Consider the following 56,276-nt stretch of genomic DNA (forward strand, 5'->3'; position numbering starts at 1 on the left):
TGGGTTGATAGGCCGGAGATGTAAGCCAGGTAACTGGTTCAGTTGACCGGTACTAATAGGCCGAGGGCTTAACCACCCTAAACATTCTGCTTGCGTCCACTGTGTGATTCACAGCAAACGAACAACCACCACCCACCCCTGAAAGATCAGGGGGTGTGCAGGGGGGAAGGTTGCCGGCTGATCCAAGCCGGTATCTGAACCCAGGCTGGGGTGGTGTTGGATTGTTCCGCGCTGACAGCTGTTTCGGTGGTCATAGCGGAGGGGAAACGCCCGGTCTCATTCCGAACCCGGAAGCTAAGCCCTCCAGCGCCGATGGTACTGCACTCGGGAGGGTGTGGGAGAGTAGGACGCCGCCGGACTCAACGTGAAACAGTAGGCCCACCCGGGAACGGGTGGGCCTACTGTCATTTCCGGGCTTTTTCGTTCGTTATCCACAATTCCTGTTTATCCACAGCTGACCCATCGGTGGCGCCGGCGATCACGGAAAATCCGCGATAATGGTTCCGGACGGGGGCCCCCAAGGGAGGGCGGGCTATCTCGGCAGCTTCAAGCAGACTGTGGTGCCGCCACCTGGGGTTTCCTCGAGGTCGATCGTGCCGTGATGCCGCTCGAGAATGCGCAGACACGTCGATAGACCGATCCCGTAGCCCTTCTGCTGCTTGGGGTCGACCTGGGCGAACATCTCGAACACCCGGGACCGCTGCGACGGCGGAATGCCGATCCCGTTGTCGGCCACCCGCACGATCCACCCGTCGGGGTGGGCCTCGGCACTCACCGTGATGTGGCACGGCCGGGCCGGGTGGCGGTACTTCATCGCGTTGTCGATCAGGTTCTGGAACAGCTGACGGAGCAGGACCGGGTCGCCCTGGATCGTCGGCAGGTCGTCGGTGGCCGAGATCTGGGCCCCGCTGCTCTCGGTCGCCGTGCGCAGGTCGGCCAGCACGTCCAGCACCACGTTGTTCAGCGGCACCGGCTCGGCCTGGTACGGCGTCTGGCCCGCTCGGGCGTACCGGAGCAACGAGTCCACCAGTTTCTGCATCCGCTCGACCGAGCGCATCGCCCCGGTCAACCACTTCGTGGCCCGGTCGTCCAGCGTTCCCTTGTACTCGCCGGCCAGCAGGTCGAGGAAGCCGTGCGCGGCCGCCATCGGGCGGACCAGGTCGTGTGAGACGGCCCCGGCGAATTGTTCCAGTTCCTCGTTCGAGCGTCGCAGTTCGACCAGGGCCGCGGTCAGCTGGTCGCCGCGGGCGGCGATCTCGGCGCTGGCCCGTTCGATCTCGCGCCGGTAGGCCCGGTCGGCCGTGACGTCGGTCATCGCGACCACCGCCCCCAGAATGTCGCCCGCGTCGTCCATCATGCGGGCGCCGTTGCAGCTGATCAGCAGCGCCGGGCGGGCCGGGACCCGTACGGTCATCTCGACGTTCTCGATCCGCCCCTCCCGCAACGCCCGCAGCAACGGGATCTGTTCGGGCGTCAGCCGGGAGTGGCCGTCGGCGTCGAAGAGTCCGTAGCGGCTGGGCAGCGCCGACGGGTCGAGCGAGGAGTCGGCGTCCATGCCGTGCCAGTCGCGGGCGGCCCGGTTGAGCAGCGTCACGTGCCCGTCGTGATCGGCGACGACGAGGCCGACGTCGATCGTCTCGAGCACCGCCGTGATGAACTTCTTGCGGTGCTCCGTCTCCACGGCGAGGCGTTCGTTGAGCCGGGCCTGCCGTCGCCGTTCGAACAGCGCCACCAGCACGTCGGCCAGGTCGATGAGCCGTCCGGCCTGGTCGTCGCTGAGTTCCTTGACCTGGTCGTCGAAGGCGCACAGGGTGCCCAGCGCATACCCCTCGGGCGTGATCAGGGGCGCCGAGGCGTAGAAGCGGACGTACGCGAGCCGGCCGTCGACCCACGGGTTGTCGCGGTAGACCGGGTGTTCGCGGGCGTCGGAGACGTGGACGAACCGGCCGGCCCGGAACTGGATGGCGCACATCGAGTCGGAGCGGGCCGTGTTGCCGCCCTCGAACCCGTACGTGGTCAGCTGGCACTGCCGGCTCTCGTCGATCAGGTTGAGCGTGGCCGTCGGCACCCCGGCGACCAGGGCGGCGACCCGGACGACGGTGGTCAGCTCCTCGTCGGCGGGGGCGTCGAGCACGCAGTATTCGTGCAGGACAGCGAGGCGCCTCTGCTCGTCGGCGACGGAGCTCACATCACACCGTTCGGCCCGGACGGCAAAAGACTTAGAGCTGCCCCATGATCCGGATCGCGGCCGGTCCCAGCACGATGATGAAGATGACCGGGAACAGGCAGAACAGCACCGGGAAGAGCAGCTTGACGGTCACCTTCTGGGCCTGTTCCTCGGCCCGCTGACGGCGCCGGGTGCGCTGGTCGATGGCGTGCTCACGCAGGATGCCGGCCACCGAGATACCCAGCTCACCGGCCTGCACCAGCGCGGTGATGAGCGTTTTGAGATCCCGTACGGTGGTCCGGGCCCCGAGCGCACGCAGGGCCGCCGTCCGTGAGACGCCGAGCCGCATCTCCTGCAGCACCCGGTTCAGCTCGTCCGGCATCGGCCCGCGCAGCAGCTGCGCCACCTGGGACATCGCCGCGTCCATGCCGAGGCCGGACTCGACGCCGATCACCATCGCGTCCAGCACGTCGGGCAGCGCGAGCATCAGCTGCTCCTGCCGTTTCACCCCGGCGTTGTAGGCCAGCAGGTCGGGCACGTGCAGTCCGACCACGAAGCCGCCGAGCAGGCCGAGCAGCCCGTACCCGAACGAGGTGTGCTGGCCGATCACCCAGAACAGCAGGCCGATCACTACGCCGGCCACCATCCGGCCGCGGATGACCCGGTCGAGCGGCCAGTCCTTGGGGTTGCCGGCGTAGTCGAGGTGCCGGGAGATCCGGTTGCGCACCGGCGGCGGGGCGAGCGCGTTGCCGACCTGCTGGATCGCCGCCACCACGGGTTCGCGCAGGGCGCCGCCGACCGGCTTCTCCACCGCGCGGGGCGAGTTCCGGCTGCGGTCGAACTGGTGCAGGATGCCGAGCATCCGCTGGCGTCGGCTGGGCGGGATGGTGACCGCGGCCGCGACGCATCCGACCGCCAGCACGACCGCACCGGTGGCGATCAGGACGAGGATCGCGCCGCTGGCCATGTCACACCTCGATCTTCGTCACGGCCCGCAGCCAGAGGGCGCCGCCGGCCAGCATGAGGAACGCGACGGAGAGCAGCCCGATCCCCGCGAACGAGCTGAACAGCGGGGTGATGTAGGTCGGCTGCACGACCAGGAGCATGCCGGTGGTGAAGATCGGCAGAGCGACCAGCACGTACGCCGACATGCGGCCCTCGGCCGACAACGAGCGCACGTGCCGGCGCAGGTAGGCGCGTTCCCGCATGGTCTCGGCAGTGGTCTGCATGACCTCGGCCAGGCTGCCGCCGGTCTCGCGTTGCAGGCGCAGCGCCATCACCAGCCACGTCAGTTCGGAGCTCTCCACCCGCTCGCCCGCCCGGGCCAGCGCGTCCTCGAACTCGCCGCTGATCCGGGTCTCGGACAGCGCCCGGCTGAACTCCTCGGCGACCGGGCCCTCGTCGTCGCGTACGGCCGCCTCGACCGACTGCTGCAGGGTGAAGCCGGACCGCAGCGCACTGAGGACCAGCTGGAGCATGGTCGGCAGCTCGTCGGCGAACCGTTTGCGGCGCCGGTTGATCTGGGCGCCGAGCAGCATGCCGGGCAGCACGAAGCCGAGGATCAGCCCGGCCAGCAGGCCGAGCGCCGGGGGCAGGAGCAGCATCCCGACCAGTGCCGCCAGCACGGCGATGAGGGCCCGTACGGCCAGCCACTCGCTCGGTCGCATCTGCACCGCGGCCCGGTCGAGTTTGGGCGAGGCCCGCGCGGCCAGCGAGGTCAGGCCGGGGGACTGTTCGACGAAGTCGCCCAGGGCCTTCTGCCACCGGCGCACCATCGGCGGGGCGACCTGACGTTCGCCCACGGTGTACTGCTTCAGTGTGGTCAGTCGCCGCTGCATCGGCGTACGGCCGAAGATCCGCTCGATGACCACGGTGAGCAGCAGGAACGTGGTGAGGGCGGCCGGTAGGGCGACGGCCCAGCGGGCCGCGGTCATCGTTTGCCGGTCCCGAACATGCCGGCCGGCAACTGCACGCCGTACATCGCGAGATGGTCGCCGAACCGGGGACGGATGCCGGTCGGCTTCAACTGCGCGAGGTGCGGCGGAACGTCCGGCCCCAGGTCGTACAGGAAAAGGTCTTGCAGTGTGACGGTGTCGCCCTCCATGCCGACCACCTCGGTGATGTGGGTGACCTTGCGGGCGCCGTCCTTGAAGCGGGTGATCTGGATGATCAGGTCGACCGCGGAGGAGATCTGGTCGCGGATGGCGCGGCTGGGCAGGTCCATGCCGGCCATCAGCACCATGGTCTCGAGGCGGGACACGGCGTCGCGCGGGGTGTTGGCGTGCAGGGTGGTCAGCGAGCCGTCGTGGCCGGTGTTCATGGCCTGCAGCATGTCGAGGGCGGCCGAGTCGCGGACCTCACCGACCACGATCCGGTCGGGGCGCATCCGCAGCGCGTTCTTGACCAGGTCACGGGTGCTGATGATGCCCCGTCCCTCGGCATTGGACGGACGCGATTCCAGCCGTACGACGTGTTCCTGACCCAGGCGCAGCTCGGCCGCGTCCTCGATGGTGACGATCCGCTCGTCGTCGGGCACGAAGCTGGACAGCACGTTGAGGATCGTCGTCTTACCCGAGCCGGTACCGCCGCTGACCACCACGTTGCGCCGGCCGCGGACCGCCGCGTCGAGGAACTCGGCCGCCGAGCGGGTCAGGGTCCCGTACGAGACCAGGTCGCCCACGGTCAGCGGGGTGGCCGAGAACTTCCGGATCGTCAGCGACGCCCCGTCCAGGGCGATCGGCGGCACGATCGCGTTGACGCGGCTGCCGTCGGGCAGGCGGGCGTCGACCATCGGGCTGGCCTCGTCGACGCGCCGGCCCACCCGGCCGCAGATCCGGTCGATGATGCGCCGCAGGTGGGCGTCGTCGTCGAACTCGACCTCGGTGCGCTCGATGCGGCCGAAACGTTCGACGAAGATGTGCTTGGGCCCGTTGGCCATCACCTCGGTGACCGACGGGTCGCGCAGCAGCGTCTCGATCGGGCCGTGCCCGAGGACCTCGTCGGTGACCTCTTTGATGATCCGCGCCCGGTCGCCGCCGGAGAGCGGGGTCTCCTCCCGGGCGATCAGGTCGAACAGCACCTCGCGGACCCGGTCGTTGAGGGCCTCGTCCTCGCCGCGGCTGTTGTAGAGGGTGGGGCCGAGTTCGTCGGCCAGCCGGCGCTGGATCCGCAGGCGTACGTCGTAGACCGGGTCGGCGGCCTGGCGTCCGGCCGCCCGGTAGCGCTGGGCCGACCCGCGTTGCGGCGCCTGCTGTTCCTCGACCGGCTGCTCGGTGTCCTCCTCGCCGCTCGCGGCGCGGTTGCCGTAGAGGCCGAGGCGCGCGGAGAGGCTCACCGCAGGGCCTTCTTACGTTTGAGGCCGCTCAGCAGCCCGCGTTTCGGCTCGGGTGGGGTCTCGGTGCCGGCGCAACGGTCGGCCAGCTGGCGGATCGCCCGGCTGACCGGGTGCAGCGGCTCGGTCAGCAGCAGCGGCTCGCCCTGGTTGACCGAGATCGGCACGTCCCGGCTGGACGGCACGAGCGACGCGAACGGCATGCCGATCGCCTCCTCGACGTCGGCCGTGGTCAGGCCGACCTGGGTGTTGGCGCGGTTGAAGACGAGCAGGCTGCGGTCGCGCGGATACTCCAGCATGTCGAACATCTCGACGGTGAGCCGCACCGTTTTGAGCGTCGGCAGGTCGGGCGTCACGATCGGCACGAACCAGTCGGACACGTCGAGCGCGGCCAGCACCTGGTCGGTGACGATGGCCGGGGTGTCGATCACGATGAAGTCGTAGTGCGGACGGGCGGCGTCCAGAATTTCCAGGACCAGTTCCCGCCGTACGTGTTCACCCTGCGCCGGATTTCCCGGAGCGAGCAGGGCATCCACGCCGGGACGGTACGGCGTGACGATCGAGCGCAGTCCCGGCTCGTCGAGGCGGCCCGCCATCGCGATCCCGCCGGCGATGCTGCGGTCGGGCGGCAGCTTGAGCATGATCGCCACGTCGCCGAACTGCAGGTCGAGGTCGACGATGAGCACCCGCCGGGCGCCGCCGGCCCACAGTGCCACGGCCAGGTTGACGGCGACGAAACTGCGGCCGCACCCGCCCTTGCCGGCGAACACGGTGATGATCCGGCCGTGCGGTGCGACGTCGGCCCCGGAGCGCATCGTCATGCTGAGCGCCTTGGAGATGTCGACCGAACGGCTGGTGGCCTGGCGGATCGCGTCCCAGTCGGCCTCCTCGACCACGTCCCGGATGCCGGCCTGCAGACAGCGGATCACGTCGCCCGGCTGCAGCGACTTGCGGACCAGCACCACCCCGATCAGGGGCCGCTGCAACCGCTGGTAGGCCGCGAACATCAGCGCCTCGTCGAGGTCGACACTCGCGCCCATCACGACCAGCAGCGTCTCGGGGTAGCGGGGCAGGTGGGCCTCGAGCTCGGCCATGCTGTGCACGAGGGAACCGCCGACCGACTGGAACTCCGGCCCGCGTTCGGCCAGCAGTTCACGGTCGGGTTCAAGGTAGACGTACAGGCTCATCCGGCGGCCCCGCTCTCGATCACGACCGGCGCCGCGGTGACGGTGGCGCCGCTGCCCAGAAGGCCCAGGTGCAGATACCCGCGGTTGTACCCGTTGATCACCAGCTCGGCCTGTTCCCCGGTGACGGCCAGCGTGACCACGTAGCGCTTGAGCGGGATCGAGGTGCCGGTGGGACTGGGCACCACGGTCGGAACGATCGCGTTGAGGCCGCTGGCTGAGATCGCGCTCGGGGCCGGTGTGGAGATCTCGGCCTCGCCGACACTGACCACAGTGGCCTGGGGGAGCACGACCCAGGTCCGTTGCGGGTTCGTCTCGGTCTCGGTCTTGGGCACGGTGACGAACACCGTGACCTTGTCGCCGCGCTTGACGTTGCCCGCGACCTGAGGGGCGATGCCGAGCTCGACGCTGACCGCGACCAGACCGGCCGGGATCTTGAAGGTGGGCGAGGGGCTGGCGATCGGCTTCGTGCCGGTGTCGAACTGCCGGGTCAGCAGCATCTGGTCGGGCTGCAGGGCGGCGTTCAGCTTGCGCGAGTCGAACGACGTGTCCAGCTTGGTGAGTGCACCCGACGGCACTGTCTCGGCCGGCATCAGCACCTGACGCACCAGACGCTTGGCCCGGATCTGGGACCCGGTGGTGCCGCTCGGGATGTCGGCCGTGGCGAGCAGGACCCACGTACCCTTCTTGCCCTCCACGGCCCGGCGGTCGGACCCGCGGGCATAGGCGACGACCGCCACCGCGCTGAGCAGTGCCAGCACGGCCGCGGCGACCAGCATGACGATGCGCCGGCGCATGGCTACCTCCTGTCCCCGACCGTCATCCGGTCCGCGCGATGATCGTGGCTCCGTAGTCCGGGCCGGTTCCGAACACCGGGGTGTCGACCGGGACCAGGGATTTGGTGAAGTAGCCGTAGATGCACTGCGACGCCCCGCACAGCGTCGACTGCAGCAGCGACGGCACGCCGCCGGTCTGCAGGAAGCTGCCGACCCCGGTGAGCAGGCCGCTGAGCAGGCTCGTGTAGCCGGTGAAGACGAACGGCGCGAACCCGGCGATGCGGTAGGTCGGCGCCACCGAGAGCAGCGTCTGCTCGATCTGGTCGAAGATCGGGATCAGGACCGGCTGCCGGGCGGCCAGGATCTGCTGCAGCCGGTTCGCGCACAGCAGGCCCTGGGTGAGGCCGGACAGCAGGAACGACCGGGGCAGGTCACCGACCTTGAGGGTGATCTCGCAGTTGGCGTCGGGACTGGAGTAGTCGTTGTTGCCCAGCCAGACCCAACCGCGTGGCGTCGTCAGCTGCGTGATGCCGCAGTTGGGCAGCGGGAGACCGAGCACCGAGGCCGGCAGCACGGTCGGGATGGCGCTGTCGATCGAGGCGGTCGGAGAGGGCAGACCCAGCACGGAGTAGAGGCCGAGCTGACCGAGCAGCGAGGTGACCGGGCCGTAGAAGGCCGTGCCGTTGTTGGTCATCCGCTTCCAGTCACATAGCGAGATGCCCATGGCGAACACCTTGCTCTGGGTGACCGGGCCCCAGGCCACGCGTCCGCAGGCGCCGACCTTCTGCCCGGTGTAGGTCATGCCCGACAGCGTGCCGGCGAACGACGGCGGCAACAGCGTCGAGCCGTTGGCCAGCCGGGTGCTCGTGCGCACCTCGACCGAGGTGCCACCGGTGATGGTCGTGGTAGGGCAGGTGATCGGGCTGCCCCAGGTGATCCCGGAGCACGAGGTGGTGTAGATGCAGAACTGCGCGTCGGCCACACCGCGCTTTATGTTGCTGTTGGTGTATTTCGTGGCGGTCGCGGTCTGCCCGGCGACCGTGCACTTGGTCGGGTCGTCGATGCAGTGCACGGCGATCGCCCACGAGGCGGCGTCGGCGCCGGACTGGAGCTCGGCCCGCTCGAGCGCGATCTGGTTGACGTCGATGACGATCGCGCCCATGCCGAAGAACATGCCGGTGGCGCACAGCACGGCGATCATCGCGGCGACGACGCCGTGATCGGAGGCATGGCGATGCCGGATCCGGCGCATGACGCGCAGAACCCGGCGGGTGGACATGCGAATCAGCCCGTGCACGCCATCACTCCGGTGGCGGTCAGCGAGCTGATACTGGCGGTCTGATTGAACAACGCCATGATCGAGAAGATCGGCGTGAGTGCGGTGAAGGTCTGCTTGGCGGTGACGACGGCGTCGGCCGACGTGCCGCCGCAGAGCGTGAGCGTGGTGTACGAGATGGTGGCGCCGGTGTTGGCCACGGCGGTGACCTTGGCCTGGACCTGTGCCGAGGTGCCGTTCAACGCCCCCGTCCGGGCCCCTTCCCGGACGGCGGCAGTGAGTTGTGTCTGTTGCTGAAGGGCCCGGCCGAAGTCGATGATGCCGAACAACATCAGCAGGATCAGCGGCATCACGATCGCGGTCTCCACCGCGGCTGCGCCCCCCTCACCCCGGGGCGGCCGGCGAACGGCGCGCACCCCGGGGCGGGGGGAATTGCAGCTGGCGGTGAGCACTTTCGTGACTACCGGCCTTCCTAGGTCAGGACGGCGAGACCAGCTTGTTACCGACAGCGGTGAACATCGCGCTGATCTTGTTGCCGAAGATCGTGGCGCCGGCGATCAGGACGACGGCGATGAGCGTGACCAGCAGGCCGTACTCGACGGCGGTGGCACCCTCGTCGTCCTTCTTGGCGGCGAGGTGGGACTGGACGTAAGCGCAGATGAAGTGCAGCGGCAGCATGTTGTTTCCCCCAGTTGTTTTGGCTGCGTATCTCGCGGCCTTGCAACAGTAAGAATCGGGGGATGCGGCCAAGACTTGAGTTAGCGGACCGGTGTATCAGGGTGCAGGTGCGTTGCTGTTGTGCTGGGCCAGGACCGAGCGCAGCATGCCGGCCAGCTGGTCCGCCGTGAACGGCTTGGCGATGAAGGGCGCGCCGCGCTTGATGATGCCCCGGCGGATCGCGATCTCCTGCGGCATGCCGGAGACGTAGACGGTCTCCATGCCCGGCCGGACGGCGTGCGCGGAACGGGCCAGCTCGCCGCCGGACACCCCCGGCAGGCCCAGGTCGGTCAGCAGTACGTCGATCTTCCCCTCGTGCACGCGGCACTTGGTGATGGCGCTGACCGCATCAGTCGCGACCAGCACCTGGAAGCCGCGCAGCTCGAGCATCTGCGTCGTCATGTCGCGCAGGTCCTCGTCGTCCTCCACCAGCAGGACGACCGGGCCTTGCTGGGGCGTCGAGGTGTTCCACATCGCCTCTCCCCTCGGGCTCGGTGGAGCCGCGCCCGTGGCACCGCTCGCCTCAACGAAAACGCTAGGCGAAAAGCCACCCCACCGGGGGAATTCGGCGGAAAAGGGGACTAGAACCGATCTAGGCGACAGAACCTAGCTTCCCTCGGCACGTCCCAGGCGCCAGTAGCCCATGAACGCGACCAGCTTGCGGTCGACGCCGCACTCGGCCACCAGGTGCCGGCGCAGCAGCTTGATCATCCCGGCCTCGCCCGCGAGCCACGCGTAGAAGCGGCTCACGTCCACGACCTCCTCCGGGACCTCCCACAGCACGTCGTGGTCGACGTCCACGTCCTCGAGCTCGACGTTCTGCGCCGCCAGGTGGTCGTCGCCGAAGATCCGGCGCGTCGCCGCCCGTACGGAGGGAAGCAGCTTTTCCCCGTACGCGGTGTCGTCGCGCGCCAGCCAGGTCACGCGAACGCCGTCCGGGCGCCGCAGCTCCAGCGCATCGGTGGCCGAGGACACCTCGAGCAGCACCTCACCACGGGCGTCGGCGGGCAGGCGCTCCAGGATCGAGGCGATGGCCGGCACCGCGGTCTCGTCCCCGCCCAGCAGCAGGCAGTCGGTGTGCGCGGGCGGGTGGAAGTCGATGCCACCGTGCAGGCCGCCGAAGGCCGCGTTCGGGCCCAGCAGGCAGGCCCGGGCGCCCGGGGCCGCCTCGGCCGCGAACTTCGAGGCGGGGCCGTTGACGCCGTGCAGCACCATGTCGACGTCGACCTCGCGCAGGTGGGGGCGCACGGCGCGGACGGTGTAGGTGCGGATCGGGTTGCGCCGCTCCTCGGGCAGGTCACGCCACTCGGTGTACCAGTCGGGGCCGGTCGGCAGGTGTTCGTGGCCGCTCGCGGGGAGCGGCGGGATCAGCTTGATGCGCTGGTCGAAGCCGTTGTCGGCGAACTCGTGCAGATCGTCGCCGGTGAAGGTGACCCGGACGAAGTGCGGGCTCAGCTGCCGGACCGCGCGCACCTCGGTCGCGAAGAACCGCCACGGGGGCGCGGTCGTCACCGGATCGGCGGTCTGGGTCACGGCGGGCCTCCCGGGTGGGGGTTAGGTCTGCCTAACCTAACCGGTGAGGTCCCGGGGTTGCCAGTCGGGCTGCTTACTCGGGCTCGGCTGTCACTTCTCGCTCGCCTGCTACTTCCCGCTCGCCTGCTACTTCCCGCTCGCCTGCTACTTCCCGCTCGGCTGCTACTTCTGCCTTGCCTGCTACTTCTGCCTCGGCTGCTGCTTTCGCCCGCTACTTCTCGGCTTTTGCGTCCTCGGTGACCGCTTCGGCGGCCGCTTTCGCCTGTACTCGGGCCTCGGCCTCGGCCTTCGCGGCCGACGTGTAGACGCGCGGCTTGGGGATCGCGACCTTCGCGCGGGCCGGTCGGGCGGGCTTCTTCCTCTCCGGCTCCGGCTTCGGCTGCTCTGGCGCGGGCTGGTCGGAAACCGGCTGGGCGGCGGGTGCGGGCGCCGCGGACACCGGCTGCGCGGGCGTCGCGGACACGGGCCGTGCGGACGGAAGCGCTGTGGACCTGGGTGTCGCGAGCGGTGCCGAGTCGGGCGGTGCGGATGGAGCGCGTGGGGCGGCGTGGGCGTCTTCATCGCCCGGGCCCTCCAGCACCGCGAAGCGGTCGACCGGGGGCGTGAGCGCGGGACCGGCGGGTGCGCGGCCGGTGCCCGTACGGGGAATGAGGCCTCCGTCCCGCTCCGGAACCCCGATCAGCACGGCGGCTACCCGGCCCGGCGCCACCTGCTCGAGTTCGCTCGCGGCCAGCACCGCCGCGGCCCGGCTGGTGCGGCGATAGTCGGTCACCAGCAGCACGTGGTCGCTGTGCCCGGCCAGCGCGAGCGCGTCGGCGACACCCAGCAGCGCCGGCGAGTCGAGCAGCACCACGTCGCACTGCTGCTTGAGCTCGTGCAGCAGCCCGGCCAGGCCGCCCGCGGCGAGCAGGTCGGGCCCGCCGTCGCGCAGGGCCCCCGCGGCCAGCACCCGCAGGTTGACGATCGCGCCCGCGGCCAGGGTCTCGGCCAGCGAATGCTCGCCGGCCAGCACGTTGGTCAGCCCGCGGTCACGGGACAGGTCGAACATCAGGTGCAGCGCGGGGTGGCGTACGTCGGTGTCGATCAGCGCCACCCGCCGCCCGGCCTGGGCCAGGGCGACGGCCAGGTTGGCCGCGGTGGTGCTGCGGCCCTCGCCGTCGCGGGCGCCCGCGACCAGCACCGTGGCCGGGTTCTTCAGGCGTGGCTCGAGGCGCGCCCGCAGATAGCGGTAGGACTCGGCGTCGGCCGAACCGGGAGCACGCAGCAGCACCGGCAGGGGCGCGCCGGGCCCGCGCGGGCGCCGCGCCCGCGGGATCGTGGCCAGCACCTTCACCCCGGTCTCGCGCTCGAAATGGGCCCGCCCGCGGATCCTGTCCCGGCGGCGGGCCAGCCCCCAGGCCGAGAGCAGCCCGAGCAGCAGGCCGGCGAGGGCGCCGGCGGCGAGCGGGATCCAGAGCGGGGTCCGCTGCTCGACGGCCGGGCCGGCCGGCGAGACCAGCGAGGCGGCGATGCCGTACTGGGACGTGCTGGTGTTGCGGTAGCGCACGTACTCGGTGGCGACGGCCTGAGCGCGCTGCTGGGCGACGGCCGCGTCGCGGTCGGTGTACGCGACGACGACCGCGGCCCCGCCACTGTCGGCCGTCTCGACGCTGAGACCGCCGGCCAGCTCGTCCTCGCTGATCTTGAGTTCGGTGGCGACCGCCCGCAGCACCGTGCCGGACCGGGCGATCTCCCGCTCGGTGCCCGGATTGGCCGGAACCGGGTCGATGCCGGCCCGCAGTCGCGGACTGGCCACGGCGGTCGCGGCCGACCGGAAGTCGGACTTCTCGGCGCGGCTCGCGGCGTATGCCCCGGCGGTGATCAAAACGGTCACCAGAAGGATCCACCAGCCGTACCCACGCAGAAGTCGCACAGGTCTGCCGTCCGTCGTCATGCCGGGTCCGCCCTCCCGCTATGCCGCCTCGATCAGCAGCCTACGGCGGGATCGACACGAGCCGCTACCGGAGCCCCTGTCGGTTACCAGCGGGTTCCCCCAGGATGAAGGCATGCCGATCTACTACGGCGGGGACTACAACCCCGAGCAGTGGCCCTCCGACGTGTGGTCCGAGGACGTGTGCCTGATGCGCGAGGCCGGGGTCAACCTGGCCACCGTGGGCGTGTTCTCGTGGGCGCGGATCCAGCCCGACGAGGGTGTGTACGACTACGCGTGGCTCGACCAGGTCATCGATCTGCTGCACGAGTCCGGGATCGCCGTCGACCTCGCGACCGGCACCGCGTCCCCGCCGCCCTGGCTCACCACGAAGTATCCGGGCGTGCTGACCGAGAACGCCGACGGTGTCGTCCGCTGGCCCGGCAGCCGGCAGCACTACGCACCCACCTCGCCCGACTACCGGCGACTGGCGTCCGACCTGGTACGCACCACAGTGGAGCGCTACAAGGACCATCCGGCCGTCGTGCTCTGGCACATCAACAACGAGCTCGGCTGCCACGTCGCGTACGACTACTCCGACCAGGCCGCGGCCGCCTTCCGAACCTGGCTGGCCCGGCGGTACGGCGACGTCGACGCGCTGAACGACGCCTGGGGCACCATGTTCTGGTCGCAGCGGTACACCGACTTCGCCCAGGTGCTGCCGCCCCGGCACGCGCCCTACAGCGTGAACCCGGGCCAGGTGCTCGACTTCAAGCGGTTCAGCTCCGACATGCTGCTCGAGCTGCTGCGGATGGAGAAGCAGATCATCCGTACGGCCGGAGCCACGCAGCCGTTGACGACCAACATGATGAGCGCCTTCAAACCCACCGACTACTGGTCGTGGGCGGACGAGGTCGACGTGATCGCCGACGACACCTACCCGGACCCGCGCGACCCCCACTCGTACGCCGACGGCGCCTTCGCCCGCGACCTGATGCGCTCACTCAAGCCCGGCCGGCCGTGGATCCTGATGGAGCAGGCGCCGAACTACGTGAACTGGCGCGAGAACAACGCGGCCAAGGCCCCCGGCCAGATGGCCGCCATGAGCATGCAGGCCGTGGCCCGTGGCGCCGACGGCGTGCTGTTCTTCCAGTGGCGGCAGTCCGCGGCCGGCGCCGAGAAATACCATTCGGCGATGTTGCCCCACGGCGGCCCCTCGACCCGGACGTTCCGCGAGATCGTCGCCTTGGGTGCCTCTCTGGCGTCGCTTGGTTCGCTGCCGCCATCCTCTCGGGCCGAGGTCGCCATCGTGCTCGACTGGGACAGCTGGTGGGCCCTGGACCAGCCCAACCATCCCGCGCCCCTCGACTACATCGCCCAGGTGCGCGCGTGGCATGCCGCTTTCCTCGCGGCCGGAATCCAGACCGATTTCGTACGGTCGTCGGGCCCGTTCGACGACTACCGCCTGATCGTCGCGCCCAGCCTGCACCTGATCTCCGATGCCACGGCCCTACTGGCGTTCACCGGCGCCCTCCTGACGACGGCCTTCACCGACATCGTCGACGAGCACGACCGCTTCCGCCCCGGTGGCTTCACCCGGCAGCTGGGCCCACTGCTCGGCGCGACGGTGACCGACTTCGCCGGCGTGCTCCCCGGTGAGGCCACAGTGCACGGTCCCGGCTTGCACTTCGAGGGCACAGTCCTGGCCGAGGTGCTGCACCTCGACGGCGCCACAGCACTGGCCTCGTTCGCTGACGGCACACCGGCCTTCACCCGCAACGGCAGCTGCTACCACCTGGCCACGATCCCCGACGAGCCCGGAATCAGAGCCGTGACCACATTCCTGATCGACGAGCTGGGCCTGACGCCGGCGCTGCCCAACCTGCCCCGCCACGTCGAGGTGTGCCGCCGCGGCCCGATGACCACAGTGATCAACCACAACCCGACCCCGGTCCAGGTCGGCGACGACATCCTCGACCCGTACGGCTACCGCATCACCGGCCTGTCATGACCACAGTCCATCTGCGTCTGTTCGCGGACGCACCACCCGCCCGGAGCCTCGAAATCGCGGCCGCCCTGGCCGAGCAGTTGGCCCGGCATGGCGAGGTGCGGGTGACCCCGGAAGGCACCTACTGGAAGATCCCCGAATACCAGGAGTTCACAGCCACACTGACTCCCGCCGGCAGCCCCGAAACTTGTGCCGCCGACATCCGTTCCCGGCAGCCGACAGGCTGGACAACCGACGTCTGGAACCACGGGAACGAGGGCGCGGAGTTCCTTCTGGCCGAGATCCGCTGGGCCTGGCTGACCTGCACATGAGTTCGTGTTACGAACGCAGAACCTGGTCATCGATGAGGACTGTGGGCCGAACTCGGACACGGGCGCGCCCGAGCCAGCCGTCAGAGCCGTATTCGAGGATGACTTCCGCGCCGAGCCCGGTCCGGGCCACCGTCAGCAGGGTAGCCATCTCGCGGAACAGGTCAGCGACGATCCTGCCGTCCCGATGGTGGCGTATCCGAACACTGTCATCAGTGACATCCCAGGTAACTTGTACCAGCTCGGCGTCCGGACCAGGGATCCGTAGCTCGCGCACGTATTCGTCACCCGAAATGTCCTCAGCCATGGGAGAGACACCGAGGCAGTCCCGCCAGGCCTCGTCGTCGGCTACCACGAGTTCGGCCACGCTCGCATCCTAGGGGCGTCGCCGCCCGAGTGTGTGCCCCTGTCCTCGCGGTCGGGCAACGCACGGCGCCAGGCCCGACGACAGTGTGGTTGCGCCACGACAAGGGCGAGATGGATGTTCGCAATCGCGAAAAGCCCTCGGATGGACGGCTCGTGGGGGATCGTGACTACGAGTTGGTGGGGTTCGCCGCTTGGGCCGGTGCACAGGGCGAGTCCGCAGATGTCGGCCGGGTTCGGGGCGACGCGAGTGAGAATGCGATCGCTGCGACTCGGTCCAGTTGGTTGGCGGCCGGGCGGCCGTAGCGGCGCCGGCCGGACGTTTCGAGATCGAGGACGGCGGAATGATCGAGGCCGGCGGACGTGTGGGACCGATCCCGGAGGAGTGGCGGGCGACGCTCACGGCGATCGTCGACTCGCTTGCTCGCCGGGACGATGTGCTCGCGAGCGGCGTCGACTCGGTCGAACCGGTGTCGCTTGCGATCACGGCAGCGTGTCTTGATGCGGTCGACGCCTGTGGCGGAGCGACTCTGGTGTTGCTGCCCGGCGAGGCCTGGACGACCTCGGTTGCTGGTCGACCTCTGGACCGCTGAGGAAGGCCGCAGCGACCTGGTGCTGGATGTGGATGTCTTCGAGGTGGGCGACGGAAGTGCACCTCGTCTGCGTCCCATGACGTCGGGCGGGTGCGAGCGACTCAGTGCTGCTCGACCAGGAACTGCAGTAGCGGGCGCAACGTCGGCGGGATCGACGCGTCGGAGACGGTGCCCTTCCAGTGGTCGTCGCCTCGTTGGAGGGTCAGGTCGTAGCGGAACATGTCGGCGCCCGCCGGTGGGTTGAAGGTGCTGGTCAAGGTGGTGAAGTCGAGTGTCTGCATGAGACGGCGCAGGCGGGCCGCATGGGGCGGCGGCAGCGAGCGCGAGTCGGCGACGGTGTGCAGGGGGCGGCCGGTGAAGCCGCCGGTGCGGTGCAGCTCGGCGCGAAGGTAGTCGGCCACGGGTTCAACCTCCTGAAGGGGACACCAGACGCAAGGGGTAGTCGAGGGCGGCTGCGGTGGCGGGGTCGGCCGGTAGGTAGGCCAGGAGGCGCAGGCCGTCGTCGGCGGGGAGGTCGAGAGACTCGTAGGACAGGGTCAGCGGACCCAGCGTGGGGTGGGCCAACCGCAGGACGCCGGTGCGGGACGGTGTGCCGGGGACGGTGGTCAGTCGTCGGGTGAAGTCGTCGCCGGCGGTTACCGACAGCTCGTCGGTCAGGGCGGCGATGGAGGGGTCGGCTCGGAACGGGCCCTCCTTGAGGACGGCCACCCAGTGGTCGGCCACGGCGGGCCAGTCGGGGAGGACCGTCTTGGCGCGGGGAGAGGTGAAGACGTAGCGCGGGACGTTGTCGTGCAGGCCGATCGGGTCGGCGAACTCCTGGAACGCGGGGGTGCCGGCCACCACGTCGCCGAGCTGGTTGACCAGGACGGCCAGGGTCGGCTCGAGCCGGTCGAGCAGGGCGCGGACGGTCGGGCGGACCACGCGGCCGGGGGTCATGCCGGGGCGGCACGGGAAGTGGGCGCCGGCGCCCTTGGTCAGGCGGTAGAGGTGGACGCGCTCGGTGGCGGTCAGCCGCAGCACGTCGGCCAGGGCGCCCAGCACCGGAGCGGACGGGTGGCGGTCGCGGCCCTGCTCGAGGCGCGTCACGTATTCGACACTGACGCCGGCCAGCGTGGCCACCTCGGCGCGGCGCAGCCCGGGTGTGCGGCGGCGGGAGCTCGCGGGCAGGCCCGCCGTCGCCGGGTCGATCGACTCGCGGCGATGGCGGAGGAACAGGCCGAGCTCGTTGTCGCTCACGGGTCGACGGTAGCCCCACCCGGCCCTCGGCCGCGTACCGTGCGTTGCCGGGCGGCACGGTCAGTAGGATCGCCAGCTGAGAGCTATCGCGTGAGGCAGGGTGCATGGCGACGATCAACGATGTGGCGCGGGCCGCGGGGGTGTCCCCGAGCACGGTGTCGTACGTGCTCAGCGGCCGCCGCCCGATCTCGGCGCAGACCCGGGAGCGGGTGCAGGCGGCCATCGCCGAGCTCGGCTTCCACCCGCATGCGGGGGCGCGGGCGCTGGCCAGCAGCCGCACCAGCGTGCTGGCCCTGGTCGTGCCGCTGCGGGTCGACGTCAACGTGCCGGTCATCATGCAGTTCGCGACGGCCGTGGTCACCGCGTCGCGCCTGCACAACCACGACGTGCTGCTGCTGACCAAGGACGAGGGCACGGCGGGGCTGGAACGCGTCGCGCACAGCACGATGGTCGACGCGCTCATCGTGATGGACGTCGAACGCGACGACGTGCGTATCCCGGCCCTGGGCCGGCTCAAACAGCCGTCGGTGCTGATCGGCCGGCCCGACGATCCGGCCGGCATCGCGTGCGTCGACCTCGATTTCGAGGCGGCCGCGGCCGAGGCGCTGCGGCACCTGTCGGGCCACGGTCACCGGCGGATCGCGCTGGTCGGCCCGTCGCCCGCTGTCTACAAGCGCGGGACCACGTACGCGGAAAGGTTCTTGACCGGTTTCACCGAGACGGCGGACGAGCTGGGCCTGGAGACGCTCGCGCACCCGTGCGAGCCGGGGCGCGAGGGGGTGCGGGCCTGTCTGGCCGACATCGACGCGCAGCTGCCGGGCGTCACCGCGCTGGTCGTGCACAACGAGGAGGCGCTGCGGCTCGTGCTCGAGGAGGTGCAGGCGAGCGGGCGGCGTGTCCCGGCGGACATCTCGATCGTCGCCGTGTGTCCGCGGGACGTCGCCCTCAACATGCCGTTGCCGCTGACCTCGGTCGACATCCCGGCCCACGACGTGGGCGCCCTGGCCGTCGAGACCGCGATGAAACTGCTGGACGGGCGGCACACCGAGCCTGTACGGCTGCTGCCGCCCACCCTGGTCGCGCGCGAGAGTGTCAGATCGCCTGGTTGATGCGCACCATGTTGCCGGCCGGATCGCGGAAGGCGCAGTCGCGCAGTCCGTACGGCTGGTCGATCGGCTCCTGCACCACGTCGGCGCCGTTCTTCTGCACCTGCTCGAACGCCTCGTCGACGTTCGGAGCGCTCAGCACGATGCTCGCGTAGCTGCCCTTGGCCATGAGTTCGGCGATGGTGCGCTTCTCGGCGTCGGTCAGCGCGGGGTCGACGGCCGGCGGGTGCAGCACGATCGACGTCTGCGGCTGCCCGGGCGGACCGACGGTGATCCAGCGCATGTCGCCGTAGCCGACGTCGTTGCGGACCTCGAAGCCCATGGTGTCGCGCCAGAACGTGAGTGATGCCTCGGGGTTGTCGGCCGGAAGGAACGTGTTGTGAATAGTCAGGTTCATGCCGACCACGCTAGGCGGCGCCACCGCGCGTTGCTTCTCGATTCCTGATCGGTCGGGTGACCGTCTTGACCACGCAGCCGGGCAGACCTTCGGCCTGGGACTGCTCGGCGGTGAGCCGGCGGTAGGCGCTCGGTGACATGCCGACCAGCTCGGAGAACCGGGTGCTGAACGTACCGAGCGACGAGCAGCCGACGGCGAAGCAGACTTCGGTGACGCTGAGGTCTCCCCGGCGCAGCAGGGCCATGGCACGCTCGATGCGGCGGGTCATGAGATAGCTGTACGGCGACTCGCCGAACGCGGCCCGGAACTCGCGGCTCAGGTGGCCGGCCGAGACGTTGACGCCCCGCGCGAGGGCCTCGACGTCGAGCGGCTGGGCGTAGTCGCGATCGATCCGGTCGCGGACCCGGCGGAGAAGTTTGAGATCCCGGAGACGTTGCTCCGCTTTATCCGCCACTTTTACCGTATACCACAGGTGGGGCCTTGCGGCAAGACCCGGGTGGTGCCGGAGAATCGCTGCTCGTAGCCGTAATCCGGGGGAAATGGGGCTTTCCACGTGGACGCGATCATCCAGTCTTTCCGTCTGCCCGCTCAGCTCGCGGCCAAGGCGGATCCCGCTCTGATCGCCGACGACGACCGGCGGTTCGTGGCGATCGAGGCCAGTCTCGCCGCCACTGTCGATGACCTGTCCGCGCGGCTGGACGCCGTGCGCCGGTCTGCGGCCGGCAAGGGGCGGCAGGCCGTCGACCGGGACGAGGAGGTGCAACGGCTGTCGGCGCGACTGCGGGCGCTGCGACGGTATTCGCTGGACATCTGCCTCGGCCGCATGGTCTCCGAGTCCGGGGAGATCACTTACATCGGCCGGTTCGGGCTCACCGACAGCGACGGGCGCCGTCTGCTTCTCGACTGGCGCTCACCGGCCGCCGAACCGTTCTTCGGGGCCACCCACGCCAACCCGATGGGACTTCTCAGCCGGCGTCGATACCGCTGGACCGGCGGCCATGTCACCGACTACTGGGACGAGGTGTTCGTGGCGGGCGCGCTCGAGGGCCACGCCGCGCTCGACGACCAGTCCGCGTTCATCGCCAGCCTGGGCAGTAACCGGTCGGCCCGCATGCGCGACGTGCTCGGGACCATCCAGGCCGACCAGGACGCCATCATCCGGGCCGGGTCGGGCGGAGCTCTGGTGGTCGACGGCGGGCCCGGCACCGGCAAGACTGTGGTCGCGCTGCACCGTACGGCCTACCTGCTCTATTCCGAACCCCGGATGCAGCACCGGGTGTTGTTCGTCGGGCCGCACGAGCCCTACCTCGCGTACGTCTCCGACGTGCTGCCCAGCCTCGGCGAGGAGGGGGTGCAGGCCTGCACACTCCGCGACCTGGTGCCGGAGGGCGCGACCGCGGCCGTGTCGGACGCCGCCGCGCACCTCAAATCGTCTGCCGGTCTCGTGGCGGCGATCGAGGCGGCCGTACGGTTCTACGAGGAGCCACCGACGTCGTCCTTGGTGGTGGCGACGGACGACGTCGAGCTGACCGTGACGGCCGACGACTGGGCCGAGGCCTTCGCGGCGCCCGGCCCCGGCACTCCGCACAACGAGGGCCGCGAGCAGGTGTGGGACGAGCTCGTCGAGATCCTGCTGGCCAAGGACAAGAGCGAAGAGCCTTCCCCTTTCGTACGAGGTCAGGTGGCGCGCGATCGAGGCCTGCTCGCCGCGTTCAACCGGGCCTGGCCCGTTCTCGAACCGGCCGACATCGTCGCCGATCTGTGGTCGGTGCCGGCCTATCTGCGCAGGTGCGCGCCCTGGCTGGAGGCCGACGAGATCCGGGCCCTGCAGCGCTCCGACCCTCGGGAGTGGACGGTGGCCGACCTGCCGCTGCTCGACGCGGCCCGGCACCGGGTCGGCGATCCGGGCTTCTCCCGGCGGCAGCGCGAGGACGCCGCCTCCGAGGAGTCGCAACGCCGCACGTACGCCCGGGTGTTCGACGACCTTCTGGCGTCGCACGAGTACGACGACGGCGAAGGCCTGATGCAGATGTTCATGCAGCAGGACATGCGCGAGGGGCTGGTCTCGGCCGAACGCCGGCCCGAGTCCGAACGGGACCGGCTGTCCGGGACGTTCGCGCACATCGTGGTCGACGAGGCCCAGGAGCTGACCGACGCCGAGTGGCAGATGCTGCTGCTCCGCTGCCCGTCGCGGAGTTTCACCATCGTGGGTGACCGGGCCCAGGCGCGGCACGGGTTCACCGAGTCGTGGACCGAGCGGCTGAACCGGGCCGGGATCCCGTCGGTCCGGATGGCCTCGCTGACGGTCAACTACCGGACGCCGGCCGAGATCATGACCGAGGCGGCGCCGGTGATCCGGGCGGTGCTGCCGGACGCCAACGTGCCGACCTCCATCCGGGAGAGCGGAGTGCCGGTCGCTCACGGGTCCACAGCGGACCTCCGCCGGGTGCTGGACGACTGGTTCGACGCGCATGACGAGGGGGTCGCGTGTGTCATCGGTGACTTGACCGTGCCGGACGGGCCGCGGGTGCGGTCGCTGACGCCGGTGCTGGCCAAGGGCCTGGAATTCGACCTGGTGATCCTGGTCGATCCGCAGTCGTTCGGCGGGGGCATCGAGGGGGCGGTCGACCGTTACGTCGCGATGACCCGGGCGACGCAGCGGCTGGTGATCCTCACTTCGTGACGCACTTCGTGAAGTCGACGCCGTAGTCGCCCACCCGGGGGCCCTGGCACTTCTCGGTCGTGATCGTCTTAGGTCCGAAGCCGTCGGCCCGCGAATCGGTGACGACCTCGACGTGGCCGCTGTCATTCGACGTGTAGGTGACCGGGATCGGGTCGCCCTCGACGGTCGGCCGGGTGACCGCCAGGTAGGCGCGGTGCCCGGCCGACGCGGCGTCGACGAAGCACTCGGCCGCAGTGCGGGGCAGCTTGTCGCCCTGCTCGAGGATGACGGTGCCGCAGTCGATCAGGCCCTGGCCGGGGCTGAGGGTGGCGCTGGGGGCCTCGGGGATGCCGGTCTGATGGCGGGGACCTCGCGGGCCGAGACTGGGATCGATCAGCGGAGTGGCGGCGATCGTGGGTGGGGCGGTGGCGGGCGGCCCGGGGGCCGGGTTCGCCTGGTCGACGCACCCGGCCAGCAGCAGGAGCAGGGGAGCGAGGACGGTCAGTCGCTTCATGGTCGCTTCCTCGGGTGAGCGGGTGAGCGGGTGAGCGGGTCAGCGGGTCAGCGGGTCAGCGGGTCAGCGGGTCAGCGGGTCAGCGGGTCAGGGGTTTGGACGCGCCGGCGCAGCGCCGGGTTGCGGTCGCGACTTGTCGTTTTTTGCCGAGTCACCAGCCCACCCCGCCCGACCAGGGGGCGGGCCCAACCGTAGTGGCGGGAGCGGATCCGCGGCCGTTGTCCACAATTCGCCGCCATCCACAGCGGGAGCGTTCCCACGGCGCCCCGGAAATGTCTCTGTCACACCGTTGACATATGTGGGCGTCGAACCCTAACGTCTGCCCAAAGTCCCGCGTCGAAGCGCTTCGACAGCCAAAGCCGACAACCAAGCCGATAGCCAAGCATGAGTCGGCGGCCGACTGTCGAAGCGCTTCGACGGACCCCTCCCGGAGGACGAACAGACATGATTCGATCGCGAACCGGCCTCGTGGCCGGAGCACTGTTGATGGCCGCCTCGCTCGCCCTCACCGCTTGCGGTGGTGGCAGCGGCGGCGACGAGACCGAGGGCGCCGACGCCAAGACGTTGACGCTGTGGCACTACGAGGGCCCGACCAGCGCGATGGGCATCGCCTGGAACAAGGCCATCGAGGAGTTCAAGGCCGCCCACCCGGGCGTCGAGGTGAAGTTCGAGGAGAAGGGCTTCGAGCAGATCCAGCAGAACGCCCAGATGATCCTCAACTCGGACAGCGCCCCGGACATCATGGAGTACAACAAGGGCAACGCCACCGCCGGCCTGCTGTCGAAGCAGGGTCTGCTCACCGACCTGACCGACGAGGCGAGCAAGCGGGGCTGGGACAAGGCCCTCAACTCGAGCCTGCAGACCACCACGAAGTACGACGACGACGGCATCATGGGCTCCGGGAAGACGTACGGGATCCCGAACTACGCCGAGTACGTCGAGGTCTACTACAACAAGGACCTGTTCAAGAAGTACAACCTGCAGGTACCGACCACGCTCGACGAGTTCACCGCGGTGATGGACAAGTTCGTGCAGAACAAGGTCACCCCGCTCGCCGTCGGCGGCGCCGAGTATCCGGCCCAGCAGATCCTCTACTCGCTCGCGCTGAGCCAGGCCGACCGGGCCTGGGTCGACGACTACCAGCTCTACAAGAACAAGGTCGACTTCAAGGGTCCGCAGCTCAAGTACGGCGCGGACACCTTCAAGCAGTGGGTCGACAAGGGCTACATCAACAAGAACTCGGCCGGCATCAAGGCCGAGGACATGGGTGTCTCGTTCACCCAGGGCAAGTTCCCGATCATGATTTCGGGCTCGTGGTGGTACGGCCGGTTCTCGGGCGAGATCAAGAACTTCGAGTGGGGCACCTTCCTGTTCCCCGGCAACAAGCTGCACCCGGGCTCGAGCGGCAACCTGTGGGTCGTGCCGGAGAAGAGCAAGGCCAAGGCGCTCGCGTACGACTTCATCGACATCACGATGAAGCCGGAGATCCAGGCGCTGCTCGGTAACAACGGCGGGGTGCCCGTCGCGGCCGACGCCTCGGCCATCACCGACGCCAAGAACAAGGAACTGATCGAGAACTTCAACAAGATCTCGTCCGAGGACGGGCTGGCGTTCTACCCCGACTGGCCGGCCCCGGGCTACTACGACGTGCTGGTCGCCGGCACGCAGGGCCTGATCAACGGTTCCAAGACGCCGGACCAGATGCTCGACGAGATCGCCAAGCCGTACGACGAGAACCTCGCCGACCTCGGCAAGTAGCCCGCATCGGTTTGTGAGTACTCACTCACCAGGGCGCGAGCCGGGCACGAGCCGGGCGCGAGCCGGTCGCAAGCCGGGGGCGCGAGCCGGGCCGGCGCGGGCGCGGTGCTTGTGAGTACTCACTAACCGATGGCACTCCAAGCAGAAGGGGCAACGATGAGGCGCAAGGGCTACTGGGTCTTTCTGATCCCGGGCGTGCTGGCCAGCGTCCTGGTGATCGTCGTGCCGCTCGTCATGACCGTCTACACGAGCTTCACCAAGTGGAACGGCGTCGGCGAGCAGCGCTGGATCGGGTTCGACAACTACACCCGGCTGTTCGAGGACAGTCTGTTCTGGTCGTCGTTCGGCAACATCGTGCTGCTGATCCTGGCCATGGCCGTGGTGCCGACGCTGCTCGGGCTCTTCCTGGCCGCGGTGCTGTTCGACTACGTGGCCAAGAAGTTCGGCGACCGGTGGGCCTCGTTCTTCCGGTCCGGTTTCTATCTGCCGCAGATCATCCCGGTCGCGGTCACCGGCATCCTGTGGGGCTGGATCCTGCACCCGGAGTACGGCGCGCTCAACCGGATCCTGGACACGGTCGGGCTCGGCTCGCTGGCCCACAACTGGCTGGGTGAACCGGGTTCGGCGCTGTACAGCGTCATGGGCATCATGATCTGGGTCCAGCTCGGCTATCCGATCGTCATGTTCATGGCCGGCCTGCAGCGGGTCGATCCCGAGCTGTACGAGGCGGCCGACCTGGACGGCGCGAGCTGGTGGCAACGGTTCCGCAAGATCACCGTCTACCTGATCCGGCCCGAGTTCTACGTCGTGCTGGTGACGACGACGATCTCGGCGCTCAAGATCTTCGGCCCGATCTTCGTGCTCACCGGCGGCGGCCCGAGTAACGCCACGCTCGTGCCGAGTTACTTCGCGTACAAGAACTTCTTCGAGAAGGCCCAGGTCGGGTACGGGTCGGCGATCTCCACGGTGCTGACCGTGCTGATCATCCTGCTGTCGATCGTGTTCCTGCGCTTGCAGAACCGGAGCGTGAACCGATGACCATGACCGCCAACCGGGCGCCGGCCAGGACTGAGCCGGCCAGCCCGATCAAACGGACAAACCCGATTCGCTTCGTCATTCTCGCGGCCCTGCTGGCTCTCCTCCTCATCGTCATCGCGCCCCTGCTGATCATCGCGATCAACGCCGTGAAGAGCCCAGCCGACTACGCCGGCGGCGGCCCCCTGTCGTTGCCACCGCATCTCTACTGGGACGGCATCGTCGACTTCTGGAACCGGGTGAACTTCGGCCAGAAGCTCTGGAACAGCTTCATCACCAGCCTGGTCGTGGCGGTGCTGGGCGTGGCGTTGTCGATCCTCAACGCGTACGCGCTGGGCATCGGCAAGGTGAAGGGCCGGATCTGGTTCCTGGTGTTCTTCCTGGTCGCGAATCTGTTGCCGCAGGAGGTGCTGGTCTATCCGCTGTATTTCCTGTCCAAAGAGGTGCACCTGTACGACAGCCTGATCGCGATCGTCATCATCTTCACGGTCATTCAGGCCGCGTTCGGCACCTATCTGCTGACGAGTGTCTACCAGGAGTTCCCGGCCGAGTTGCTGGACGCGGCCGACGTCGACGGCGCCGGCAAGTGGCGCACGTTGTGGAGCGTCGTCGTCCCGGTCAGCCGGCCCACGCTCGGCGTGCTGTTCACGTTCTTCTTCATCTGGACCTGGAACGAGTTCTTCCTGCCGCTGGTCTTCCTCGTCAGCAACGACAACCAGACCGTGCCGGTGGCCCTCGGCGTGCTGCAGGGCGACCGGCTGATGGACGCCACCATGACCAGCGCCTCGGGCCTGATCGGCATCCTCCCGGCGATGATCTTCTTCCTCGTTTTCCAGCGCACCCTGACCCGCGGCATCACCGCCGGCGCCATCAAGTAGAGGACGCTCATGAAATTCACCGACGGGTACTGGCTGAAGCGCAAGGGCCTGACCGTCCTGCATCCGGCTCAGCTCCGCGATGTGCAGGCCGAGGAGAAGACCCTTTTCGCGTACGCCTCCACGAAGCCGGTCCGCAGTCGATCCGACACCCTGGACACGCCTATCGTCACCGTCAAGGTCGAGGCACCGATGCCCGATGTGCTGCGGGTGACGGTCGGGCATTTCCTGGGCGGCGCTCCGACCGGTCCGAATTTCGCGCTGGCCGCGGAGGAGCACGACGTCCTGGTCGGCGACAGCGAGCTCACGTCGGGGCGGTTGACGGCCCATTTCCGTACGGGCGAGAAGTGGGGCTTGGATTTCCTGGCCGACGGCCGGCGACTGACCGGAAGCGGCTGGCGCGGCATGGGAATCGTCGACACCGCGGACGGCGAACATTTCGTGCACGAACAGCTCGACCTCGGCGTCGGTGAGGCCGTCTACGGGCTGGGGGAGCGGTTCGGGCCGCTCGTCAAGAACGGGCAGAGCGTCGACATCTGGAACGAGGACGGCGGCACCAGCAGCGAGCTGTCCTACAAGAATGTGCCGTTCTATCTGACCAATCGCGGCTACGGCGTTCTCGTCGACCACCCCGGCAAGGTGTCGTTCGAGGTGGCCAGCGAAATGGTGTCGCGCACCCAGTTCAGTGTGGCCGGGCAGACCCTTTCGTACGTGGTCATCTACGGTCCCACGCCGGCCGACATCCTGCGTAGGTACACGGCCCTGACCGGTCGCCCGGCGCTGCCCCCGGCCTGGTCGTTCGGGCTCTGGCTGACCACGTCGTTCACCACTCCGTACGACGAGGAAACCGTCACCTCGTTCGTCGACGGCATGGCCGAGCGGGATCTGCCGCTGAGCGTGTTCCACTTCGACACGTTCTGGATGCGCGAGTTCCACTGGTGCGATTTCGAATGGGACCCGGCCATCTTCCCGGACCCGCCGGGCATGCTGAAGCGCCTGCACGACCGCGGCCTCCGGACCTGCCTGTGGATCAACCCGTACATCGCGCAGCGCTCGGCCATGTTCGCCGAGGGAATGGCCCACGGCTATCTCGTGCGCAAGGCCAACGGCGACGTCTGGCAATGGGACCGGTGGCAGGCCGGGATGGCGCTGGTCGACTTCACCAATCCGGACGCCCGGGAATGGTATGCGGCCAAGCTCGCGGCACTCGTCGAGATGGGCGTGGACGCGTTCAAGTCGGACTTCGGCGAACGCGTGCCGACCGATGTCGTGTGGCACGACGGGTCCGATCCCGAGCGGATGCACAACTACTACACGCAGCTCTACAACCAGGTCGTCTTCGACGTCTTGAAAGAGGCGAAAGGCGAGGGCGAGGCCGTTCTGTTCGCGCGTTCGGCCACGGTCGGCGGACAACAGTTTCCGGTGCACTGGGGCGGGGACAACTCGGCCACGTACGAGTCGATGGCGGAAAGCCTGCGCGGCGGCCTGTCGCTGATGAGCTCGGGATTCGGGTTCTGGAGCCACGACATCGGCGGGTTCGAGGGGCGGCCCGACCCGGCCGTGTTCAAGCGGTGGATCGCGTTCGGGCTGCTGTCGTCGCACAGCCGGCTGCACGGCAACCACTCGTACCGGGTGCCGTGGCTGTTCGACGACGAATCGGTCGAGGTGCTGCGAACCTTCACACACCTCAAGTACAGCCTGATGCCGTACCTCTACGAAGCCGGTCGCCAGGCCCACGAGCAGGGGCTGCCGGTGATGCGGCCGATGATGCTGGGCTTCCCGGACGACCCGGCGGTGACCCATCTCGAGCGGCAGTACCTGCTCGGCGGCGACCTGCTCGTCGCGCCCGTGTTCAGCGAGGGCGGCGAGGTCAGCTACTACGTGCCGGCGGGGCGGTGGACGCGCTACCTGGACGGTCCGGTGACCGAGGACGGTTCGGTGAGCGAGAACGGTTCGGTGATCGAGGGGCCGGGCTGGGTGCACGAGACGCACGGCTTCGACAGCGTGCCGCTGCTCGTGCGGCCGGGTGCGATCATCCCGGTCGGCTCGGTGGTCGACCGGCCCGACTACGCCCACGCCGACGGGGTGACGCTCCGCGTTTTCGAGCCGTCTGCGGTTGCCGAGGCCACGACCGTACGGGTGGGGGAAACGGTTTTTGTGGTTTCGCCCGGCGCGACCCGGGTGGAGCGGACGGGCCCGTCGCTGCCCTGGCGGGTGGAGATCGTGGGTGGCGCGTCGGCCGACATCGAGGCCGGCACTGCGACGTGGATCGCTTCGTAGCTCGCTGACCTCGCATACGATCTCCAGATGACCCCGGACCTGGACCTGTTCGTCCCCGGTGTCGTCTATCTCGACATCATTTTCACCGGTTTGGAGGCCCTGCCCGAGCCCGGCACCGAGGTGTGGGCGTCGGGCATGGGCTCCTGCCCCGGCGGCATCGCCAACCTGGCCGTGGCCGCCGCCCGCCTCGGCCTGGGCACGGGCCTGGGCACGGCGTTGTGCACGGACGCGTACGGCGACTTCTGCGCCCAGATCCTGTGCGACCAGGAGGGCATCAACCTCGACGCGTCCCGCCGCATCGACGGGCATTCGCCGGTGACGGTGTCGCTCGCGTACGACCGGGACCGCAGCATGATCACCCATGGTCACCCGCTGCCGGTCGGGGCCGACGGGCTGGTCGGCGAGCTCCCGACCTGCCGGGCGGCCTCGGTGTCTCTCACCAAAGATCGACTTCCCTGGGTACGCCGGGCCAAGGAGGCGGGCACGCTGGTGTTCGCCGACGTGGGGTGGGACGCGAGCGCCGAATGGCCGCCCGAGGTCCTCGACATGCTGGAGGACTGCCACGCGTTCCTGCCCAACTCGGTCGAGGCGATGCAGTACACCCGCTCGGCCACCCCGGCACAGGCCCTGGAGCGCCTGGCCGGACTGGCCCCGGTCGTGGTCGTGACCTGCGGCGCCGACGGTGTGCTGGCCCACGACGCGCGCACCGGCGAGACCGTGCACGTGCCCGCCGTACCGGTGCCGGCCCTCGACCCGACCGGCGCCGGCGACGTGTTCACGGCCGGGTTCATCCTCGGCACCCTGCGGGACTGGCCGCTGGCGCAGAGTCTGGCCTTCGCCAACCTGATCGCCGCGTTGTCGGTGCAGCACTTCGGCGGGTCGCTGTCGGCGCCCGGCTGGGGCGACATCGCCGACTGGCGCCGCTCGTTCCCTGGTTCGGCTGACTATGCGTTTCTCGACGATGTGATCCCCAGCGGGGAGCAGCGCACGGTCCGTCGCGCGAGTGCGACGATCGCCCGGATGTCGGACGCACATGTCTCGTAGGCTGGTCATCCTCGGCGGCGGGGGCTTCCGGGTGCCGCTCGTCTACGGTGCGCTGCTCGGCCCCGACTCGCCGGTCGACGAGGTGGTGCTGCACGACGTCGACGCGGCCCGGCTGACCGCCATCGGCCGGGTGCTGCGGGCGCAGGCGGCCTCGGTGTTCTACGCGCCCCGCATCTCGGCCACGACCGACCTGACCGAGGCGCTGACCGGGGCGTCCTTCGTGTTCAGCGCGATCCGGGTGCACGGCCTCGAGGGCCGCGTGATCGACGAGCGGGTGGCGATCGGCGAGGGCCTGCTCGGGCAGGAGACGGTGGGGGCGGGCGGGATCGCGTACGGGCTGCGCACGGTCCCCGTGGCCCGGGCTGTTGCCCGCCGGATCAGTCTGGTCGCGCCGGACGCGTGGGTCATCAACTTCACGAACCCGGCCGGCCTGGTCACCGAGGCGATGGCGGCCCACCTCGGCGACCGGGTGATCGGCATCTGCGACTCGCCGTCGGCCCTGGTCCGGCGCGTGCTCCGCGCCGTCGGGGATCCGCCGTCGGCGACCGTCGAGTACGCCGGGCTGAATCACCTCGGGTGGCTCACCAGGGTTGTCTCCGAGGGGCACGACCTGCTCCCGGGCCTGTTGTCGGACCCGGCCCGGATCGAGTCGTTCGAGGAGGGCCGGCTGTTCGGGGCGTCACGGTTGCGGGCGCTGGGCGCGGTCCCGAACGAATACCTGCACTACTACTACGACGACGTTCCGCCGGCCCCGGCCGAGACGCGCGGCGAGTTCCTGCTGCGCCAGCAACACGACTGCTACACCCAGCTGATGGCGGCCGACGGCGATCCGCTGGGCGCGTGGGAGGCCGCACGACGCGACCGCGACGCCACGTACATGGCGTCGGAGGGCCTGGGCGAGCGTGACGCCCTGTCGGTGGAGGGTGGCGGCTATGAGGCGGTGGCGCTGGCCCTGATGACCGCGATCGCCCGCAACACACCGACGCCGCTGATCCTGAACGTGCGCAACCGGGGGACGCTGTCCGCGCTGGATGATGAGGCGGTGGTCGAGGTGCCGTGCCAGGTCGATGGCTCGGGCGCACGGCCGCTGCCGTCGTCCGGCTTGTTCCCCGGTGGCGTCGACCTGGTGCGGCGCATCAAGGCCACCGACCGGGCCGTCCTGGAGGCAGTCGCGAGCGGCTCGAGGGCCGTGGCGGTGCGAGCGATGGCCTCCCACCCGCTGATCGACTCGGTGCCGGTCGCGCGGCGCCTGATCACCGGGTATCAGGCCCGGTTGCCGGAACTGAGCTACCTCAGCTGAGGGTGATGCGGCCCTCGGGCGAGTCCCAGTCGGTGCCGTCCGGAGCGGATCCGGTCACCGATCCGAACGAGACGACGACCGTCCAGGTGCTCACCAAGATCTGGTATCCGGGGCGGACCGGAGTCGGCAGAACATGCTTGGACCCGGCGATGCGATTGAGGGTCTTGCCCGCACTGTGGCGAGCCATGCCCGATCCGTCGCTGAGGGCATGGACGATGAGAGGACGGGAGTCGGCCATGGCGGGGAAGAACTCCAGGAGCCCGGGCTCGGCCGCGACGACGGCACTCAGCGCGACCGGATCGAGCGAACTCAGTCCGGCGACCCGGTCGACCCAGCCGATCAGCAGCCGCAGAAAGTCGAACGACCATTGTCCGGCCATCGAGATCAGCACTTCGGACAGCATGCTCATGGCATCGTTCACGATGGTGAGCGGTGTCTCGGGCGGCGGATCGACGAGCAGATAGCCGGGCTGGGAGTGTGCCGGCAGCGTCGAGGCGGCGACCAGCCAGCTGGTCATCAGGGCGCCCCAGTCGTCGCCTTCGAAGAAGTAGAGCAGCTTGTCGCTGATCGCCGCCCCGATGCGCAGGCGCAACTCGCTGTCCCGGTCACCGGTCAACCGGGCGTAGGAGATGTCGTCGTGCTCGGCGGACAGCCGGGCCAGGTCACCGGCCAAGCGGACGGTCGTACCGGACAACACCAGGGCGCCCAGAACCGCCTGCCATCCGTCCGTGCCCAGGCCGGCCCGCCAGGTCGTCACGATCGAACGCCATCGGCCGAGGCCACCGAGCTCATCCAGCGAAACCTCATCGTCGGCGGCCGCGAGGAGCAGCACCAGATTCACCGAATAGGCGGCCAGCTCCCGCAGACGATCCTCGGCGATCGGCCGGTACCTCGGGTAGCGGTGCCGATCGCCCCTCCGGTCGTACTGGGTCAGGAGCAGCGTCAACGTCTGCCGGATCCGCTCCTGCTCGTCCTCCGGAAGCTTGTGCAGCATGGCCGCCGCGAACTGGACGATCGGCCGCCGGGAGGCGATCGCCTGATGCGAGAGCAGCGCGAACAGCAGATCGTCGGCCGGTTCCCGCGGGCCGTAGGTTCCGCCGAAGGCGCCGTCCGCGACCACCGCCAGCTCTCGGACCACGATCGAGGCGACGAGATGTTCGCCGAAGGTCGCGTGCAGGAACTCGTAGCAGCGCCGGGTCTCCATGAGACGCGCCTCGGCCGCGTGGACGAAGAAGAACTCGCCGAGGATCCGCTGCCCGGCCGCCTCGGGCGAGGGGTTCGGCTCGTTGCTCAGTCCGGCCAGATCGAGGCCCAGTTCCTGGTCGGTGATGTCCTGACGGCCACGGTTGAACATCCCCAGGGCGGCCACCGACAGTCGTCGCACCTGCTCGTCGATCACGTGATCCCGGGACATGCCGACCGGCCGCGTCCGCTTGTCCACCTCCCGTGCGGCGAAGCTGCGCAACAGATGCCGATAGAGATCGTTCAGGGTCAGCGACATCGTCGCCGCCGGACGGTCGGGCTCGGCCCAATAGATCGCCAGCATCAGGAGAAGCAGCGGCTGACGGGCCAGATGCTCGTGGGCCAGCGCCTCGGACACCGTCGGGCCGCCGCCGTCGTTCGCCCGGCGCCACGCATGCAGCCACTGGTCGAGCTGGACGTCGTCGAAGTCGGCGAGCTGGGCGATCAGCGTCGACGACGGAATCTCCACCCGGTCGGCGACGACGGTGCGGGAGGTGACCACCACGATCACCGGTCGGTCCTGGGCCGCCTCGCTCCGCTGAAAATCGGCGACGTCCTGCAGGTAGCCGGAGCGATCGTGGTCGGTCGCCTGGAGGAGCTCGTCGAGACCGTCGAGCAGGACCAGCCGTACGGTGCCGGCGCTCGCCCCGGACACCTCGGACCAGCTGGTGATCCGCCCGCCCGTCACCAGGTCGAGGGCCTGATCGATCTGGTGGTAGATCCGCGCGTTGGCGCTCACCTGGCGCAGCGACACCCGGACGACGGTGTACGACCCGGTCGGGAGCCGGGCGGCGAGCACCTTGGTCAGCATCGACTTGCCGCCGCCCGGATGCCCCAGCAGCAGCAACGGCCGGCGCGTGGCGTTCAGCGAGGTGAGGTGGCTGGTGATCATCAGATCGATGTCATCGTGCCGCGGTCGCCGGGCCCACCACGTCTCGTCGCCCGGGCGCGCGGATCCGTCGGCGACGGCCAGCCGGTAGGACGGGTTGATGTAACCGTCGGCCACCGTGGGAAAGGTCAGCAGCTCGGACGTCAACCGGGTCACCGGCTCGTCCAGCACCTGCCGGTTGGCCCGGGCGAGCACCTCGAGCTGCCGCGACGGTGCGGGGTCCGGTGCCGCCATCGCGGCGAGCATCGACTCGACCCGGGACAGGGCCGCGGTGTTGCCGTCCAGCGCCGACTTCATGCGGTCGTTCGACACGGTGATGTGAGACCGGGTGGCGGCGTGCTCACCGAGGACGGCCCAGACCATGAAGTCGGGGACCGTGACGGCCATGCGCAGGTATCCGGTCTGGTATCGCCCGGTCGCGGCGTCGGCCAGTGGGCCGGCGTCCTCCGGTGGCCGGCCCAGGAAGAGAAGCGTCCGCTCGGCGAGCGTGCGGAGCCAGCCCCGGATGCCGGGAAGATTTTCCATGAAGCCGCACGCCGCGCCGGGCATCGGCACCTCGGCGGTGAGCAGGGCGGAGACCATCGACTCGTCCTCCGCCCGGGTGTGGCCGGTGGCCAGCGTCTCCGTCTCGAGTGGAGTGAGCTTCGCCGGGTCGAGGACCTCGAACAGCGACGAGATCACCAGCATGGTGTGCGCGGTGGCGACCAGTTCGACGCGTTCGTAGCCGCGGAGCGAGGACATGCGGGCCTCGATCCGGTCGAGGCCCTGACGGAGCAGGCCGAACGCCTCGTTCTTCTGATCGACCGAACTCCACAGGGTGGTCAGCGCCGACACCGCCGGTCCCGCGGCCAGAGCGACCCCGGCCCCGAGGATCGCGCCGCCGAGCAGCCGGTCCAGCCGATCGACCAGTGGCCGTTCGTAATGACCCAGCACTTTGAGGGCGCCACTGAAGGTGATCGGAGGCTCACGACCCATGCGCTCAAGCTAGCGGACGTAGTGCCGCAGCCGTACGGGCTCGCCGCGCGGGCCGGTCCAGTCGGCGGTTGTCGTGTGCGTGTAGCGCCATCCGGTGGCCTCGTAGAAGACGACCGCGGCGGAGTCTGCCTTGTCCACGACGGTGAGGATCAGCCGGCCTCCGGCCCGCACGCTCACGTGGTCGATCAGCGCGCTGGCGACCCGCGAGCGCCGGGCCGCGGGCGACACGAACAGGCGGGTGATCTCGCGGCCGTTCTGCACGGCGACGTGCCCGTCGATGACACCGGGTGAGCTTTGGGCGACCCACGCCTGGTCGAGCTGCGGGGGCTCCAGCCAGGCCCGCGGATCCGACGGCCACTTCATCGGATAGCCGTTCGCCAGACGCACCTCACGCAGCAGTTCCACACACAGGTCGAGGTCCTCCTCCCGGCGGGTCCGGATGGTCAGGGGCCGGACTGACAGATCGCTCACCCGGACATCATGAACCAGGCGTCACGGATCAGCGCGACTCGGCTCGACGGCGGCGGAAGGCGGCCGCCCTCGCCCTGTTCTGGCATGTCACGCAGCAGAAGCGGCGCCGGCCGGCCGGGGAGGTGTCCACGTAGACGTCGGCGCACTGGCCGTCGGTGCACACGCCGATGCGGTCGGGGTGGTGGAGCAGGGCCAGGGCGGCGGCCGCGCGGCGGGCCTGGGCCGGGTCGTCGACCGTCCACGCCGTGGTGAGGTCGGGGGCCAGCTCGGGTCGTACGGCTGTGACCTGCAACAAGCCGGTCACCAGAGATGCCCTGGTCACCGGGTTGTCGGCGGCGAATATCGGATGCAGCTCGTCGGCCAGGATGGTGTTCTCGTGGCCGGGGCGGGGGTCGCGGCCGTCGGCGCGGCTGGGCAGCGTGCCCCACGCGTTGACCAGGGTGACCACCTCGGCCGGCGACATCTCCTCGATCCGCATGGAACCCAGCGTAACGCCATGGTGGCGGTTTACGCGTTGCGGAGTCCGGGAGCCCAACGTAACGTGATGAACGAACTTAGTGCGTGACGAAGAAGGAAGTGGAATCATGCGTGCGACGGCAACCGCACGTGACTGGCTGGGACTCGCCGTCCTGGCCCTGCCCTGCCTGCTGGTGTCGCTCGACGCCGAGGTGCTCAACATGGCCGCCCCGCAGCTCTCGGCCGATCTCCGGCCGACGGCGGTGCAGTTGCTCTGGATCATGGACAGCTACGTGTTCGTGGTGGCCGGAGCGCTGATCGCGATGGGCGTGCTCGGCGACCGGATCGGCCGGCGCCGGCTGCTGCTCGCCGGTGCGGCCGCGTTCGCGCTGTCGTCGCTGCTGGCCGCGTTCGCGCCGACGCCCGGACTGCTGATCGCCGCGCGGGTGCTGATGGGCCTGGCCGGCGCCTCGCTGATGCCGTCGACGCTGGCGCTGATCCGGGCGATGTTCACCGACGCGCGTCAGCGGGGGATCGCGCTCGGCGTCTGGGCCGCGTCGTTCTCGCTCGGCGGGCTGGCCGCTCCGCTGGTCGGCGGGGTGATGCTCGAGCATTTCTGGTGGGGTTCGGTGTTCCTGCTGGCCGTGCCCGCGACGCTGCTGCTCGTGGTGATCGGCCCGGTGCTGCTGCCCGAGGCGCGCGACACGTCGGCCCGGGGCTTCGACCTCGGCGGGGCGGTGCTCAGCATGAGTGCGGTGCTGATTTTTGTGTACGGGGTGAAGCGGCTGGCCGCCGAGGGTGTGCATGTCGTGCCGTTCGTGGCCATCCTGACCGCCGTGCTGCTCGGTGCGCTCTTCCTGCACCGTCAGCGCACGATCGCGCAGCCGCTGCTCGATCTGTCCATGTTCCGGGACGCTCGGGTCCGGGTCGCCCTGTCGGCCAACGCGCTGTCGTTCTTCGTGCTTTACGGCACCCAGCTGGCGATCGTCCAGTACCTGCAGATCGTCCTCGGACTGTCCCCGATGCGGGCCGGGCTGTGGTCGCTGCCGTCGGTGGTCGCCTTCCTGATCGCGTCGCTGGCCGGGCCGATGCTGGTGCGCTGGTTCCCGGCCGGGCGGGTGGTGGCCCTGGGCGCCGTCATCCTGGCCACCGGGCACGCGATCATGGCCCTGACCCCGTACGGCGGTGGTCTGCCGGCCCTGGTCACGGGCATGGTCGTCGCCGGTCTGGGACTCGCGCCGGTCTACACGCTGACCACCGATCTGGTTGTTTCCTCCGTACGGTCCGAGCGCGCGGGGATGGCCGCCGCAGTCACCGAGACCGGGGCCGAACTGGGTGGTGCCGTGGGCATCGCGGTGCTCGGTTCGGTGGTGGTGGCGGCCTATCGCATGGTGGTGCCCGGGGACGGGACGCTGATGGACGCGATGGCCGAGGGCGGGGACGTTTTCCGGCGCGCTTCCACGGCGTACGGGAACGCCTTCGGTCTTGTCTCGGTTGTCGCTGCCGTCCTGGTGGCCGTCGCGGCGGTGCTCGCCTGGCGAGTGCTGCGGCCCACTCGGGAGCCGGTCGCGGATCCGTCGCCCGAACCGTCCGATATGGTCACTGCCGCTCGCGTCGGCTAGGCTATATCTCCTATCGGCCGACTAGTGATTGCCGACTAGTGATTGAGGTGGACGCGATGGTGGCTCTCACGCGCAGTCGGGACGTTGTGCTCGAGCGCGACGACATCTGGGACCGGCTGGTCAAAACCGGTCACCGGGTGCCGTCGGCGGTGCTGATCGAGGCCGACCTCGGCCCGATCCACCTCGACCGCCTTCGCCGGACCGGGCCGATCGTGCTGATCTTCTTCCCGTACGCGACGGCCGAACCCGCCGAAACCGCGCTCGCCGGCTACGAGCGCAACCTCTGGCCCGCGCTGACCGACGCCCACCTGGTCGCGGTGAGCCCGCAGGTCCCCGACCGGCTGGCCGAGATCAAGCGGCGGCACGAGCTGAGCTACTTCGTGGCGGCCGACCCGCGGCACCAGCTGATCGACGCGTTCAACCTCGGTTTCCACGCGCCGGGGGCCGACGTGCGGCTGGGCGCGGGCCGGTCGATCCTGCCGTTCCCGGCCGTGGTGGTGGTCGACCGGGCGGGGGTGGTGCGCTTCGCCGACATCCGCCCGGACGGCGCCGCCTACCCGGAGCCGGCCGAGGTGCTGGCCGCCCTGGGCTGACCGCCACGCCTGGAGCTGACGTCCGCCCGGCCCGTCCTCGGCCGCACTCCCTCGGGTGGGGGAGTGCGTTCCCTCGCGGCGGGGATCCCCGGTGCGTCCGGATCGGCGAGCGTAGATCCCATCGAGGCCGCGACTCGCGTGGTCTCGGAGGGGAGATCACGATGAACAAGCTGATCGCCGGGGGCGCCGCGGGTGCCGTGCTGGCCGGAGTTCTGGGCGTGGGTTCGGCGTCACAGGCTTCTCAGGCTTCGGCGGCGGGCCCGGTGGCTCAGGCGGGCTCGGCTGTTGAGGCGGGCTTGGCTTCTCGGCCGGGCACGGGTTTTCGCGGCGCGCGGGTCACCGGGACCGGAGAGGTTGTGCTCACCTTCGCGCCCGACCGGGACGTCCGGCGGTTCTCGTTCGACGTGCGGGCCAAGCCGTACAGCCGCCCGCTGCCCGGCGCCGAGCACGGCCTGCCCAGCGACGCGACCGGGACTGTGCGGGTGTCGCACTGGGTGGCCGCCCAGAACAAGACCGTGACGTTCGAGGCCACCGCGGACTGCCTGGTCACCGCCCCGGGTGCGGCCACCGTGACCGCGATCGTGACCCGGGCCGACAAGGAGGTGGCCGACTGGGTGGGTCAGCGGGTCGGCCTCAGCGTGCAGGACGGCGGACGTGGCCACGGCGACCGGATCGGCGTGAGCTGGGTCATCAGCGGCGACCAGGACGACAGCGGCAAGTGGGGTCCGGCGCGGATCGGCACCTGCCTGGCCCCGACGGCGTTCGCTCCGGTGACCAAGGGCGATCTCACCGTACGGCACGCGGACCTCAAGCCCTACGAATGAGCCCATGACCACGGGGTATAGCTGAACCCTATGCGGGATCAGGAGCACGCCTTCGAGATGCGGCTGGCCGTGGCCGCGGCCGGGGCGATCGTGCTGCTCGTGCCGTTCTCGGTGATCGCCGCCCTGATCGTCGGCAACGTCGACTGGCTGCACCAGCTCGACCATGACGTCAGCGTCCCGGCGCACGACTTCTCGGCGCAGCATCCGGCGCTGGTGCGCTTCATGTGGTGGTGGTGCCTGGTCTTCGACCCGTGGACCTGGCGGGCGGCCGCCCTCGCGCTGGTCATCTGGCTGGCCCGGCGCGGGGCCGGCCCGTCGGCGTGGTGGGTCGGCGTGACCATGGCGACCGGCGGGCTGCTCGGCGTACTGCTGAAACTGCTCTTCGAGCGGGAGCGGCCCGCCTTCCTCGACCCGGTGGCGACGGCGGTCGGTTATTCGTTCCCGTCCGGTCACGCGCTCAACAATGCGCTCGGCGCAACGGTGGTCGTCATGGCGCTGTGGCCGGTCGTGAAGCGCCGTCGTCTGCTGCTGGCCGCGGGCATCGCGATCCCGGCGGTCACCGGCCTGTTCCGGATCGGTCTGGGCGTGCACTGGCTCAGCGACGTGGCGGCCGGCTGGCTGTTCGGTGTTGCAGTGGTGGCGGCGACGACGGCCGCGTTCCTCGTCCGGACCCGGAGATTGAGCGAAGTCACTTCCGGGTAGGAGGCGGCCATGCCACCGCTGCTGACCCAGGTCGCCAAGCGTCTCCTGCTGCCCGTCGCCATCCTGTTCGCCGTGATGGTCGGCCTGGGTCTCCTGCTGGCGCACCTGCCGATCGGCGGCGAGGACGGCATCAACCGCGCCTTCGAGGCCCACCGCAATCCGCCGATGAACGTCATCACCGGGATCTTCAGCCTGATCGGCAGCACCCCGGTCATCATCGGCGTCACCGCGCTGGTCGCCATCATCCTGCGGGTGCGACTGCACCGCTGGCGCGAGCCGCTCTACCTGTGCCTGGCGGTGAGCGCCCAGGCCCTGGTCTTCCTGTTCACGACGCTGGTCATCGACCGCGAACGTCCCGCCGTCCACAAGATGGACGACTCGCCGCCCACGTCGAGCTTCCCGTCCGGGCACACCTCGGCCGCGGTCGCCCTCTACGTGGGCCTGGCCTTCCTGCTGTTCACGATGCTGCACCACACCTGGGCCAAACGGCTGGCCTGGCTGCTCGTGCTGGTGCCGATCCTGGTCGCGCTGTCCCGCCTCTACCGGGGCATGCACCACCCGACCGACGTGACAGCCTCGTTCCTGAACGGCTGCACCTGCGTAGCCATCATGGCCCGCAACGTCCTGAATCGATCCGTCGACTGGGCGGTCCCCGACCGTTTCCGCTTCGGCTCACGCCGAGTGGCCCACTGAAGGTCAGCGTCACGAAGCATGCGGTGGCGCCGGGGCGCTGACGCCCCGGCGCGTACGGGAAGAACTCAGAGGTTGCCCGACACCAGGTCGTCGAGGGTGGCCTTGGCGCCCCGGCTGTGCAGCGACGACAGCACCGACGTGTACGCCGAAACGAAGCGCTCGTTGTCGGCCAGGTCGCCGAAGACCTCGCGGTCCTGGATGAAGGCCAGCGGCTCGGTCCGCTGCCGCTGGGCCGCCGCGGTCAGCTTGTCGCGCAGGCGGTCGACGATCTCGATCGGCTCGCCCTGCTCGTCGACGCCCTCGTCGTAGCGGGCCCACGACGCCACCACCGCGGTCGACAGGATGATGTCGCCGCCCGAGCCGAGGTTGTGGCGGATCACCGGCAGCAGCCACTTCGGGATGCGGTCGGAGCTCTCCGCGCAGAGCCGGGCCACCGTGTCCTTGACCTGCGCGTTGGAGAACCGGTCGATCAGCTGGTGCTGATATTCCCGCAGGTCGATGCCGGGCACCGGCTCGAGGGTCGGCTCGGCTTCCTTCTCCATGTACGTGAGCAGGAACTTGGCGAAGGCCGGGTCGCGCGCCACGTCGTGCACGAGGCGGTAGCCGGCCAGGTAACCGAAGTAGCACAGCGCCTGGTGCGAGGCGTTGAGCAGGCGCAGCTTCATCAGTTCGTACGGCTCCACGTCCGGCACCACCTGCACGCCGGCGTCCTCCCAGGCGGGGCGGCCGGCCGAGAAGCTGTCTTCGAGCGCCCACTGGGTGAACGGCTCGCACACGACCGGCCAGCCGTCGTCGACGCCGAAGTGCTTGCGCACCTCGTCCCGGTCGTCGTCGGTGGTCACCGGCGTGATGCGGTCGACCATGCTGTTGGGGAAGAGCACATTCCCTTCCACGTACGCCCCCAGGGCCGGATCGCGCAGAGCGGCGAAAGCGACGAAACTCTTCCGGGCCGCGTCCCCGTTGCCCTGGATGTTGTCGCAGCTCATGATCGTGAACGGCGGGAGTCCGCGCTCGCGGCGGCGCTCGATCGCGGCCGTGATCAACCCGAACGTCGTCCGGGGGCGGCCCGGCTCGGCCAGGTCGTGCTGCACGTCCTTGTTGTCGGCCATGAACTCGCCGGTCACCGCGTGGAAGTTGTAGCCGCCCTCGGTGACCGTCAGCGACACGATCCGGATGTCGGGGGAGGCCATCTTCTCGATCACCGCGTCCGGGTCGTCCGGCGCGAACAGGTACTCCTTGATCGAACCGATCACCCGGGCGTCGAGCGTGCCGTCGGGGGCCTTGACCACCAGCGTGTACAGCCCGTTCTGGGCGTCGAGCACCTGCTGCATCCGCCGGTCGGCCGGCATCACCCCGACCCCGCAGATCGCCCAGTCGAGAGCCTGGCCCTCGTTCATCAGACGGTCCAGGTACATCGCCTGGTGTGCCCGGTGGAACCCGCCCACCCCGAAATGGACGATCCCGGTGCGCAGGGCACTGCGATCGTACGAGGGGACGGCGAGGTCGGCGGACAGTTGGCTGAGGGTCTCAGCGTTGAGGGGCAGCATGGTGGCTCTTCCTCCCGGCAGTGGATCGGGGATAACCCACAGCATCCCACTGGAACGTCCAGGTAACGGGCGTCCGGCTTGGCGAATCTTCTGATGGCCTCGGTCATCGTGACCGCGCCGTCACCGCCTCCGGCCGCGCGAAACCGGGCCGCGGAATGCCCGCGTACGGAACACGCCGTCTTCTCATGCCCGCTTTCGCGTGCGCCATGCCCGTTTCCCTCAAACCGCCTCGGCCGGCTCCCGCAAAACGCCTCGGCCGGCTCCCTCAAACGGCCTCGGCCGGCTCCCTCAAACGGCCTCGGCCGGCGACGGCGAGGGGACCGCTTTGTCCGGGTCGATGGTGGCCGATCGCAGCGCCACCCCGGCCACCGCCGCGGCCGCGAAGAAGAGGGCCATCCCGCCCGACATGATCAGCACGGTCTGATCGCCCAGCAGCCCGGTCAGCGGTGTGGTCACCGCCCCGGCCAGGAACGGCAGTCCGCCCCCGAACGCCGACGCCGTGCCGGCCGCGCGCCGCCCGGCGTGCTGGGTGATCGCCGCGTTGGCCGGCAGGTACATGCCCAGCCCGGCGGTCATGACGGCCAGCGCGACCCAGACCACGGCCAGCGGCGGCCGGTGGCCGGGGGCCAGCAGCGCGGCCGCGAACAGCGCCGCCACCCCGGTCGTCTGCGTCACGACGGCGATCCGCCGCAGGAGGATCGGGCCGGTCCGGATCACCAGGAACCGGAACGTGACGCTGGCCGCCACCATCGCGGCCGCGTTCGTCGCGAAGACGATCGTGTAGAGCCGGGCACTGATCCCGAGCTGTTCCTGCAGGACGAACGACGAGCCACCGATGTAGACGAAGAACCCCGCCATCGTCAGGCACTGCACCAGAACCGGCGCGGCGAAGCTGCGGTCGGTGAGCAGATCGGCGGCCCGGCGGCCCAGCTGCCGGAGCCCGCCGGGCTGGCGCCGTTCCGGCGGGAGCGTCTCGGGCAGCCCGGTGTACGCGGCGACCGCCATCACGACGCCCACCACGGCCAGGAACCAGAACACCACCCGCCAGCCGCCGACCGTCGCCGTCAGCACGCCGCCGATCGCGGGCGCGACCACCGGCGCGATCAGGCCGACGGCCGAGAGGGTGCCGAACATCGCCGCCGCCTGCCGTCCGCGCCACACGTCGTTGACCACGGCCCGGCCCACCGCCACGGCCACCCCGGCCGCGGCGCCCTGCACGAGACGCTCGGCCACCAGCAGCCAGCCCGACGTGACCAGCGCGCACAGCACCGACATGGCGGCGAAGACCACGCAGGCGGTGAGGACGAGCCCGCGCCGGCCCCGGGCGTCGCTGACCGGCCCGGAGAGCAGCTGGCCCAGCGCCATCCCGGCGATGCACGAGGTCATGGTCAGCTGCGCCGTCGAGGACGACGTGTGCAACGACGCCTGCACCTCGGGCAGCGACGCGACGTAGGTGTCGGTGGACAGCGCGCCCGTACCGGTCACGATCAGCAGTGCGGTCGTACTGGGCCGGCGCTTTAAGAATGACATCATGAAAACTCTCAGCCGAGACGCGGGGTATAACTCCATTGAAAGCCAGCGACGCGACTATTGCTACGGTCGAGAATTATCGTATTCTCATCAAATATGACGGCGTTCTTGACCACGGACGAGCGGGTGCAGTCGTTCGTCGCCCACTCGGCCGGTGTCACCCGGGCCGACCTCGTCCGCGAACTCCGGGTGGCCACCCCGACCGTGATCAGCGCTGTCCGCCGGTTGCTCGGCGCGGGCACGATCGTCGAGGACGACGGCCCGCCACCCGGCAGCACCCGCGGCCGCCCGTCGCGCCGGCTCCACGCTCCCGGCCCGGCCCCGCGGCTGGGTCTGCTGCGCTGGAGCGACGGCGTGGCCCGCACCACGCTGATCGGCTTCGACGGCACCCCGCTGGCCGAGGAGCCGCTCGACGACGCGGGAGACCTCGACGCCGCGGCCGCTCAGATACGTCGTCTTGCCGGCGCTGCGCCCGTACGGGCAATGGTCGTCAGTGTCCCCGCGCCGCTGCTCTCGACCGGCGGCGCGCAAGGCGTGCCGTCCCCGAAGAGCGACGCTCACGGATTCCCGATCCTGGTCGAGAACGACGCCAACCTGGCCGCCCTCGGCGAACAGCACCACGGCGGCGCCGCGACCACCGGCGACTTCGTCTACCTCAAGCTCACCAACCGCGAGTTCGGCGCCGCGATCGTCACCAACGGCCGCCTCGTCCGGGGCACCCACGGCTACGCCGGCGAGATCGCCCACCTGCAGATCGACGCCGACGGCCCGCTCTGCGCCTGCGGCGGCCGTGGCTGCCTGCGCTCCCAGGTCCACTCGCTGGTCGTCGACACCGCGCAGGCCGCCTACGAGCACGCCGTCACGTTCGCCGGCCTGGCCGGGCTGGCCGCCACCGGAAACGCCGGCGCCGCCCGCATCCTGCACGACATCGGCCGCACGATCGGCCGCCCGCTGGCCCAGCTGTGCACGTTCCTCGACCCGGCCACGGTCATCGTCGACGACACCATCGGCGCCGCCGCCGAGCCGATCGCCGCCGGCCTGCGCTCCGCCTTCACCACCCACGCCCCACCGGCGATCGCCGCCCACGTCCCCGTCGCCGTCAGCACGCTGGGCCCCTCGGCCGAACGACAGGGCGCCCTCGAGCTCACCCGCGAACCCGCCCGCACCGGCCACCACACCGGCTCTCGCAACGGCTTTCGCTGAACCGGGTTGAGCGCGGGCCGCGATCAAGCGATCATCGTCGACGTGATGGAGGCAGGAGAGCGCGACCTGGCGCGGATGCGGGCGTCCGGGACGGCCTGGCCGGAGCTGGCCTACGAGCAGGCGACCGGCGACGACGGCTACGACTTCGACCGGAACGCGGTCGCGCGGGCCCAGGTGCTGTGGGCCCTGCAGTACGACCGCCGCCCCGGCGACCACGCGCTGGTCCGATGGCTGGCCGAGCAGGAGGCGGTGTGCCGCCGGGAGGCGCCGTTCCAGGGCCTGACCGAGGAGACCGAGCTGGCCGGCCTGCTGCTGGCCGAGTACCGGCGGCCCGCCGACGTCTGGCTGCAGTGGCAGCTCAAGCGGGCCAACTTCGACACCTGGTGCGGTTACGACATCGAGCACGTGGTGGCGGCCGGGGCAGATCAAACCCTTTCCCTCGTACGCGCGAGCGAGCACGACCACCGCACCGACATCCTGGAACGCCTCCTCGACGCGGAGGGCCGTCCCGCACTGTCCGACGAGGACGTGGCCGAGTGGTTCGAGCAGCAACGCCTCCGCTTCCCGCCCGACCCGGCCGCCGAGGACCCGCTGACCTGGATCGCCCGCGCCCAGCTGATCGGCGACCGTGCCCTGGCCCGCGACCTGATCGACCGGTGGGCCGCCGACCGCCCACGCGATCAGGCGACGGTGACCCAGCTGCGCTACGAGCTGGCCGCGATCGGAGCGTTCGCCGAGGCCGCGGCGGCCCAGCGCGAGCGCCTGACCTTCGCCGAGGGCGCGTGGGACACCGCCTCGGGCTGGTGCGAGCTGGCCGAGTTGGAACGCCGGGCCGGCCACCACGTCGCTGCCTGGGAAGCGCTGCGCACGGCCCGGCGCGCCCTCGACGACGTGTCCGGCTGGACCGAGGTCGGCCTGGGCCGGGGCTACATGGCCGAGATGTTCCAGCTGGCCGTGGCCGCGCCGAGCGAGCCGGCCCACGAGATCTTCACCGCAGCCGACGCCGAGGCCGGGTCCTTCCCCGGCCTGCCCTTGAACACGTTGCGCTTCGCCGTCGAGGCCGCCGTCAACGTGGGCGACGAACCGAGGGCCGAACATTACCGACAGCTGGCCGCCGCCGAACAGCAGCGCATCAGCCGCCCCGGCTGAAGAATCCGGTTGTCCCGTGTGCTGCGGGGCGGCGAGCATGGGTGGGTGCGGACGCCGTTGCAGGGAGGGCTGCTGCCGGCGGGTGAGGTGACCGGGCCGGTGGTGCGGATCGCCTGTGACGAGAGCGGGTTCTCCGGCACCAACCTGCTGCATCCGGGCATGCCGGTGATCACGCACGCGAGTGTCGACCTCACCCGGGACGAGGCCGGCGACGTGATCGCGACGCTGAGGTCCGGACGGTTCAGCGCGCACGAGTTGAAGTCCGGCCAGTTCCTGCGTACGGGGAAGGCCGTTGACTGGTTTGTCTCGGCGCTCCGCGGGCGGGCGTTCGTGCAGGTTGTCGACAAGGAGTTCTTCCTGGCCACCCGGGTCGTCGACCTGTTGCTGGGGGAGCCCTCCTATGCGTCGGGCACGCGGCTGGCGGGGGAGAGCCGGGCCGCGGCCGTCGCGCTCTACCGGAGCGGGCGGGCACACACCGGCGAGTGGCATGCGTTCCTGGCCGCGTTCACAGAACTGGTCAAGGGCAAACGACGCCGCCCGGCCGACGTGACCGTGCCGTCGTTCCTCCGGGCCATGGACGTGCTGGGCGCCGCCGCGCTGCGGGCCGTCACCGAGCAACGTGTGCGCGGGCTGGTGGAGCGGCTCGATCAGGACGACCGGTCGATTCCGCCGCCGCTGGAGCCGCTGCTGCCCGCGCTGGCCGAAACGGTGCTGACCTGGAGCGGCGGGCAGCGGCAGGTTCTGGTCACGCACGACGAGCAGAGCGCCCTCACCGCCGACCGCCTGCTCCGGCTGCAGGCGGCCCTGACCAGCGGCGACGGGTTCTCGCCGCTGGCCGGCTTCGTCATGGCCGACTCCCGCGACGATCCCCGGGTCCAGGTCGCCGACCTGCTCGCGGGCCTGGCCCGGCGCGGCCCGATCGACGAGAGCCTGCTCGCCCCCCACCCGCTGCGCGACGAGCCCGGTCCGACGTTCGTGCGGGTCAAGGCCGTGCGGTGGGTCGACGTGGAGTGGCCAGGTTGGGCCGAGGTGCATTTACGCGAGGCAGACGACTCGGTCGCGGTCATCGTCGACAAGGCTCCCGTCCTGACGGACGACGACGACTTCTTCCCCGGCGGGGCCGCCCTCCCGGTCGACCTGGACCTCCGGTGCGTGGTCATCGCGCGGACGACCACGCCCGGCGGGAATCGCGTCGCCACGATCCGGCTCGGTATCCCGCTCGAGGACACCGGCGGGCGAACCACGTTCGAGGTCCGCGAGAGCGAGCTCGTTCAGTCCTCGTCCGGGTAGTAGGAGAGATATTCGGGCGTGGTCCGGTGACGCCCGAGGCCCACCGTGTCGAACTCGTCGGCGTCGCCGGCGGCGCGCACGCCGAGAACCCGGAGGGCGTCGTTGATGGTTCCGTCCGTCTCCTGGCGCCGGCCCGCGACGAACACACAGGCCCACTGGTCACCCACGCCGCCGAAATACTCGGTCAGGACCACCGCGAAGGTCGGATCCTCGCGGCCGGTGACCGCGGCGGCCAGCGCCGACAGGAACCCGGCGCGGGGAAACTCGTCCGGGAAAGCGGCCGGCACGTCCAGGTCGGCCGTCGCGCCATGCCGGGACCGCCAGTAGTCGATGTACTCCGGGCTGAGATGGATCAGACGCAGCCCGGCGTCCAGCGGTGCGCTGATCACATCCCATCGCTCCGCCGCACCGGCGTCGAACGGCTCGCGCACGATGACCGCGCTGATGCTGTGTCCCACGGCGGCACGCTACCGGACGCCGAAGAGCGCGGCCCCCGCTGCCGAGGGGACCGCGCTCTTCTCGCCCGGTGGTCGATCAGGCGGCGACAGGCGCCTCATCGGGGACCGGGGTGGCTGACCCGCCGGACAGGTGCCGAAGGTAGGCCGGCAAGGTCAGGAACTCGGGGCAGGTGCGTTCGGTCAGCAGCACCGTCATCAGGGTGCGGGCCTGCCCGAAGCGGCGGGCCGCGTCCTCGTCGAGGGCGCCGGTGGCCGAAAGCACGTCCAGCTCTTCGCGGAGCATGCGGGTGACCAGCGCGGAGCTGACCGGCACGCCGTAGTCGGTCGGGGTGGCCGCGTGGATCCACTGCCAGAGCTGGGCCCGGCAGATCTCCGCGGTCGCCGCGTCCTCCATCAGGCCGCCCAGGGACACCGCGCCCCGGCCGCCCAGCCAGGCGGCGACGTAGCGCAGCGCGACGCTGACGTTGTTGCGCAGCGCGACCTCGGTGACCTGGATTCCCGGCGTACGCACGTCGAGCAACTCGGTCGCCGTCACGCGCACGTCCTCGCGCTTGCGGACGATCTGGTGCGGTTCCTCGCCGAGCCACTGGTCGAACACGTCGCGGCAGGTGTCGACCAGGCCGGGGTGGGCCACCCAGGAACCGTCGAAGCCGTCGCCGACCTCGCGCCGCTTGTCCTGGCGCACCTGGTTGAGGGCGCGCTTGGCCGCGACCGGGTCGCGGGACGGCACGACCGCGGCCATGCCGCCGATGGCGTGCGCGTTGCGCCGGTGGCAGGTGCGGACCAGCAGTTCGGTGTACGCCCGCATGAACGGTGTCGTCATGGTGACCTGGGACCGTTCGGGCAGGACCACGTCGGGGCGGTTCTTGATCATGCTGAACAGGTAGTCCCAGCGGCCCGCGTTCAGGCCGGCCGAGTGCTCGCGCAGCTCGTACAGGATCTCGTCCATCTCGAACGCGGCGGTGATCGTCTCGATGAGCACCGTGGCCCGGATCGTGCCGCGCGGAATGCCGAGCGACTCCTGGGCGTACACGAAGATGTCGTTCCACAGCCGGGCCTCGAGGTGCGACTCGAGCTTGGGCAGGTAGAAGTAGGGGCCGCTGCCCCGGTCGAGCTGCCGCTGGGCGCAGTGGAACATGTAGAGCCCGAAGTCGAACAGGGACGCCGACACGGCCCGGCCGCCGATGCGCAGGTGGCATTCGGGCAGGTGCCAGCCGCGGGGGCGCACCATGATGGTCGGGGTCCAGCCGTTGACCTTGTACTCCTTGCCCGACGGGTCGGTGAAGTCGAGCGTGCCGTCCAGGGCGTCGCGCAGGTTGGCCTGGCCGAGCACCACGTTCTCCCAGGTGGGCGAGGTGGCGTCCTCGAAGTCGGCCATCCACACCTTGGCGCCCGAGTTGAGCGCGTTGACGGTCATCTTGCGCTCGGGCGGGCCGGTGATCTCGACGCGCCGGTCGAGCAGGTCGTGGGCCGGCGGGGCGACGGTCCAGTCACCTTCCCGGATGAAGGAGGTGGACGGCAGAAAATCCATGCCGTCCGTACGGGTCGTGCGCCGCCGCCGTCGACGCTCGAGGAGCTGGACCCGGCGGGCGCCGAACTCCCGGTCGAGCGCGACCACGAACTCGATCGCCGCGGGGGTCAGGATGTCGGCGTAGCGCCCGGACGTCGTACCGGTAATGGTGATCTCTTCGGCGCCCATCAGAACTGCTCCGTCTCGGTCGAGCCCGCCAGCGCGGTGGTGGACGAGGAAGGGTTCAGTGCGGTCGAGACGGCGTCGAAGTAGCCCGTACCGACCTCGGCCTGGTGCTTGGTGGCGGTGTAACCGTCGGCCTCGGCCGCGAACTCGGCCTCCTGCAACTTCACGTACGAGGTCATGCCGTTCTCGGCGTAGCCCCGGGCCAGCTCGAACATCGAGTGGTTGAGCGCGTGGAACCCGGCCAGCGTGACGAACTGGAACTTGTAGCCCATCGCGCCGAGCTCCTTCTGGAACCGCGCGATGTCGGCGTCGTCCAGGTTCTTCTTCCAGTTGAACGAGGGCGAGCAGTTGTAGGCCAGCATCTTGCCGGGGTGCTCCTTGTGGACCGCCTCGGCGAACGTCCGGGCGAACTCGAGGTCGGGCTTGCCGGTCTCGACCCAGAGCAGGTCGGCGTAGTCGGCGTAGGCGACACCCCGGGCGATGGCCGCCTCCGGTCCGCTGCGGACCCGGAAAAAGCCTTCCGCCGTACGCTCTCCCGTGAGGAACGGCTGATCGCGCTCGTCGACGTCGGTGGTCAGCAGGTCGGCCGCCAGGGCGTCGGTCCGCGCGATGACCAGCGACGGGACGCCGAGCACGTCGGCCGCGAGGCGCGCCGCGTTCAGGGTGCGGATGTGCTGCGCGGTCGGGATCAGCACCTTGCCGCCCAGGTGGCCGCACTTCTTCTCGCTGGCCAGCTGGTCCTCCCAGTGCACGCCGGCCGCGCCGGCCACGATCATGGCCTTCATCAGCTCGAACGCGTTGAGCGGGCCCCCGAAGCCGGCCTCGGCGTCGGCCACGATCGGGGCCAGCCAGTCCCGCTCGTGCCGGCCCGCGGCGGTGTCGATCTGGTCGGCCCGCATGAGCGCGTTGTTGATGCGCCGGACCACGGCGGGCACCGAGTTGGCCGGGTAGAGCGACTGGTCGGGGTAGGTGGCGCCGGCCAGGTTGGCGTCGGCCGCGACCTGCCAGCCGCTCAGGTAGATGGCCTTCAGCCCGGCGCGGACCATCTGAGTGGCCTGGCCGCCGGTGAGCGCACCGAGCGCGTTGATGTAGTCCTCGCTGTTCAGCAGCTCCCACAGCCGCTGCGCGCCGCGCTCGGCCAGGGTGTGCCGTTCCTGGACCGTGCCGCGGAGCTTGACCACGTCCTGCGCCGTGTAGCTGCGCTTGATGCCCAGCCACCGGGGATCGCCGGCCCACGCCCGAGTGAGGTCCGATGCGGTACCGCCCCGAACTTCGGTCAGCTGATCAGTCATGTCATCTATCCCTTCAGTGCCCTGTCGCCTGTGTCGCTTGGGAAGAACTCGACTATCGCGGGCACCGCAAGGCCCTCTGAAGCCATTTGTGAGCAGAAGAAACGCAGAATTTCTGCTAGCGTCAAAACCCGTGAGCGATTCACCGGTCGTCGACCTCGTGACCCTGGGCCAGCGGCTCCGTCATCAGCGCAAATCGAAGAACATGACGCTCGAGCAGCTCAGTGAGGCGGTGGGACGAGCGCCGTCGCAGTTGTCGCTGATCGAGAACGGCAAGCGCGAGCCCAAACTCTCGGTGCTGCAGGCGATCGCGGGCGCGCTGGGCGTGCCGTTGCAAGACCTTCTGCGCCCCGAGGCGCCGTCGCGGCGAGCCGGACTCGAGATCGATCTCGCGCATTTCCAGCAGTCACCGGCGTACGGGAGCCTCGGTCTGCCCTCGGTCAAAGGCGGGCGCCGGCTGCCCGCCGACGCGCTGGAATCGCTGGTCGGCCTGCACCGCGAGCTCAACCGGCTGCTGACCGAGCAGAGCGCGACCCCCGAGGTGGCCCGGCGGGCCAACGCCCAGCTGCGGGTCGACATGCGCGAACGCGACAACTACTTCGCCGAGATCGAGGCGGCGGCGGCCGGGGTGCTGCGCTCGGTGAAGCACGCGACCGGTCCGCTGAGTCAGCGCGGCATCCTCGACATCGCCGCGCAACTGGGCTTCTCGTTGCACTACGTGAACGACCTGCCCGGCTCCACACGCTCGGTGACCGACCTGGTCGGCCGCCGGATCTATCTGCCCCAGGTCGCCAGCGGCAAGGGCCACGACCCGCGGGCGGTGGTGCTGCAGACGCTCGGTCACTTCGTGCTGCGGCATCCGGAGCCGGCCGACTACGCCGACTTCCTGCGCCAGCGGGTCGAGGCCAACTACTTCGCGGCGGCGCTGCTGATGCCGGAGAACTTCGCGGTGCAGTTCCTCAAGGAGGCCAAGGCCGACCGGGCCCTCGCGATCGACGACTTCCGGGACGCGTTCGGCGTCAGCTACGAGACGGCCGCCCACCGGTTCACGAACCTGGCGACCCATCACTTCGGGATCCCGGTGCACTTCACCCGCGTCCACGAGAACGGGATCGTCTACAAGGCGTACGAGAACGACGGGGTCCGCTTCCCGGCCGATGTCACCGGGGCCATCGAGGGCCAGCCGATCTGCCGCAAGTGGGCGTCCCGCACGATCTTCGGCTCGGACGACCCGTACTCGTCGTTCTACCAGTTCACCGACACGTCGTCCGGCACCTACTGGTGCACCGTCCACATCGAGTCGACGCGCTCGGGCGAATTCTCGGTCACCGTCGGCACGCCGTACGAGCATGCCCGCTGGTTCCGCGGCGGAGACACTTCCCGCCGTACGGTCTCCCGCTGCCCCGATCCAGGATGCTGCCGCCGTCCACCCGCCACCCTGGTCGACCGCTGGGCGGGCCACGCCTGGCCCAGCGCCCGGGTACACTCCCACCTGCTGGCCGCCCTGCCGCCGGGCACCTTTCCCGGGGTGGACGCGCAGGACGTCTACGAGTTCCTCGACCGCCGGGCCTGAAGCATCGCGTACGCGGCCAGCAGGAACTCGTCGGTGATCCGGCCCTCGACGATCAGGCCGGCCAGCTCGTCCGCGGTCACCACCCTGACCTCGTCGACACCCTCCTCGACTGCGCCGTCGGTCAGGCGCTCCGGCAGCCGGTCGGCGTCGAACCGGGCCAGATAGATCTCGTCCTCGCCGTACACGCCGAGCCGCTCGAGGTGCGGATCGTTCACGCCGAGCTCCTCCCCGAGCTCACGGGCCGCGGTGACCGGGCCGGTCTCGCCCGGCTCGGGGAAACCGCGCGGCACCTCCCACCGCCAGTCGCGAGCCTCGTGCCGGAACCGCCGGACCAGCACCAGCCGGCCGTCGGACAGCATCGGAAGGACGGCCGCGCCGGGGCTGTCGACGGCCCCGATCAGCCGGAAGTACGGACGGACGGCGCCGTCGCGGAACCGGACCGTGTCGCGCAGGGCGATGAAGAACCTGTCCTCGTAGACGACGCCCATGTCGGCGAACTCGCTCTCCCGGGCCGCGCCGGCCGCATCCCGGGCACAGGCCAGCTGAGCCGCACGGTCGAAGAGGATCTCGTAGGCGGCGTCCGCCGGGTTGACGAACAGCCGCGGCCGTTCCGCCCGCAACTCGTCGTAACGGTCGAGCCGCCGCTCCCGGCGCCGCCGCACCGCCTCGTCGGACAGCAGGCCCCGGAACTGTGCCCGGGCGAAGGCGGCGATGGTGAACCCGTCGGTCAGCGTGCCGTCCGCGATCATCACGGTCAGCTCGGCCACCGGCACCAGGACGATCCCGGTGATCCCCTCGGCCTCGTCGACGGTGACCGGCTCCTCGTCGAGCTCGGCGTAGAAGAGGCGTACGGGTGTGCCGGAGGCGCCGGTGTCCGGATACATCACGCCGAGGTCCTCGAGTTCGGCCGCGGCGACCCCGATCTCCTCCTGGACCTCACGCCGGGCGTCACACTCGGCATCGTCGTTGCCCGGTGTCCCGAAGCCGCGCGGCACCTCGAGATGCCATTCGCGGGTGCTGTGCCGGAAGTGCCGGATCAGCACGACCTGCTCGCGGTAGCGGGGCAGCACGACCACCCCGGCCGCGTTGCCGGCGTTCACCGCGCGATCGTAGGTACCGAGCCCGTTCGGCATCCGTACGGCGTCCCGCAGCACGGTGATCACGTGATCCATGAAGACCACGCCGGTCTGGCCCCACTCGGCGGGAAGGCCGTACTCGGCGAGCATCGCGGCCGTCGCCGCCTCGGCCGCGGCCACATCGTCCGGCTCGAACAGAATCTCGATGGGCGCGCCCTCGGGGTTGACGAAAAGCTCCGGCCGCCCGTCCCGCATGTCCCGGTACAACGACCGCCGCGACTCGTCATCCATACCTGTCGCCTCCGAGTGTGTTCGCCGTGCCGGCGCCCGTGCGCCCGGCGTGAGCATGTGCGATCGCACCCATGGAGATCAAGCAGCTAGTCCGACATTTGTCTCGGGCCTTGCCGTCCGGCCGGGACGCCCTCTGAACACGGCGTCGCTCGCCCCCGGGCTGATTCGAAAAACTTGATACGCCCTCTTTACTGTTAATACTCTTTAACTTAGGTTGGTCGATATCTGACGCCGAGCCCCCACTCGACGGGCAGGTCCGCCATGAAGCGAAGGAGTCCTTCATGAGACGCAGGTTCGCCCTTCCCGCACTGACCGTCGCCGCGACCGCGGCCGCCCTCCTGGTCGGAGTCTCCCCGGCTCTGGCCCACGGCTACATCTCGTCCCCGCCCAGCCGCCAGGCCAACTGCGCCAGCGGCGCCGTCGCCAACTGCGGCGACATCATCTACGAGCCGCAGAGCGTCGAGGCGCCCAAGGGCTCGATGCAGTGCAACGGCAGCGGATCCCGGTTCGCCGTGCTCAACGACAACAGCCGCAACTGGCCGGCCGCCTCGGTCGGGCAGACGGTGACGTTCAACTGGGTGCTCACGGCCCGGCACTCGACCGCCACCTGGGAGTACTTCATCGGCAACACCCGGCTCGCCTCGTTCAACGACGGCGGAGCCCAGCCCGGCGCCACCAAGTCGCACACGGTCAACATGGGTGGCTTCAGCGGCCGCCAGACCGTGCTGGCCCGGTGGAACATCGCCGACACCGCGATGGCGTTCTACTCCTGCGTCGACCTGAACATCGGTGGCGGCACCGGCAACCCGCCGACCAACCCGCCCACCACGCCGCCGACCAACCCGCCGACGACGCCGCCCACCAACCCGCCGACCACTCCGCCCGCGAGCGGCACGTGGCGGGCCGGTGTGGCGTACGCCGTGGGCAGCGTCGTGACCTACAACGGCCGCTCGTACACCTGCCGCCAGGCGCACACGTCGCTGGCCGGCTGGGAGCCGCCGAACGTGCCCGCGCTGTGGGCCTGAGGAAAGCCCTGGTCGTAGCGCTCCTGGTCTCCGGCTGCTCGGCACCGCAGCCGGAGACCCCGGCGCCCGCCTTCAACGCCACCGACGTCATGTTCCTGCAGATGGCGCTGGCCCAGGTCGAGGAGGGTGACCAGGTCGCGGCGCTGGCCGAGGACCGGGCCGGCGATCCCGCCCTGCGCACGCTGGCGACCGAGCTGCGCGGCCAGTGGCGCGAGGAGTCCGGCACGATGGAACGCTGGCTGGTCGGCTGGCAGCAGCCGCTCGAGCCCGACCCGCTGGCCGGCGCGCACGCGGGCCACGGCGACGTGCACTCGTTGCGGCCGTCCGACATCGGCGAGCTCGAGGCGGCCCGGGGCAAGACCTTCGACCGTACGGCGGTGACCCTGCTCCTCGGCCATCTCGGCAACTGTGTCGAGACCGCCCGGATGGAGACGGCGGGCGGTCTGTATCCGCCGGCCCGCACCATGGGCGAGACTGTCACGTCACGTCGCCAGGCCCAGGTCCGGACGCTGTTGAAGATGGTCGCCTAGGGTTCGGGTATGCCCACGTTGATCGCGCCGACCGTCCGCCTGCACAAGAGCTGGGTCGAGGCCCGCGACGAGTGGGAGCCGGGCGCACACATGGACGGTCACGGCGTACGGGAAACCGATGATCTTGACTCTGATCCGGGGTTCGCCGCGTGGGTGGCCGATCTTCTCCGGCAGGAGGACACGGCGATCCCGCCCGTCGAAGGGTGGGTGCACTGCACCTATCGCTGGATCGTCGAGGACGACCGGTATCTGGGCTCGATCTCGCTGCGGCACACGCTGAACGAGCTGCTGTTCGAGATGGGTGGCCACATCGGCTACGGTCTGCGCCCCTCGGCGCGAGGGCGGGGGCTGGCCTCGTGGGCCCTCGGGCCGACCCTCGAGACGGCGCGCACGCTGGGCATCGACCCCGTCCTGATCACGTGCGTGCCGGCCAACCTGGCGTCGGCCCGGGTCATCCGGAAACACGGCGGCGTCTACGAGGACACGCGCACCACCGGCCCGCACACCGTCCAGCGCTACTGGATCACCCTCGGCTAGCCTGACCGGGATGGATCGAGATCTTGCCGCGGCCCGCGAGCTGGCAGCCGGCCTGGCGGTACGCGCCGGTCGGTTGCAGCTCGAACGCCACGACACCCTGCGGGTCGGCGCGCCCAAGGCCCACGCCAACGACGTCGTCTCCGATGTCGACATCGCCAGCGAGCAGCTCATCGTGGAGGCGATCCGCGAGGCCTTCCCGGACGACGCGGTGCAGGCCGAAGAGGGCCACGGCCGTACGGGCAACAGCGGCTGGACCTGGGTCATCGACCCGCTCGACGGCACCCGCAACTACATCAGCCGGACCGGGCCGTGGTCCGTGTGCATCGCGCTCTACCAGGGCGAACAGGCCCGGGTCGCGGTCGTGCACGAGCCGGTGGCGGGCGAGACGTTCAGCGCCGTCGACGGCGGCGGGGCGCTGCTCAACGGCCAGAGCATCGTGGCGTCGAGCGGGCCGCCGCTGGCCGAGGCACTGGTCGGGGTGAGCTTCCAGCCCAACCCGGCCACCAAGGAACGGGCGGGCAAAGTGATCCGCGACCTGCTGCCGGTGTCCGGCGACATCCGGCGGTTGCCGGCCGCGCTCAACCTGGTCTACCAGGCCGCCGGACGCCTCGACGGCGGCCTGTGCCTGGACACGAACCTGTGGGACATCGCGGCGGGCGCCCTGATCGCCCGCGAGGCCGGCGTGATCCTGGGCGGCCACGGCGAAGACTTCACCACCGAGCTGACGATCGGCGCCGCTCCCGGCTTGTGGCCGACCCTGTCGGAGCGGGTCCGCGCCACGGCTTAGCCGAGGAGTTTGCGCTCCCAGGCCCACGCCGCGATCTCGACGCGGTTGCGGGCGTTCAGCTTGGTCATGACGCTGCCCACGTGGGTCTTGACCGTGCCGATCGAGATGAACAGCTGGGCCGCGATCTCGGCGTTGGTCAGGCCCTTCGCGGCCAGTCTGACCACGTCGAGTTCGCGCGGTGACAGGCCGCCGTCGTCGTTGGTGGGGGCGGGCGGGGACAGGTGCTCCAGCAGTCGCACCGTGATGGACGGGCTGATCAGGGCGTCTCCGCTGACCGCGGCCCGCACCGCCTCGACCAGCAGCGCGGGGCCCGAGTCCTTCAGCAGGAAGCCGGCCGCGCCGTTGCGCAGCGCCTGGTGGACGTACTCGTCGAGGTCGAAGGTGGTCACCACGACCACCTTGACCGGCTCGGTCACGCCGGGGCCGGACAGCAGCCGGAGCGCCTCGAGGCCGTCCATCTTGGGCATGCGGATGTCGAGCAGGGCCACGTCGGGCTTGAGTTTGCGGGCCAGGGCGACCGCCTCGACGCCGTCGTTGGCCTCGCCGACCACTTCCATGTCGGGCTGGGCGCCGATGATCATGCCGAATCCGGTGCGGACCATGGCCTGGTCGTCGGCGATCAAGACACGGATCATGTCGTCGTCCTCGAGTCGATCGGGAACGCGGCGTCGACCACCCAGCCGCCCTCGATGCCGGGCATGGCCGAGATGCGGCCGCCCGCCGCGCGGACCCGTTCGGTCAGGCCCACGAGACCGTACCCCGGACGGTCGCGCGGTGCGGGCGTGCGGGCCGGAGTCACCCCGTCGTTGGCCACCCGCACCAGCAGCCACTCGGGGGTCCGGCGGATCCAGACGTCGGCCGCGGAGGCCGCCGGGGCGTGCTGGCGGATGTTGGTCAGCGCCTCCATTACCACCCGGTAGGCCGAGGTGGAGATCTCGACCGGCAGGCCGTCGAGGTCGCCGTCCAGGTGCATGCGGGCCTTGGGGCCGTTGCCGGGGGCGTTGAACTGCTCGAGCAGCGGGCCCAGCTCGTGCACGCCGGCCACGGGAGCGAGCGGCGCGTCCGGTTTCGACTCGGGGTCGCGCAGCACGCCGACCATCCGGCGCATCGAGGCCATCGTCTCGGCGCCGGCCTGCTCGATCTGGTCGAGGGCCTGCAGCACGCGTTTCGGGTCCTGCTCGGCGATGAACTTCGCGCCCTGGGCCTGCACGACGATCCCGGTCACGTGGTGGGCGATGAAGTCGTGCAGGTCGCGGGCGAACTCGGCGCGCTGCTCGGCCCGTACGGCGTCGAAGGCCCGCTGCCGGGACCCCTCGATGATCCGCAGGTAGATGCCGAGCCCGATGGCGGCCGCGGCGGCGAGCGCCTGGATCAGGCCGAAGATGACGTAGACGTACGTCTGACCGGCGCGCAGCGGCACGAAGCTGACCGCGGCGCCGACCACGACGATCGCCGA

At 70.1% G+C, this 56,276-nt stretch carries 53 protein-coding genes and 1 rRNA gene (1 of these 54 running past the window's edge); 25 read left to right on the top strand and 29 right to left on the bottom strand.

Translation table 11 applies throughout. The features are described from left to right. The first annotated feature begins 242 nt into the window (after nucleotides 1-242). A 5S ribosomal RNA gene (rrf, locus tag KOI35_RS11845) occupies nucleotides 243-359 on the top strand. 173 nt (nucleotides 360-532) lie between these two features. Here rrf and KOI35_RS11850 read toward each other — a convergent pair. The 12 genes from KOI35_RS11850 to KOI35_RS11905 all read right to left on the bottom strand — a co-directional run bounded on the left by KOI35_RS11850 (nucleotide 533) and on the right by KOI35_RS11905 (nucleotide 12,857). Further along, nucleotides 533-2,188: a sensor histidine kinase gene (locus KOI35_RS11850; protein WP_215786591.1), complete on the bottom strand. Its 1,656-nt coding sequence runs from the start codon at nucleotides 2,186-2,188 to the stop codon at nucleotides 533-535. Between the two features lie 31 nt (nucleotides 2,189-2,219). Further along, entirely contained in the window at nucleotides 2,220-3,134 is a 915-nt protein-coding gene (locus tag KOI35_RS11855) for a type II secretion system F family protein (protein ID WP_215786594.1), read from the bottom strand. A gap of 1 nt (nucleotide 3,135) precedes the next feature. Then, nucleotides 3,136-4,101: a type II secretion system F family protein gene (locus tag KOI35_RS11860; protein WP_215786595.1), complete on the bottom strand. Its 966-nt coding sequence runs from the start codon at nucleotides 4,099-4,101 to the stop codon at nucleotides 3,136-3,138. Continuing rightward, nucleotides 4,098-5,501: a TadA family conjugal transfer-associated ATPase gene (locus KOI35_RS11865; RefSeq protein ID WP_215786597.1), complete on the bottom strand. Its 1,404-nt coding sequence runs from the start codon at nucleotides 5,499-5,501 to the stop codon at nucleotides 4,098-4,100. The genes KOI35_RS11860 and KOI35_RS11865 overlap by 4 nt, the downstream gene beginning before the upstream one ends. Further along, complete coding sequence (locus tag KOI35_RS11870; RefSeq protein ID WP_215786600.1) at nucleotides 5,498-6,685, bottom strand: CpaE/TadZ family protein; 1,188 nt, start codon at nucleotides 6,683-6,685, stop codon at nucleotides 5,498-5,500. The genes KOI35_RS11865 and KOI35_RS11870 overlap by 4 nt, the downstream gene beginning before the upstream one ends. Continuing rightward, nucleotides 6,682-7,479: an RcpC/CpaB family pilus assembly protein gene (locus KOI35_RS11875; protein ID WP_215786601.1), complete on the bottom strand. Its 798-nt coding sequence runs from the start codon at nucleotides 7,477-7,479 to the stop codon at nucleotides 6,682-6,684. Before KOI35_RS11875 ends, KOI35_RS11870 begins: the two co-directional genes overlap by 4 nt. A gap of 22 nt (nucleotides 7,480-7,501) precedes the next feature. Then, nucleotides 7,502-8,737 carry a TadE/TadG family type IV pilus assembly protein gene (locus KOI35_RS11880; protein WP_215786603.1) on the bottom strand — a complete coding sequence of 412 codons (1,236 nt, stop codon included), beginning with the start codon at nucleotides 8,735-8,737 and terminating at the stop codon, nucleotides 7,502-7,504. A gap of 5 nt (nucleotides 8,738-8,742) precedes the next feature. Continuing rightward, nucleotides 8,743-9,102 carry a TadE/TadG family type IV pilus assembly protein gene (locus tag KOI35_RS48360; protein WP_215786605.1) on the bottom strand — a complete coding sequence of 120 codons (360 nt, stop codon included), beginning with the start codon at nucleotides 9,100-9,102 and terminating at the stop codon, nucleotides 8,743-8,745. Nucleotides 9,103-9,211: 109 nt separating this feature from the next. Next, entirely contained in the window at nucleotides 9,212-9,412 is a 201-nt protein-coding gene (locus KOI35_RS11890) for a Flp family type IVb pilin (protein ID WP_215786607.1), read from the bottom strand. Nucleotides 9,413-9,508: 96 nt separating this feature from the next. Beyond that, nucleotides 9,509-9,925 carry a response regulator gene (locus tag KOI35_RS11895; RefSeq protein ID WP_215786609.1) on the bottom strand — a complete coding sequence of 139 codons (417 nt, stop codon included), beginning with the start codon at nucleotides 9,923-9,925 and terminating at the stop codon, nucleotides 9,509-9,511. Between the two features lie 132 nt (nucleotides 9,926-10,057). After that, nucleotides 10,058-10,984: a siderophore-interacting protein gene (locus KOI35_RS11900; protein WP_215786611.1), complete on the bottom strand. Its 927-nt coding sequence runs from the start codon at nucleotides 10,982-10,984 to the stop codon at nucleotides 10,058-10,060. A 211-nt stretch (nucleotides 10,985-11,195) separates the two neighbouring features. Beyond that, on the bottom strand, nucleotides 11,196-12,857 hold the full coding sequence (locus KOI35_RS11905) for a CpsD/CapB family tyrosine-protein kinase (protein ID WP_215786613.1): 1,662 nt from the start codon (nucleotides 12,855-12,857) through the stop codon (nucleotides 11,196-11,198). 172 nt (nucleotides 12,858-13,029) lie between these two features. Here KOI35_RS11905 and KOI35_RS11910 point away from each other — a divergent pair, with 172 nt between their 5' ends. Together KOI35_RS11910 and KOI35_RS11915 are read left to right on the top strand one after the other, a co-directional pair. Next, nucleotides 13,030-14,904, top strand: a complete 1,875-nt coding sequence (locus KOI35_RS11910; protein ID WP_215786615.1) for a beta-galactosidase — start codon at nucleotides 13,030-13,032, stop codon at nucleotides 14,902-14,904. Then, nucleotides 14,901-15,212, top strand: coding sequence for a hypothetical protein (locus KOI35_RS11915; protein WP_215786617.1), 312 nt, complete (start codon nucleotides 14,901-14,903; stop codon nucleotides 15,210-15,212). The genes KOI35_RS11910 and KOI35_RS11915 overlap by 4 nt, the downstream gene beginning before the upstream one ends. A 7-nt stretch (nucleotides 15,213-15,219) precedes the next feature. Here the strand turns inward: KOI35_RS11915 and KOI35_RS11920 are convergent, their stop codons facing one another. Continuing rightward, nucleotides 15,220-15,576 (bottom strand): hypothetical protein, encoded by a 357-nt coding sequence (locus KOI35_RS11920; RefSeq protein WP_215786620.1) that lies wholly within the window; start codon nucleotides 15,574-15,576, stop codon nucleotides 15,220-15,222. 340 nt (nucleotides 15,577-15,916) lie between these two features. On the opposite strand from KOI35_RS11920, the gene KOI35_RS11925 reads away from it, so the two are divergent. Further along, nucleotides 15,917-16,165 (top strand): hypothetical protein, encoded by a 249-nt coding sequence (locus KOI35_RS11925; protein ID WP_215786622.1) that lies wholly within the window; start codon nucleotides 15,917-15,919, stop codon nucleotides 16,163-16,165. 101 nt (nucleotides 16,166-16,266) lie between these two features. Here the strand turns inward: KOI35_RS11925 and KOI35_RS11930 are convergent, their stop codons facing one another. Beyond that, nucleotides 16,267-16,566, bottom strand: coding sequence for a protealysin inhibitor emfourin (locus tag KOI35_RS11930; RefSeq protein WP_215786623.1), 300 nt, complete (start codon nucleotides 16,564-16,566; stop codon nucleotides 16,267-16,269). Nucleotides 16,567-16,570: 4 nt separating this feature from the next. Beyond that, nucleotides 16,571-17,401 carry a helix-turn-helix transcriptional regulator gene (locus KOI35_RS11935; protein ID WP_215786625.1) on the bottom strand — a complete coding sequence of 277 codons (831 nt, stop codon included), beginning with the start codon at nucleotides 17,399-17,401 and terminating at the stop codon, nucleotides 16,571-16,573. A gap of 104 nt (nucleotides 17,402-17,505) precedes the next feature. Between KOI35_RS11935 and KOI35_RS11940 the strand changes: the two genes are divergently transcribed. Continuing rightward, a complete protein-coding gene (locus tag KOI35_RS11940; protein WP_215786627.1) occupies nucleotides 17,506-18,510 on the top strand; it encodes a LacI family DNA-binding transcriptional regulator in 1,005 nt (334 codons plus the stop codon). Here the strand turns inward: KOI35_RS11940 and KOI35_RS11945 are convergent. After that, the gene (locus tag KOI35_RS11945; protein WP_215786629.1) at nucleotides 18,494-18,904 is read right to left on the bottom strand and encodes a VOC family protein; all 411 of its coding nucleotides are present in this window, start codon (nucleotides 18,902-18,904) and stop codon (nucleotides 18,494-18,496) included. The genes KOI35_RS11940 and KOI35_RS11945 overlap by 17 nt on opposite strands. A 10-nt stretch (nucleotides 18,905-18,914) precedes the next feature. Beyond that, nucleotides 18,915-19,358, bottom strand: coding sequence for a helix-turn-helix transcriptional regulator (locus KOI35_RS11950; RefSeq protein WP_308120916.1), 444 nt, complete (start codon nucleotides 19,356-19,358; stop codon nucleotides 18,915-18,917). A 99-nt stretch (nucleotides 19,359-19,457) separates the two neighbouring features. Between KOI35_RS11950 and helR the strand changes: the two genes are divergently transcribed. Then, complete coding sequence (gene helR, locus KOI35_RS11955) at nucleotides 19,458-21,587, top strand: RNA polymerase recycling motor ATPase HelR (protein ID WP_215786631.1); 2,130 nt, start codon at nucleotides 19,458-19,460, stop codon at nucleotides 21,585-21,587. Here the strand turns inward: helR and KOI35_RS11960 are convergent. Then, the gene (locus KOI35_RS11960) at nucleotides 21,577-22,080 is read right to left on the bottom strand and encodes a hypothetical protein (protein WP_215786633.1); all 504 of its coding nucleotides are present in this window, start codon (nucleotides 22,078-22,080) and stop codon (nucleotides 21,577-21,579) included. The two genes, helR and KOI35_RS11960, sit on opposite strands and share 11 nt — an antisense overlap. A gap of 444 nt (nucleotides 22,081-22,524) precedes the next feature. Between KOI35_RS11960 and KOI35_RS11965 the strand changes: the two genes are divergently transcribed. From KOI35_RS11965 to KOI35_RS11990, 6 genes are all read left to right on the top strand, one after another. Beyond that, nucleotides 22,525-23,838: an ABC transporter substrate-binding protein gene (locus KOI35_RS11965; RefSeq protein WP_215786635.1), complete on the top strand. Its 1,314-nt coding sequence runs from the start codon at nucleotides 22,525-22,527 to the stop codon at nucleotides 23,836-23,838. 156 nt (nucleotides 23,839-23,994) lie between these two features. Further along, nucleotides 23,995-24,876 carry a carbohydrate ABC transporter permease gene (locus KOI35_RS11970; protein WP_246613030.1) on the top strand — a complete coding sequence of 294 codons (882 nt, stop codon included), beginning with the start codon at nucleotides 23,995-23,997 and terminating at the stop codon, nucleotides 24,874-24,876. Continuing rightward, nucleotides 24,873-25,751 (top strand): carbohydrate ABC transporter permease, encoded by an 879-nt coding sequence (locus KOI35_RS11975; RefSeq protein ID WP_215786638.1) that lies wholly within the window; start codon nucleotides 24,873-24,875, stop codon nucleotides 25,749-25,751. The genes KOI35_RS11970 and KOI35_RS11975 overlap by 4 nt, the downstream gene beginning before the upstream one ends. A gap of 9 nt (nucleotides 25,752-25,760) precedes the next feature. Further along, entirely contained in the window at nucleotides 25,761-28,028 is a 2,268-nt protein-coding gene (yicI, locus tag KOI35_RS11980; RefSeq protein WP_215786640.1) for an alpha-xylosidase, read from the top strand. Nucleotides 28,029-28,055: 27 nt separating this feature from the next. After that, entirely contained in the window at nucleotides 28,056-29,072 is a 1,017-nt protein-coding gene (locus KOI35_RS11985) for a carbohydrate kinase family protein (RefSeq protein ID WP_215786643.1), read from the top strand. After that, nucleotides 29,062-30,372 carry a family 4 glycosyl hydrolase gene (locus KOI35_RS11990; RefSeq protein WP_215786645.1) on the top strand — a complete coding sequence of 437 codons (1,311 nt, stop codon included), beginning with the start codon at nucleotides 29,062-29,064 and terminating at the stop codon, nucleotides 30,370-30,372. The genes KOI35_RS11985 and KOI35_RS11990 overlap by 11 nt, the downstream gene beginning before the upstream one ends. Here the strand turns inward: KOI35_RS11990 and KOI35_RS11995 are convergent. From KOI35_RS11995 to KOI35_RS12005, 3 genes are read right to left on the bottom strand one after another with little or no spacing between them, the layout of a single operon-like run. After that, the gene (locus tag KOI35_RS11995; protein ID WP_215786647.1) at nucleotides 30,365-33,478 is read right to left on the bottom strand and encodes an NACHT domain-containing protein; all 3,114 of its coding nucleotides are present in this window, start codon (nucleotides 33,476-33,478) and stop codon (nucleotides 30,365-30,367) included. The genes KOI35_RS11990 and KOI35_RS11995 overlap by 8 nt on opposite strands. 9 nt (nucleotides 33,479-33,487) lie before the next feature. Continuing rightward, nucleotides 33,488-33,949 (bottom strand): GNAT family N-acetyltransferase, encoded by a 462-nt coding sequence (locus KOI35_RS12000; RefSeq protein WP_308120918.1) that lies wholly within the window; start codon nucleotides 33,947-33,949, stop codon nucleotides 33,488-33,490. A gap of 28 nt (nucleotides 33,950-33,977) precedes the next feature. Further along, nucleotides 33,978-34,427: a CGNR zinc finger domain-containing protein gene (locus tag KOI35_RS12005; RefSeq protein ID WP_215786649.1), complete on the bottom strand. Its 450-nt coding sequence runs from the start codon at nucleotides 34,425-34,427 to the stop codon at nucleotides 33,978-33,980. Between the two features lie 106 nt (nucleotides 34,428-34,533). On the opposite strand from KOI35_RS12005, the gene KOI35_RS12010 reads away from it, so the two are divergent. From KOI35_RS12010 to KOI35_RS12030, 5 genes are all read left to right on the top strand, one after another. Beyond that, a complete protein-coding gene (locus KOI35_RS12010) occupies nucleotides 34,534-36,027 on the top strand; it encodes an MFS transporter (RefSeq protein ID WP_215786651.1) in 1,494 nt (497 codons plus the stop codon). Between the two features lie 56 nt (nucleotides 36,028-36,083). Beyond that, nucleotides 36,084-36,620: a redoxin domain-containing protein gene (locus KOI35_RS12015; RefSeq protein WP_215786653.1), complete on the top strand. Its 537-nt coding sequence runs from the start codon at nucleotides 36,084-36,086 to the stop codon at nucleotides 36,618-36,620. A gap of 161 nt (nucleotides 36,621-36,781) precedes the next feature. After that, nucleotides 36,782-37,444 (top strand): hypothetical protein, encoded by a 663-nt coding sequence (locus KOI35_RS12020; protein ID WP_215786655.1) that lies wholly within the window; start codon nucleotides 36,782-36,784, stop codon nucleotides 37,442-37,444. 30 nt (nucleotides 37,445-37,474) lie between these two features. Then, nucleotides 37,475-38,146, top strand: coding sequence for a phosphatase PAP2 family protein (locus KOI35_RS12025; RefSeq protein ID WP_215786657.1), 672 nt, complete (start codon nucleotides 37,475-37,477; stop codon nucleotides 38,144-38,146). 9 nt (nucleotides 38,147-38,155) lie between these two features. Next, nucleotides 38,156-38,839, top strand: a complete 684-nt coding sequence (locus KOI35_RS12030; protein ID WP_215786659.1) for a phosphatase PAP2 family protein — start codon at nucleotides 38,156-38,158, stop codon at nucleotides 38,837-38,839. Nucleotides 38,840-38,904: 65 nt separating this feature from the next. On the opposite strand, the gene KOI35_RS12035 is transcribed toward KOI35_RS12030, so the two are convergent. After that, nucleotides 38,905-40,386: a mannitol dehydrogenase family protein gene (locus KOI35_RS12035; RefSeq protein ID WP_215786661.1), complete on the bottom strand. Its 1,482-nt coding sequence runs from the start codon at nucleotides 40,384-40,386 to the stop codon at nucleotides 38,905-38,907. A 288-nt stretch (nucleotides 40,387-40,674) separates the two neighbouring features. Then, nucleotides 40,675-41,919, bottom strand: a complete 1,245-nt coding sequence (locus KOI35_RS12040) for a Bcr/CflA family efflux MFS transporter (RefSeq protein WP_215786663.1) — start codon at nucleotides 41,917-41,919, stop codon at nucleotides 40,675-40,677. Nucleotides 41,920-42,012: 93 nt separating this feature from the next. Here KOI35_RS12040 and KOI35_RS12045 point away from each other — a divergent pair, with 93 nt between their 5' ends. Genes KOI35_RS12045 through KOI35_RS12055 form a run of 3 tightly spaced genes read left to right on the top strand, consistent with a single transcriptional unit; the run spans nucleotide 42,013 to nucleotide 45,558 of the window. Further along, nucleotides 42,013-43,119 carry an ROK family protein gene (locus tag KOI35_RS12045; RefSeq protein WP_215786667.1) on the top strand — a complete coding sequence of 369 codons (1,107 nt, stop codon included), beginning with the start codon at nucleotides 42,013-42,015 and terminating at the stop codon, nucleotides 43,117-43,119. A gap of 45 nt (nucleotides 43,120-43,164) precedes the next feature. Then, nucleotides 43,165-44,268, top strand: coding sequence for a hypothetical protein (locus KOI35_RS12050; protein ID WP_215787913.1), 1,104 nt, complete (start codon nucleotides 43,165-43,167; stop codon nucleotides 44,266-44,268). 45 nt (nucleotides 44,269-44,313) lie between these two features. Further along, nucleotides 44,314-45,558 carry a hypothetical protein gene (locus tag KOI35_RS12055; RefSeq protein WP_215786669.1) on the top strand — a complete coding sequence of 415 codons (1,245 nt, stop codon included), beginning with the start codon at nucleotides 44,314-44,316 and terminating at the stop codon, nucleotides 45,556-45,558. Here KOI35_RS12055 and KOI35_RS12060 read toward each other — a convergent pair. From KOI35_RS12060 to aceA, 3 genes are all read right to left on the bottom strand, one after another. After that, a complete protein-coding gene (locus tag KOI35_RS12060; RefSeq protein WP_215786670.1) occupies nucleotides 45,540-46,016 on the bottom strand; it encodes a hypothetical protein in 477 nt (158 codons plus the stop codon). The two genes, KOI35_RS12055 and KOI35_RS12060, sit on opposite strands and share 19 nt — an antisense overlap. Before the next feature lie 76 nt (nucleotides 46,017-46,092). Beyond that, nucleotides 46,093-47,715 carry a malate synthase A gene (gene aceB / locus KOI35_RS12065; RefSeq protein ID WP_215786672.1) on the bottom strand — a complete coding sequence of 541 codons (1,623 nt, stop codon included), beginning with the start codon at nucleotides 47,713-47,715 and terminating at the stop codon, nucleotides 46,093-46,095. Then, nucleotides 47,715-49,004: an isocitrate lyase gene (gene aceA, locus KOI35_RS12070; RefSeq protein WP_215786674.1), complete on the bottom strand. Its 1,290-nt coding sequence runs from the start codon at nucleotides 49,002-49,004 to the stop codon at nucleotides 47,715-47,717. Before aceA ends, aceB begins: the two co-directional genes overlap by 1 nt. Nucleotides 49,005-49,134: 130 nt before the next feature. On the opposite strand from aceA, the gene KOI35_RS12075 reads away from it, so the two are divergent. Beyond that, nucleotides 49,135-50,574 carry a helix-turn-helix transcriptional regulator gene (locus KOI35_RS12075; protein WP_215786675.1) on the top strand — a complete coding sequence of 480 codons (1,440 nt, stop codon included), beginning with the start codon at nucleotides 49,135-49,137 and terminating at the stop codon, nucleotides 50,572-50,574. On the opposite strand, the gene KOI35_RS12080 is transcribed toward KOI35_RS12075, so the two are convergent. Beyond that, complete coding sequence (locus KOI35_RS12080; protein WP_215786677.1) at nucleotides 50,547-51,941, bottom strand: NUDIX domain-containing protein; 1,395 nt, start codon at nucleotides 51,939-51,941, stop codon at nucleotides 50,547-50,549. The two genes, KOI35_RS12075 and KOI35_RS12080, sit on opposite strands and share 28 nt — an antisense overlap. A gap of 281 nt (nucleotides 51,942-52,222) precedes the next feature. On the opposite strand from KOI35_RS12080, the gene KOI35_RS12085 reads away from it, so the two are divergent. From KOI35_RS12085 to KOI35_RS12100, 4 genes are read left to right on the top strand one after another with little or no spacing between them, the layout of a single operon-like run. Further along, entirely contained in the window at nucleotides 52,223-52,966 is a 744-nt protein-coding gene (locus KOI35_RS12085) for a lytic polysaccharide monooxygenase (protein WP_215786679.1), read from the top strand. Continuing rightward, on the top strand, nucleotides 52,957-53,496 hold the full coding sequence (locus KOI35_RS12090) for a DUF305 domain-containing protein (RefSeq protein ID WP_308120921.1): 540 nt from the start codon (nucleotides 52,957-52,959) through the stop codon (nucleotides 53,494-53,496). Before KOI35_RS12085 ends, KOI35_RS12090 begins: the two co-directional genes overlap by 10 nt. Nucleotides 53,497-53,505: 9 nt before the next feature. After that, nucleotides 53,506-54,033 carry a GNAT family N-acetyltransferase gene (locus KOI35_RS12095; protein WP_215786681.1) on the top strand — a complete coding sequence of 176 codons (528 nt, stop codon included), beginning with the start codon at nucleotides 53,506-53,508 and terminating at the stop codon, nucleotides 54,031-54,033. 10 nt (nucleotides 54,034-54,043) lie between these two features. Continuing rightward, entirely contained in the window at nucleotides 54,044-54,820 is a 777-nt protein-coding gene (locus KOI35_RS12100; protein ID WP_215786683.1) for an inositol monophosphatase family protein, read from the top strand. On the opposite strand, the gene KOI35_RS12105 is transcribed toward KOI35_RS12100, so the two are convergent. Then, nucleotides 54,817-55,455, bottom strand: coding sequence for a response regulator (locus KOI35_RS12105; protein ID WP_215786685.1), 639 nt, complete (start codon nucleotides 55,453-55,455; stop codon nucleotides 54,817-54,819). The genes KOI35_RS12100 and KOI35_RS12105 overlap by 4 nt on opposite strands. Further along, on the bottom strand, nucleotides 55,452-56,276 hold the 3' portion of the coding sequence (locus tag KOI35_RS12110; protein ID WP_215786687.1) for a sensor histidine kinase. It continues 366 nt past the right edge of the window; the window shows 825 of its 1,191 coding nt (coding positions 367-1,191); its start codon lies off the right edge, out of view — the gene reads right to left on this strand; it ends in the stop codon at nucleotides 55,452-55,454. Before KOI35_RS12110 ends, KOI35_RS12105 begins: the two co-directional genes overlap by 4 nt.

This window comes from Paractinoplanes bogorensis, assembly GCF_018829635.1.
GTDB lineage: Bacteria > Actinomycetota > Actinomycetes > Mycobacteriales > Micromonosporaceae > Actinoplanes > Actinoplanes bogorensis.

Coding starts and splice junctions, on each gene's coding strand:
- KOI35_RS11945 (WP_215786629.1), bottom strand. CDS start 18,904: ATGAACCTGACTATTCACAACACGTTCCTTCCGGCCGACAACCCCGAG.
- KOI35_RS11915 (WP_215786617.1), top strand. CDS start 14,901: ATGACCACAGTCCATCTGCGTCTGTTCGCGGACGCACCACCCGCCCGG.
- KOI35_RS12045 (WP_215786667.1), top strand. CDS start 42,013: ATGACGGCGTTCTTGACCACGGACGAGCGGGTGCAGTCGTTCGTCGCC.
- KOI35_RS12100 (WP_215786683.1), top strand. CDS start 54,044: ATGGATCGAGATCTTGCCGCGGCCCGCGAGCTGGCAGCCGGCCTGGCG.
- KOI35_RS11990 (WP_215786645.1), top strand. CDS start 29,062: ATGTCTCGTAGGCTGGTCATCCTCGGCGGCGGGGGCTTCCGGGTGCCG.
- KOI35_RS11925 (WP_215786622.1), top strand. CDS start 15,917: ATGATCGAGGCCGGCGGACGTGTGGGACCGATCCCGGAGGAGTGGCGG.
- KOI35_RS11970 (WP_246613030.1), top strand. CDS start 23,995: ATGAGGCGCAAGGGCTACTGGGTCTTTCTGATCCCGGGCGTGCTGGCC.
- KOI35_RS11890 (WP_215786607.1), bottom strand. CDS start 9,412: ATGCTGCCGCTGCACTTCATCTGCGCTTACGTCCAGTCCCACCTCGCC.
- KOI35_RS12030 (WP_215786659.1), top strand. CDS start 38,156: ATGCCACCGCTGCTGACCCAGGTCGCCAAGCGTCTCCTGCTGCCCGTC.
- yicI (WP_215786640.1), top strand. CDS start 25,761: ATGAAATTCACCGACGGGTACTGGCTGAAGCGCAAGGGCCTGACCGTC.
- KOI35_RS11965 (WP_215786635.1), top strand. CDS start 22,525: ATGATTCGATCGCGAACCGGCCTCGTGGCCGGAGCACTGTTGATGGCC.
- KOI35_RS12025 (WP_215786657.1), top strand. CDS start 37,475: ATGCGGGATCAGGAGCACGCCTTCGAGATGCGGCTGGCCGTGGCCGCG.
- KOI35_RS11910 (WP_215786615.1), top strand. CDS start 13,030: ATGCCGATCTACTACGGCGGGGACTACAACCCCGAGCAGTGGCCCTCC.
- KOI35_RS12105 (WP_215786685.1), bottom strand. CDS start 55,455: ATGATCCGTGTCTTGATCGCCGACGACCAGGCCATGGTCCGCACCGGA.
- KOI35_RS12040 (WP_215786663.1), bottom strand. CDS start 41,919: ATGATGTCATTCTTAAAGCGCCGGCCCAGTACGACCGCACTGCTGATC.
- KOI35_RS12080 (WP_215786677.1), bottom strand. CDS start 51,941: ATGGATGACGAGTCGCGGCGGTCGTTGTACCGGGACATGCGGGACGGG.
- KOI35_RS12020 (WP_215786655.1), top strand. CDS start 36,782: ATGAACAAGCTGATCGCCGGGGGCGCCGCGGGTGCCGTGCTGGCCGGA.
- KOI35_RS12085 (WP_215786679.1), top strand. CDS start 52,223: ATGAGACGCAGGTTCGCCCTTCCCGCACTGACCGTCGCCGCGACCGCG.
- KOI35_RS12050 (WP_215787913.1), top strand. CDS start 43,165: ATGGAGGCAGGAGAGCGCGACCTGGCGCGGATGCGGGCGTCCGGGACG.
- KOI35_RS11880 (WP_215786603.1), bottom strand. CDS start 8,737: ATGTCCACCCGCCGGGTTCTGCGCGTCATGCGCCGGATCCGGCATCGC.
- KOI35_RS11975 (WP_215786638.1), top strand. CDS start 24,873: ATGACCATGACCGCCAACCGGGCGCCGGCCAGGACTGAGCCGGCCAGC.
- aceA (WP_215786674.1), bottom strand. CDS start 49,004: ATGACTGATCAGCTGACCGAAGTTCGGGGCGGTACCGCATCGGACCTC.
- KOI35_RS11995 (WP_215786647.1), bottom strand. CDS start 33,478: ATGGGTCGTGAGCCTCCGATCACCTTCAGTGGCGCCCTCAAAGTGCTG.
- KOI35_RS12005 (WP_215786649.1), bottom strand. CDS start 34,427: ATGCGGATCGAGGAGATGTCGCCGGCCGAGGTGGTCACCCTGGTCAAC.
- KOI35_RS11895 (WP_215786609.1), bottom strand. CDS start 9,925: ATGTGGAACACCTCGACGCCCCAGCAAGGCCCGGTCGTCCTGCTGGTG.
- KOI35_RS11855 (WP_215786594.1), bottom strand. CDS start 3,134: ATGGCCAGCGGCGCGATCCTCGTCCTGATCGCCACCGGTGCGGTCGTG.
- KOI35_RS11985 (WP_215786643.1), top strand. CDS start 28,056: ATGACCCCGGACCTGGACCTGTTCGTCCCCGGTGTCGTCTATCTCGAC.
- KOI35_RS12035 (WP_215786661.1), bottom strand. CDS start 40,386: ATGCTGCCCCTCAACGCTGAGACCCTCAGCCAACTGTCCGCCGACCTC.
- KOI35_RS11940 (WP_215786627.1), top strand. CDS start 17,506: ATGGCGACGATCAACGATGTGGCGCGGGCCGCGGGGGTGTCCCCGAGC.
- KOI35_RS12095 (WP_215786681.1), top strand. CDS start 53,506: ATGCCCACGTTGATCGCGCCGACCGTCCGCCTGCACAAGAGCTGGGTC.
- KOI35_RS11960 (WP_215786633.1), bottom strand. CDS start 22,080: ATGAAGCGACTGACCGTCCTCGCTCCCCTGCTCCTGCTGCTGGCCGGG.
- KOI35_RS12010 (WP_215786651.1), top strand. CDS start 34,534: ATGCGTGCGACGGCAACCGCACGTGACTGGCTGGGACTCGCCGTCCTG.
- KOI35_RS11860 (WP_215786595.1), bottom strand. CDS start 4,101: ATGACCGCGGCCCGCTGGGCCGTCGCCCTACCGGCCGCCCTCACCACG.
- aceB (WP_215786672.1), bottom strand. CDS start 47,715: ATGGGCGCCGAAGAGATCACCATTACCGGTACGACGTCCGGGCGCTAC.
- KOI35_RS11875 (WP_215786601.1), bottom strand. CDS start 7,479: ATGCGCCGGCGCATCGTCATGCTGGTCGCCGCGGCCGTGCTGGCACTG.
- KOI35_RS12015 (WP_215786653.1), top strand. CDS start 36,084: ATGGTGGCTCTCACGCGCAGTCGGGACGTTGTGCTCGAGCGCGACGAC.
- KOI35_RS11870 (WP_215786600.1), bottom strand. CDS start 6,685: ATGAGCCTGTACGTCTACCTTGAACCCGACCGTGAACTGCTGGCCGAA.